The organism is Vibrio sp. 2033 (genome assembly GCF_033339735.1).
The window spans coordinates 1-41407 of sequence record NZ_JAWOVC010000026.1; the positions used below are offsets into that span (position 1 = coordinate 1).

General features: G+C 46.3%; 34 protein-coding genes. 12 read left to right on the forward strand and 22 right to left on the reverse strand.

Features of this window, described 5'->3' with window-relative positions; all coding sequences use genetic code 11:
* Nucleotides 1–118: 118 nt before the first annotated feature.
* The 6 genes from accC to R7P74_RS21920 all read right to left on the reverse strand — a co-directional run bounded on the left by accC (nucleotide 119) and on the right by R7P74_RS21920 (nucleotide 7432).
* Nucleotides 119–1462 (reverse strand): acetyl-CoA carboxylase biotin carboxylase subunit, encoded by a 1344-nt coding sequence (gene accC, locus R7P74_RS21895; RefSeq protein ID WP_005382509.1) that lies wholly within the window; start codon nucleotides 1460–1462, stop codon nucleotides 119–121.
* Nucleotides 1463–1476: 14 nt separating this feature from the next.
* Nucleotides 1477–1938 carry an acetyl-CoA carboxylase biotin carboxyl carrier protein gene (gene accB, locus R7P74_RS21900; protein WP_005386355.1) on the reverse strand — a complete coding sequence of 154 codons (462 nt, stop codon included), beginning with the start codon at nucleotides 1936–1938 and terminating at the stop codon, nucleotides 1477–1479.
* A 61-nt stretch (nucleotides 1939–1999) separates the two neighbouring features.
* Nucleotides 2000–2449, reverse strand: coding sequence for a type II 3-dehydroquinate dehydratase (gene aroQ / locus R7P74_RS21905; RefSeq protein ID WP_005382360.1), 450 nt, complete (start codon nucleotides 2447–2449; stop codon nucleotides 2000–2002).
* Nucleotides 2450–2752: 303 nt separating this feature from the next.
* Entirely contained in the window at nucleotides 2753–4705 is a 1953-nt protein-coding gene (acs, locus tag R7P74_RS21910) for an acetate--CoA ligase (RefSeq protein ID WP_005386359.1), read from the reverse strand.
* Nucleotides 4706–4942: 237 nt separating this feature from the next.
* Nucleotides 4943–5572, reverse strand: coding sequence for a 3'-5' exonuclease (locus R7P74_RS21915; RefSeq protein ID WP_025768818.1), 630 nt, complete (start codon nucleotides 5570–5572; stop codon nucleotides 4943–4945).
* A 33-nt stretch (nucleotides 5573–5605) separates the two neighbouring features.
* The gene (locus R7P74_RS21920; RefSeq protein ID WP_225474168.1) at nucleotides 5606–7432 is read right to left on the reverse strand and encodes a DUF294 nucleotidyltransferase-like domain-containing protein; all 1827 of its coding nucleotides are present in this window, start codon (nucleotides 7430–7432) and stop codon (nucleotides 5606–5608) included.
* 233 nt (nucleotides 7433–7665) lie between these two features.
* Between R7P74_RS21920 and R7P74_RS21925 the strand changes: the two genes are divergently transcribed.
* Together R7P74_RS21925 and R7P74_RS21930 are read left to right on the forward strand one after the other, a co-directional pair.
* A complete protein-coding gene (locus R7P74_RS21925) occupies nucleotides 7666–8853 on the forward strand; it encodes a 3-phenylpropionate MFS transporter (protein ID WP_005382367.1) in 1188 nt (395 codons plus the stop codon).
* Nucleotides 8854–8988: 135 nt separating this feature from the next.
* Nucleotides 8989–12420 (forward strand): hybrid sensor histidine kinase/response regulator, encoded by a 3432-nt coding sequence (locus tag R7P74_RS21930; RefSeq protein ID WP_225474169.1) that lies wholly within the window; start codon nucleotides 8989–8991, stop codon nucleotides 12418–12420.
* Nucleotides 12421–12510: 90 nt separating this feature from the next.
* Here R7P74_RS21930 and R7P74_RS21935 read toward each other — a convergent pair whose 3' ends face one another.
* From R7P74_RS21935 to R7P74_RS21955, 5 genes are all read right to left on the reverse strand, one after another.
* Complete coding sequence (locus R7P74_RS21935) at nucleotides 12511–13896, reverse strand: class II fumarate hydratase (protein ID WP_017635560.1); 1386 nt, start codon at nucleotides 13894–13896, stop codon at nucleotides 12511–12513.
* A 17-nt stretch (nucleotides 13897–13913) separates the two neighbouring features.
* On the reverse strand, nucleotides 13914–14291 hold the full coding sequence (locus R7P74_RS21940) for a hypothetical protein (RefSeq protein ID WP_005382370.1): 378 nt from the start codon (nucleotides 14289–14291) through the stop codon (nucleotides 13914–13916).
* Nucleotides 14292–14490: 199 nt separating this feature from the next.
* Nucleotides 14491–14973 carry a hypothetical protein gene (locus R7P74_RS21945; RefSeq protein ID WP_005382371.1) on the reverse strand — a complete coding sequence of 161 codons (483 nt, stop codon included), beginning with the start codon at nucleotides 14971–14973 and terminating at the stop codon, nucleotides 14491–14493.
* 108 nt (nucleotides 14974–15081) lie between these two features.
* Complete coding sequence (locus tag R7P74_RS21950; RefSeq protein WP_005382372.1) at nucleotides 15082–16809, reverse strand: sodium:solute symporter family protein; 1728 nt, start codon at nucleotides 16807–16809, stop codon at nucleotides 15082–15084.
* A 12-nt stretch (nucleotides 16810–16821) separates the two neighbouring features.
* On the reverse strand, nucleotides 16822–17085 hold the full coding sequence (locus R7P74_RS21955) for a DUF4212 domain-containing protein (RefSeq protein WP_005382373.1): 264 nt from the start codon (nucleotides 17083–17085) through the stop codon (nucleotides 16822–16824).
* 520 nt (nucleotides 17086–17605) lie between these two features.
* Here R7P74_RS21955 and R7P74_RS21960 point away from each other — a divergent pair.
* Entirely contained in the window at nucleotides 17606–19357 is a 1752-nt protein-coding gene (locus R7P74_RS21960) for a potassium/proton antiporter (protein ID WP_225474170.1), read from the forward strand.
* Here the strand turns inward: R7P74_RS21960 and R7P74_RS21965 are convergent.
* The 4 genes from R7P74_RS21965 to aspA form a co-directional block, all read right to left on the reverse strand.
* Nucleotides 19354–19983, reverse strand: coding sequence for a response regulator (locus R7P74_RS21965; RefSeq protein ID WP_005382375.1), 630 nt, complete (start codon nucleotides 19981–19983; stop codon nucleotides 19354–19356). The two genes, R7P74_RS21960 and R7P74_RS21965, sit on opposite strands and share 4 nt — an antisense overlap.
* Before the next feature lie 194 nt (nucleotides 19984–20177).
* Nucleotides 20178–22010 (reverse strand): protein-disulfide reductase DsbD, encoded by a 1833-nt coding sequence (locus R7P74_RS21970; protein WP_225474171.1) that lies wholly within the window; start codon nucleotides 22008–22010, stop codon nucleotides 20178–20180.
* A gap of 161 nt (nucleotides 22011–22171) precedes the next feature.
* Entirely contained in the window at nucleotides 22172–23479 is a 1308-nt protein-coding gene (locus R7P74_RS21975; protein ID WP_005382378.1) for an anaerobic C4-dicarboxylate transporter, read from the reverse strand.
* 176 nt (nucleotides 23480–23655) lie between these two features.
* Nucleotides 23656–25107, reverse strand: a complete 1452-nt coding sequence (gene aspA / locus R7P74_RS21980) for an aspartate ammonia-lyase (RefSeq protein ID WP_005382379.1) — start codon at nucleotides 25105–25107, stop codon at nucleotides 23656–23658.
* Between the two features lie 431 nt (nucleotides 25108–25538).
* Between aspA and R7P74_RS21985 the strand changes: the two genes are divergently transcribed.
* Entirely contained in the window at nucleotides 25539–26057 is a 519-nt protein-coding gene (locus R7P74_RS21985; RefSeq protein WP_130545484.1) for an FxsA family protein, read from the forward strand.
* 70 nt (nucleotides 26058–26127) lie between these two features.
* On the opposite strand, the gene trmL is transcribed toward R7P74_RS21985, so the two are convergent.
* From trmL to R7P74_RS22005, 4 genes are all read right to left on the reverse strand, one after another.
* On the reverse strand, nucleotides 26128–26607 hold the full coding sequence (trmL, locus tag R7P74_RS21990) for a tRNA (uridine(34)/cytosine(34)/5-carboxymethylaminomethyluridine(34)-2'-O)-methyltransferase TrmL (RefSeq protein WP_025768811.1): 480 nt from the start codon (nucleotides 26605–26607) through the stop codon (nucleotides 26128–26130).
* A gap of 136 nt (nucleotides 26608–26743) precedes the next feature.
* The gene (locus R7P74_RS21995) at nucleotides 26744–27352 is read right to left on the reverse strand and encodes a superoxide dismutase (protein WP_005382382.1); all 609 of its coding nucleotides are present in this window, start codon (nucleotides 27350–27352) and stop codon (nucleotides 26744–26746) included.
* A gap of 174 nt (nucleotides 27353–27526) precedes the next feature.
* Nucleotides 27527–28921: an envelope stress sensor histidine kinase CpxA gene (cpxA, locus tag R7P74_RS22000; protein ID WP_005382383.1), complete on the reverse strand. Its 1395-nt coding sequence runs from the start codon at nucleotides 28919–28921 to the stop codon at nucleotides 27527–27529.
* Nucleotides 28921–29610, reverse strand: coding sequence for a response regulator (locus R7P74_RS22005; protein WP_213973483.1), 690 nt, complete (start codon nucleotides 29608–29610; stop codon nucleotides 28921–28923). Before R7P74_RS22005 ends, cpxA begins: the two co-directional genes overlap by 1 nt.
* Before the next feature lie 190 nt (nucleotides 29611–29800).
* On the opposite strand from R7P74_RS22005, the gene R7P74_RS22010 reads away from it, so the two are divergent.
* The 3 genes from R7P74_RS22010 to pfkA all read left to right on the forward strand — a co-directional run bounded on the left by R7P74_RS22010 (nucleotide 29801) and on the right by pfkA (nucleotide 32579).
* A complete protein-coding gene (locus R7P74_RS22010) occupies nucleotides 29801–30313 on the forward strand; it encodes a CpxP family protein (protein ID WP_005386388.1) in 513 nt (170 codons plus the stop codon).
* 111 nt (nucleotides 30314–30424) lie between these two features.
* Nucleotides 30425–31333: a CDF family cation-efflux transporter FieF gene (fieF, locus tag R7P74_RS22015; RefSeq protein WP_213973490.1), complete on the forward strand. Its 909-nt coding sequence runs from the start codon at nucleotides 30425–30427 to the stop codon at nucleotides 31331–31333.
* 283 nt (nucleotides 31334–31616) lie between these two features.
* The gene (gene pfkA / locus R7P74_RS22020) at nucleotides 31617–32579 is read left to right on the forward strand and encodes a 6-phosphofructokinase (protein WP_005381521.1); all 963 of its coding nucleotides are present in this window, start codon (nucleotides 31617–31619) and stop codon (nucleotides 32577–32579) included.
* Between the two features lie 91 nt (nucleotides 32580–32670).
* On the opposite strand, the gene R7P74_RS22025 is transcribed toward pfkA, so the two are convergent.
* Nucleotides 32671–34053, reverse strand: coding sequence for an MATE family efflux transporter (locus R7P74_RS22025; RefSeq protein ID WP_017635565.1), 1383 nt, complete (start codon nucleotides 34051–34053; stop codon nucleotides 32671–32673).
* Nucleotides 34054–34293: 240 nt separating this feature from the next.
* On the opposite strand from R7P74_RS22025, the gene R7P74_RS22030 reads away from it, so the two are divergent.
* From R7P74_RS22030 to R7P74_RS22040, 3 genes are all read left to right on the forward strand, one after another.
* Nucleotides 34294–34584 carry a co-chaperone GroES gene (locus R7P74_RS22030; RefSeq protein ID WP_005381516.1) on the forward strand — a complete coding sequence of 97 codons (291 nt, stop codon included), beginning with the start codon at nucleotides 34294–34296 and terminating at the stop codon, nucleotides 34582–34584.
* Nucleotides 34585–34661: 77 nt separating this feature from the next.
* Nucleotides 34662–36308: a chaperonin GroEL gene (gene groL, locus R7P74_RS22035; protein ID WP_005381509.1), complete on the forward strand. Its 1647-nt coding sequence runs from the start codon at nucleotides 34662–34664 to the stop codon at nucleotides 36306–36308.
* Nucleotides 36309–36621: 313 nt separating this feature from the next.
* Complete coding sequence (locus tag R7P74_RS22040) at nucleotides 36622–37185, forward strand: VC2662 family protein (RefSeq protein WP_005381507.1); 564 nt, start codon at nucleotides 36622–36624, stop codon at nucleotides 37183–37185.
* A 100-nt stretch (nucleotides 37186–37285) separates the two neighbouring features.
* Here the strand turns inward: R7P74_RS22040 and R7P74_RS22045 are convergent, their stop codons facing one another.
* Together R7P74_RS22045 and epmB are read right to left on the reverse strand one after the other, a co-directional pair.
* The gene (locus R7P74_RS22045) at nucleotides 37286–37783 is read right to left on the reverse strand and encodes an MgtC/SapB family protein (RefSeq protein ID WP_005381504.1); all 498 of its coding nucleotides are present in this window, start codon (nucleotides 37781–37783) and stop codon (nucleotides 37286–37288) included.
* A gap of 95 nt (nucleotides 37784–37878) precedes the next feature.
* On the reverse strand, nucleotides 37879–38901 hold the full coding sequence (gene epmB / locus R7P74_RS22050; protein WP_005381502.1) for an EF-P beta-lysylation protein EpmB: 1023 nt from the start codon (nucleotides 38899–38901) through the stop codon (nucleotides 37879–37881).
* Between the two features lie 32 nt (nucleotides 38902–38933).
* Between epmB and efp the strand changes: the two genes are divergently transcribed.
* Nucleotides 38934–39500: an elongation factor P gene (gene efp / locus R7P74_RS22055; RefSeq protein ID WP_005381500.1), complete on the forward strand. Its 567-nt coding sequence runs from the start codon at nucleotides 38934–38936 to the stop codon at nucleotides 39498–39500.
* A 266-nt stretch (nucleotides 39501–39766) separates the two neighbouring features.
* Entirely contained in the window at nucleotides 39767–41170 is a 1404-nt protein-coding gene (locus R7P74_RS22060; protein WP_318123186.1) for an SPFH domain-containing protein, read from the forward strand.
* Nucleotides 41171–41407 lie beyond the last annotated feature (237 nt).

Consider the following 41407-nt stretch of genomic DNA (forward strand, 5'->3'; position numbering starts at 1 on the left):
TGAGTAGTTTTACAGGCAAAGCCGAAACGGATGATAACCACCTACTGAAGTAGGTGGTTTAGGGCTGAAAACAAAAATGCCCACGGGAGTGGGCATTTTTTAAGACGTTTGCTTAGGCTTATTGTAAGCCAAGCTTCTTCTCTAGGTAGTGGATGTTTGCACCACCGTGTTGGAAGTTTTCGTCATTCATAATGGAGAACTGCAGTGGCACGTTAGTTTTGATGCCTTCGATGATCATCTCACCCAGTGCGTTTTTCATACGTGCAATCGCTACATCACGGTTCTCACCGTAAGTGATCAGTTTACCAATCATTGAATCGTAATGAGGTGGAACTGTGTAGCCTGTGTAGATATGAGATTCCCAACGTACACCCATACCGCCAGGAGCGTGGAAACGCTCGATCTTACCCGGAGATGGTAGGAAGCGCTCAGGGTCTTCTGCGTTGATACGACACTCAATCGCATGGCCACGGATCTTAATATCATCTTGAGTGAATGACAGAGGCTGACCCGCTGCAACACGAAGCTGTTCTTTGATTAGGTCGATGCCAGTAACCATCTCTGTTACTGGGTGCTCTACCTGAATACGAGTGTTCATTTCGATGAAGTAGAACTCACCGTTCTCGTATAGGAATTCAAACGTACCTGCGCCGCGGTAACCGATCTCGATACATGCACGAGTACAGCGTTCACCGATGTACTTACGCATTTCTTCGGTGATACCAGGTGCTGGAGCTTCTTCCACTACTTTTTGGTGACGACGTTGCATTGAACAGTCACGCTCACCAAGGTGGATTGCGCCGCCTTGACCGTCAGCAATAACCTGAACTTCAACGTGACGAGGGTTTTCTAGGAATTTCTCCATGTAAACCATGTCATTGTTGAACGCCGCTTTTGCTTCAGCACGTGTCATTGCAATGGCTTGGATAAGGTCTTTCTCTGCGCGAACAACACGCATACCACGACCGCCGCCGCCGCCAGATGCTTTGATGATTACTGGGTAACCAATGCGCTTAGCAAATGCTTTGTTTTTCTCTTCGTCATTGTCTAGAGGGCCGTCAGAACCCGGTACACAAGGAACGCCTGCTTTCTTCATTGCATTGATAGCAGATACTTTATCGCCCATTAGGCGGATAGTGTCTGCCTTTGGACCAACGAAGATGAAACCACTGCGCTCAACTTGCTCTGCGAAGTCTGCGTTCTCAGACAGGAAGCCGTAACCTGGGTGGATAGCCACAGCACCAGTCACTTCTGCTGCAGAAATGATGCGTGGAATGTTTAGGTAGCTGTCGATACCACGAGCAGGGCCGATACATACGGTTTCGTCTGCGAGTAGTACGTGCTTAAGATCGCGGTCCGCTGTTGAGTGAACAGCGACGGTCTTAATACCTAATTCTTTACAAGCGCGAAGAATACGAAGTGCAATTTCACCTCGGTTCGCGATGACTACTTTGTCTAGCATAAGGCAAGCCCCGCTTATTCGATTACAACAAGAGGTTGGTCGAATTCAACTGGTTGGCCGTCTTCAGCTAGGATTGCTGTAACAACGCCAGATTTGTCCGCTTCGATTTGGTTCATCATTTTCATTGCTTCAACAATACATAGAGTATCGCCAGCATTTACTTTCTGACCCACTTCTACGAATGCTTTAGAGTCTGGGCTTGGAGAGCGGTAGAAAGTACCAACCATTGGAGAAAGAACTTGGTGACCTGCAGGTGTTGCTGCTGGAGCTTCTGCTGCTGGCGCTTCCGCTACTGGTGCCGCTGCTACTGGAGCAGGTGCCGCCGCTGGAGCTGCTGCGTAGTGAATTGGTGCTTGAGGGGCTGCAGTGCCATGACGGCTGATGCGCACTGACTCTTCACCTTCAGAGATCTCTAGCTCAGCAATGCCAGACTCTTCAACTAACTCAATTAGCTTCTTGATTTTACGAATATCCATCTTTTCTTTCTCTTTTATCTTGTGATTAAGACAACCCTCGTAGGGTTGCAGAGTGTTAGGGTTACTTTGCCTGTAGCTTATTGATCGCTGCAGACAGAGCAAATTCATAACCTTGTGCGCCTAAACCGCAAATCACACCCTCTGCTTTATCTGACAGATAAGAGTGATGACGGAATGGTTCACGTGCGTGCACATTTGATAAGTGCACCTCAATAAATGGGATGGCGACGCCAAGTAATGCATCTCGCAGCGCCACACTAGTATGAGTGAAAGCCGCTGGATTGATGATGATGAAGTCAATCTTGCCATAGGCAGCGTGAATGGCTTCAATCAGTTCGTACTCACGATTTGATTGTAGGTGTTCCAGTTCTACCCCAGCGTTATGGGCTTGCTCTGTAAGAGTATCCACAACTTGAGCTAAGGTACTGTGACCATAGTGTGTCGGTTCGCGCAGACCCAATAGATTAAGATTTGGTCCGTTTAGAACAAGAATCCGTGACTTTGCAGACATTGTGTTGCTATCTTCCCTTATCGTGAGTGGAACGTTTATATTCCCAAATATACGATAGTTCAGCACGATTTTTTTGTTAAAACCGAGCAAATTTTAAAAAATCGACCAAGATTATAGCTAATTCATAGCAATTAGCAGCAATTTACTGGTCTAATCTCCTAATAGCCACTCTCGTTTCTGTAACCAAGTTAACAAAAACAACATAATTGCCATATTTTTTGTGTGGCCAATTTGTGCACTAAAGCAAAAAACCGCCATGAGTGATGGCGGTTTTTAAAGTGCTTTTAAAACAGTTGGTTGAATTTATGCCAATTCTGCTTTCTCTGCGATAAGTTTATCTACAACGCTCGGATCGGCAAGCGTTGATGTGTCTCCGAGGTTGCTGGTATCACCCGTTGCAATTTTACGCAGGATTCGACGCATGATCTTACCAGAACGAGTCTTCGGTAAGGAATCCGTCCAGTGCAGTACATCTGGTGTTGCAATTGGACCAATCTCTTTACGCACCCAATCTTTTACTTCTTTGTGTAGCTCTGCTGACGGGAATTCACCATCGTTCAAGGTAATGTAAGCGTAGATAGCTTGGCCTTTGATATCATGCGGAATGCCCACAATAGCGGCCTCAGCAATTTTATGATGTGCGACAAGAGCCGATTCTATTTCAGCGGTACCCATGCGGTGACCCGACACGTTTAGTACGTCATCAACACGGCCCGTGATCCAGTAGTAACCGTCTTCGTCACGACGAGCTCCATCACTAGTAAAGTACATTCCCTTGAAGGTTGAGAAGTAGGTCTGTTCAAAGCGCTCGTGGTCGCCATAAACAGTGCGCATCTGACCTGGCCATGAATCAAGGATCACCAAGTTACCTTCTGCTGCGGTTTCTTCAATGATGTTGCCCATGTTATCAACCAGTGCAGGTTGGACTCCGAAGAATGGTCGAGTTGCTGAGCCTGGTTTTAAATCTGTTGCACCTGGTAGTGGTGCAATTAAGATACCGCCGGTCTCTGTTTGCCACCAAGTATCAACGATAGGCGAGCTCTCGTTACCAATCGTTTTGTAGTACCACTCCCACGCTTCAGGGTTGATAGGCTCACCTACTGAACCCATCACACGTAAGCTTGAACGAGATGTCCCTGCTACCGCTTCGTTACCTTTTGCCATTAGTGCACGAATAGCGGTTGGCGCAGTGTAGAGAATGTTCACTTGGTGCTTATCAACCACTTCACTCATCCGAGCCGTGCTTGGGTAGTTTGGAACACCTTCAAACAGAATGGTTTTGGCCCCGTTCGCTAGTGGACCATAAATTAGGTAAGTATGGCCTGTAATCCAGCCCACATCCGCGGTACACCAGAAGGTTTCACCTGGTTGATAATCGAAGACATATTTAAAGGTCATTGCCGCGTAGACGAGGTAACCGCCTGTAGTATGTAGTACGCCTTTAGGTTTACCTGTCGAGCCAGATGTGTAGAGGATGAACAGCGGGTCTTCGGCTTTCATCTCTTCTGGTGGGCAAACGTCAGAAACGTTGGCTGTTGCTTCGTGCCACCAAACATCACGGTGTTCATGCCATTCAACATCACCACCTGTACGTTTAAGCACGACGACTTTATTGATGGTTTTTACGTCTGGGTTGGTTAGTGCTTCATCCACGTTCTTTTTCAGTGGAACAGCGCGTCCGCCACGTACGCCTTCGTCTGCGGTGATCACGACTTTAGCGTCAGAGTCGATGATACGGCCGGATAGTGCTTCTGGTGAGAAACCGCCAAATACTACGGTGTGAACCGCACCAATACGGGTACAAGCGAGCATAGCCACAGCGGCTTCTGGCACCATTGGCATGTATAGACACACCACGTCTCCCTTGCGTACGCCTTGCTCTTTCAATGCGTTGGAGAATTTACACACTTCTTTGTGCAGTTCGTTGAAAGTGAGTGTTTTGTCGTCGGCTGGATCATCGCCTTCCCAAATGATGGCGACGTCGTCCCCGTGTTCTGCAAGATGACGGTCAATACAGTTAGCCGAGACGTTCAGTGTGCCATCTTCAAACCAGCGAATATCAACATGGCCAGTGTCGAAAGAAGTGCTTTTTACTTTGGTGAAAGGTTTGATCCAATCAACGATTTTGCCGTGTTCGTTCCAGAAGCCCTCTGGATCGGTTACCGACTGCTGATACATGGCTAAGTAAGTATCATTATCCGCGTGTGTATGAGTTTTAATATTTTCTTTTACCGGATAAACGTGGGCTTCGCTCATGGCTTCTCTCCTTGTGCCTTATTTCTCGGCCTTACACCAATCTAGATAAGATTTTGAATATATTTTTGTAGGGCTGTTTTTTGGTTCTAAATAACTTGGTCGTGGTAATGACGACGTTGTGCTTATAACTGTCAGTCACCGCGCGTATTTCCACAATTAGACTTTAGGATGAGAGTGATGGAAGCGCCGGGAAATCGCTGAAACAAAAGTATTTCTGGGAGCTAGGTCAACTGATTTTTATGTATACGGCGCGGTTAGGTTGGGTAAATCGCCTTTCGTTAAGCGGACAAAGACCAAAGCGGCAGAAATCGCGTCTTGCAAGGCGTCGTGTTTGTCTTGGATAGGAAGTTCGAGGTGTTTACAAATGGCATCCAGACTTAAGTCGAAGTAGGCATTCGGCAAATGTCGTTCCAACTTATCGTGATAAATCTGACTGACCTCGATGAGTGGGTTAGGAAGTGGGAAGCCAAGTTGCCGCAGACAAGCAAGGTCTAAGATCTTTTTATCGTAACGAATGTGATAGCCCACAAGTGGTCGGTTGCCGATAAAGTCGAGCAGCTCGAGCAGCGCCTCTTTTTCACTGATGCCATCGACTAAGTCTTGGTGGCGAATTCGATGGATCTTGACCGAGCCAGAGTCGAGCGATTGTGGCGCGCGTAAGCGGACTTCAAATGGTTGACTGGTGATGATGCGGTTGTCGATGATCTTGGTGGCTGCAATAGTCACCAGCTCGGCACGATTTGGGTCAAGGCTGGTGGTTTCGCAGTCAAGAGAGACGTATTCTGTTTTATCTGGCGTGCAAAACAGCGACTGATAAGGCGAGCCTTTCAATTTGTAGTACCAGTATTTGCGTTGTAACCAGTTCATTGCTTACGCCTCTGTGATTTATGAAAATCAGGGTTAATCACGAATTTGATAATGGAAGCCTAAAAATTGCTTAAATTTCTTCACCACATGTAAGCTGTGGCGAAGCAAATCACGCTCAGTTCTATCCAGTTGTTTAATATCAATGTTATTCAACGCTTCTTGCTTTTTGAGTTGCTGATTAAGGCGAAGTTTAAAGAACAATTTCAGTGCTTCGTTGAGATTATCTGCTGTTTCGGGTTCTAAGATGCGCTTATTTCTCAGAGCTTCAATGCGTTCAAACGTGTTCTTCTCTTCAATGGCATATTCCAAAGACAAGGTGCGAATGCCGTGTACAATTGGGAAAATACCGCCGCGTTTAATATCCAATCCGTCTTTAGCACTTTTTACGTTGCCAAATAGAGTTAGGGGCACCGAAAACTGCAAGGCAGGGCGAGTAAAGTCAGACAGTATCAACATGCGATCTTTCATTGTGTCACGAAGATGCGCCGCAATTGGAGCCAGCAGATCGCAATTCCCAGCAACAGCATGGGCGTCACTGAAAATGGCTAAGTCCATGATTTGTTCTGGTTCGGCTTTAGCTATCCAGTGGTTTAGGGTGCTTATCCATTCTTGCTGTGTTTTGACCCACTTTGGGTTGTTAACCATCACTTTGCCAGGGCAAAGTGGATAACCGAGCTGTTGTAGGGTGTGTGTGAAGGATTGCATCACTTGTTCGCAATGAGGCCATTCCAGACCATCTTGAATAATCAGGGCATTGTCTTGATCGGTTTTGAGAATTTGCTCTCCTCGGCCTTCAGAGCCGAGTACGATCAAGCAACAATGGTCGTGCAAGGCTGGTGGTATCACTAACTCGAACGCTTTCTCGATAATTTGCTCGTTTACGGCTGAGATAAGCTCCATGATGAAGCGAGTGCGGATGCCGTTTTTCAATAAGCTCTCGACCAATTGACGTTGGCGGTTTGAGGCCAAAGCGAGCTCTTCCACGCTGCTTGCTCGAGCAATACTGAGCGTTAACACGTGAGAGTGGGTTGAAAACGCGCTGAGAATTTGGGTCATATCCAGCATGCCGACGGCTCGGTTGCCTTCACATACCATGAGGCGTTTCATTCTATTTCTGGTCATTGTGATCATGGCGTTGAATAGAAAGTCACCATCATCAACGTGATAAACAGGAAAGCTCGCGATCTCACCCACTGGTGTGTCGAGCGCGCAACCATCTATCATCACAGAATGCAGCATATTAGTACGAGTTACTATTGCGTACGGGTGGGCTGATGGCCATTTTTCCAATCGTGGATCATCGCCATGGAGTTGAACCAATGCAGCGTCAATCCCATTTTCTTTTAAGGAACGTGTTACCTCGTTAATTGGTGTATTTGGTTCGAGGATCATCGGTGGGTGATAAATGCTGCGGTCAACTTTAGTGAGAATAAACTCCGCTAAGTTTTGCTGTTGATGGGCCGCTTCGATGAGCTCTTGCCGTTTCGATAAATTGTTATCGAAATAGGCTGCAAACTGGCCATTTTCGTTGTAAAGGGCAAGGAAAATTTCTTTCGGCAGTAGGTAAGAGAGCGTGTCCTCAAGCGCGATGTAGTGATGACGTACCTTGTCTTCAAGTAACGAGCGTACATCGAACATATCGTCGTTGGCATAATGTGCGAACACTTCCTGTTGATCGTTGGAGCGCTCTTCTACCGCGCCTTTGATCAGAATATGTAAGTGGGGGTTCTTCTGTCCGCAGGATAAAATAACATCTCGAGCTCGATAGTAGGCGACGTCCAGAGACGATCGCAGTCGCGTTTGTTGTGCTTCAGTTAAGCGATCGAACGGTGGAGATTGCATGTTAAATTTGTCAGGCATGAGAACACCCAATAATGATGGAAGGAACACTCTCTAAGTCTGACAAATTTCTTACCGGAAGCCAGACGACTTTGGTCTAAATTACGATGTTTTCGCTTGAAGATGCCAAATGTCGCAAAGTTAGTATTCCATCGAGGAAACGATAAGTTTCTTATTCTTCCCTTTTTATAATACGCATGGCGATCCATAATTCCCGGCTCGAACGTTGGTGTTCCCGTTTTAGGATATTAGTAATGTTGAAACCTTCTCCGTATGGCTGGATTTCCCAGTACTTTCTCGGATTCTTCTTTGCGTATGGCGTGTATCTGCCATTTTGGTCACTTTGGTTTAAGGATCAGGGCGTATCTTCGACAGATATCGGTTTGCTGGTCGGGTTAGGCCTTGCGACACGTTGTGTTGCCAATATCGTGATCACCCCACGAGTACACAAAGTCGAACATCTTATGCCTGCTTTACGTTGGTTGAGTTTCGCTGCCCTCCTTTTTGTTGGATTTCACTTTTTTACGGGTGGTAGCTTTTGGTTAATGGCACTAGCGACAGTGTTGTTCAATCTTTGTTGTGGACCGATTATTCCGTTGTCGGACGCGATGGCAAATTACTACGCTCGCCTGAAAATGCTCGATTATGGCCGCACGCGGCTATGGGGTTCGATCGCCTTTATCGCAGGCTCGACGGCAGTGGGCTACCTGGTGGCTGAATTTGGCTCCGATATGATCTTGTACACTGCGATGTTCGGCGTGTTTATCTCGTTGCTGTTTGCTATGCGACCGACTAACCCAATGCCTGTAACGCACGGTGGGCAAAGCGCAGAACGTCCAAAGCTGACCGCTCTTTTGACCGACAAGCCGATACTAAAATTCTTAGTGTTGGTGTCACTAATTCAGGGCAGTCATGCGGCTTACTACGGCTTTAGTGCGATTCACTGGAAGGCTGCTGGTCACTCGGAAGATGTCATTGGCTACTTATGGAGCTTGGGGGTGGCCGCAGAAGTGGCAGTGTTTGCACTGAGTAAGCGTTTATTCGTAGGTTGGTCAATACGCGCGCTGTTTATTGCTGCTGCCGTTGGTGTAATGATGCGTTGGGGTATTACGGCGTCGACAACATCAATTATTGCTTTGGTGATTGTTCAACTATTGCATGGTGTGACTTTCGCTACCGCACACATTGCCGCGATCCAATATATCCAAAACTCCGAAGAAAATAAGATCGTAGCGTTGCAAGCGTTGTATAACGCGATTCCGTTGGGCGCATTTATCGCGTTAATGACCGTATTGAGTGGCTGGGGTTATGAGCACTGGGGACCGCTTGTGTTCTGGGGCATGGCCGCGATGGGGTTATTGGCTCTGTTCATCAAGCTTGATTCGCAAGACCCACATCAGGTGGTTGATGTATCAGACAAGCCACTTGAAACACAGAATTAGACTTATGTAACAAAGGTTAAAAACTAAGCTTTGTCTCCTTTATCAAAGCAGTGTTAAATGAAACCTCTCCCTCATGGAGAGGTTTTTTTATTCTCTTGCTTTAAAAGTAGCAAGAAAGGCAAGAAAGGATATCGGATGCAAGGATGGCTGGTGGTTCCCGTTTCTTTAGCGTATTTGGGAGCTTTATTTATCATCGCGTGGTACGGCGACATTCAGAAAAGGTGGCTAGCGCGCTGGCGGCCTTGGATTTATAGCCTTTCCATTGCGGTGTACTGTACATCATGGACCTTCTACGGCACGGTCGGGCAGGCCAGCAGTAATCCTTGGTCTTTCTTGCCCATCTATATTGCTCCCATTTTAGTGTTTACCATCGGATGGCGCGTTTTAGCTCGGCTTATTTTGATTGCTAAACGGGAACACATCACGTCGATTGCTGACTTTATCGGAGCACGCTACGGTAAATCCCAAGGTTTGGCCGTGGTTGTTACGCTCATAGCGGTTGCGGGAATTTTGCCGTACATCGCTTTACAGCTGCGTGGTATCACTATGGGGCTTGAAATTATTGCACCAGAGCTGGCTACTGATTTTGGTTATCAAAACGATAGCGTGTCGTGGTTTGTTGTGGTCGCATTGGCGATTTTTACGATGCTATTCGGTACCCGCCACATTGATAACACGGAACACCATCGTGGGATGATGATGGCAATTGCCTTCGAATCCATTATCAAACTGCTGGCTTTTTTAGTGGTCGGTGTCTTCATTGTTTGGTTGGCGATGAACACCGAGAGTTTGAGCTTACTTGATGTTGCCGCGCAGACGTATCAGTCACCAAATATCCCGACTATATTGATTCATACTGTACTGACCATGCTGGCGATCGTTTGCCTTCCGCGACAATTCCATACGATGGTGGTGGAAAATGAACGTGCTCAAGATTTGCACGTGGCTCGTTGGTTGTTCCCCATTTATCTGATCTTAATGGGGATTTTTGTTTTACCTATTGCGTGGGTAGGGCAAGGCCTCTTGAGTGGCGCTTCGCCTGATACTTATGTCATCAGTGTGCCGATGTCGGTCGGGGCGAGTGAAATCGCCTTGCTTGCGTTTCTAGGCGGTACTTCAGCGGCAAGCGGCATGGTTATCGTATCGACGATTGCCTTAGCGATCATGGTCTCGAATGACTTGGTTATGCCATTGCTATTGCGTCGCATGCGACTGACGCAGCGTAACCACCACCATTTTTCTGAATTATTACTGCGGATCCGCCGTGGTTTGATTTTAGTTTTGTTGATTGGCGCGTGGTGTTTCTATCAAGCGTTGGACACCATTCATTCACTTTCTGCTATCGGCTTTCTCTCGTTCGCGGCTATCACGCAATTCGCTCCTGCGCTGGTTGGCGGTATGTATTGGCGTCAAGGGAATAAGAAAGGTGTGTATGTTGGCCTCGCGGTGGGTTTTGCTACCTGGTTGATTACGTTAATGAGCCAAACAGACATGCTTGCCGGAGACGCCAGTAATAACTTCCTGATCTGGTTGATTACACCACCAGAGGTATTGGCTAGTTTTGATATCGCGATTTCAGATTGGGGGATGATCCTCAGCGTGGTCGCTAATGCAGTGTGTTTTGTTGTGGTTTCTATGGCTACCCGACCAAGCCTAAGTGAGCGCTTACAATCGGCATCATTCGTTGGTACACCGTTGCCTGAAAGCGAAAATATGAGTCTGTACCAGAGCCGCGTTACGGTTGCAGAACTGGAAATGCTAGCGTCCAGATTTGTAGGACGAACGCGAGTTAAAGCGGCGTTTCAAGCCTACTGGAGCCAGCAACGAGAAGAGTTAATGCCGAATCAACAAGCGCCATCTTCTCTGATTCGGCATACGGAGCGTGTGCTAGCAGGGGTATTTGGAGCATCTTCTGCTAAGTTAGTACTTACTTCCGCTCTGCAAGGAAGAAACATGCAGCTTGAAGAGGTGGCGACTATCGTCGATGAAGCCTCTGAACTGTACGATTTTAGTCGGGGTTTACTCCAAGGCGCGATTGAGCATATTGGACAAGGTATTGCGGTCGTCGATAAGCAACTACGCTTGGTAGCGTGGAACCAACGCTATTTAGAACTCTTTGAATTTCCGCCAGGCCTGATTCAAGTAGGTCGACCGATTGCGGATGTGATTCGGCACAATGCAGAGCAGGGGTTGTGTGGCCCTGGTGACCCTGATGACCACGTTCGTCGCCGTGTTTATCACCTTGAGCAAGGAACTCGGCACACCTCTTCTCGGGTTCGTCCCGATGGTCGCGTGATAGAGGTGCAAGGTAACCCAATGCCAGGTGGTGGCTTTGTGATGAGCTTTACCGACATCACCGTATTCCGTGATGCAGAGCAAGCACTGAAAGACGCCAACGAGACATTGGAAGAAAGGGTACGTCTACGGACTCGAGAATTAGAACAACTTAACAAGCAGCTGGTGGAAGCGACGCAGCGCTCGGATTTGGAATCGAAGTCCAAATCACGGTTCTTGGCGGCAGTAAGCCATGACTTGATGCAACCGCTCAACGCGGCGCGTCTATTTGCATCTTCACTATCGGAAGTCGCCAAAGACAGCGAAGCCAAAAAGCTGTCAGCACACATTGAAAGTGCTTTAGAGGCTGCCGAAGACTTAATTGGAGATTTGCTGGATATCTCGCGTTTGGAATCGGGCAAGTTGGAAGTCAACGTGCATGGCTTTGCGTTAAATGATGTGTTATCGAATTTGAATGCTGAGTTTAGTGCGTTAGCCAAACAGCAAGGTATAGAGTTCACCATGATTCCGTCCTCACTCATGGTTAAGTCGGATCCCAAACTGCTGCGCCGTGTGGTGCAAAACTTCCTGACCAATGCGTTTCGTTATAACCCGAATGGCAAAGTCGCACTCGGTGTTCGCCGCGTGAAAGGGCGAGTGCGTATTGATGTATGGGATAATGGAGTGGGGATTGAAGAAGAGAAGCAGCAAGAGATTTTTGAAGAGTTTAATCGCGGAACTCAAGTTCGTTCCGACCAAGGCCTCGGACTTGGTTTGGCGATTTCGAAAGGAATTGCTCAGGTACTTGGGCATGAAATTTCGATGCGCTCTTGGGTTGGAAAAGGCAGTGTTTTTTCCATCACCCTAGATAAAGCTGATCATGTTCAGCCTCATCCAGTTCACGTGGCAATGAGTAAGCAATCTGAACTTGGTCATCTGAGAATCCTATGTGTCGATAATGAGCCTGACATTCTAGTCGGCATGGAAAACTTACTTTCCCGATGGGGCTGCGATACACGAGTTGCGATTGATTTAGTTGAAAGTCTACAAGCGCTTGAGGATGGTTGGGTTCCGGATGTAATTTTCTCCGATTACCGACTTGATGATGGTCGTACTGGTTTAGAAGTGCTACAGCAATGCCGCCTGAGATTAGGCCACAGCTTTGAAGGCGTCATCATCAGTGCAGATCGTACCGAAGATATGCTTGATGGCATCAAAGCAAATGGGTTCAGCTTTATTGCTAAGCCAGTTAAGCCGCTTAAGCTGCGTTCGGTGCTCAATCGAGTCGCTTAGGATTGGAGTGTTTGAAAAATCGCTATAAAAGAGACCTCCGAATGGAGGTCTCGATATTTGTAATCTTAGTTTATAGGCTGAGTTTGCCGTTTATTCTGCTACGCCGCCTTGGGTCAGTTTGGCTGGATTAAGCAATCGCTCTAGTGTGGCTCTATCCAAATCAGTTTCTTCTTCCGCGACATCAATAATCGCGCGCCCCTGTTTGTAGGCTTTTTTCGCGACTTCTGCCGCTTTTAGGTAACCAATGACCGGGTTGAGAGCCGTGACCAAAATTGGGTTTTTGGCGAGTGCTACATCCAAGTTATCTTGGCGAACTTCAAACGTCGCAATGGCTTTGTCAGCTAAAGCGGTTGCGCTGTTAGAGAGTAACTCGATGCTCTCCAATACGTTATGAGCAATAACTGGCAGCATGACGTTAAGCTGGAAGTTGCCCGCTTGGCCTGCGACGGTAATGGTGGTGTCATTACCAATGACTTGCGCTGATGCCATCGCTGCGGCTTCTGGGATCACAGGATTTACTTTGCCAGGCATGATGGAAGAACCCGGTTGCAAGCCTTGTAATTCAATCTCACCTAAACCAGCCAATGGGCCTGAATTCATCCAACGAAGATCGTTTGCGATCTTCATGATCGCAACTGCTGCTGTTTTGAGCTGTCCCGACAGAGCGACGATCGCATCTTGACTGCTTAAATTGAAAAAGAAATTATCACTGGCCGTGAACTGAATACGAGTTGACTGGGTTAGGTTGCTAGCGAATAAGTCTGCAAAGCGTGGATCGGCATTGATCCCCGTTCCAACCGCCGTACCACCTTGGGCTAAGGCTTTTACAGCAGGAAGTGCTTGTTCAATCGCTTGTTTTGCGTGCTCGATTTGGAACTGCCAACCGCCAAGTTCTTGAGCAAAGGTAATTGGCATCGCGTCCATTAAGTGGGTGCGACCGGTTTTTACAACATCTTTCAATGCTTGCTGTTTAGACTCTAGTGTTTGGCTGAGGTGTGACAGTGCCGGGAAGAGCTGTTTTTCAATGGCTAATGCTGCGCTAACTTGAATGGCCGTCGGTACCACATCGTTGCTGCTTTGCCCCATGTTGACGTGATCATTAGGGCTGACAGTGCCGCCTAGATGCTGGGAGGCCAGTGTTGCAATCACTTCATTCGCATTCATATTTGAGCTAGTGCCTGATCCCGTTTGGAACACGTCAATTGGGAATTGCTCAATATGATTGCCTTCGATAATTGCTTGAGCTGCGTCAGCAATCGCGTTGGCAATATCTCCTTCAAGCAGCCCTAGCTGTGCGTTGGTGAGTGCCGCAGTCTGCTTGATGTGTGCTAACGCTTTGATAAAACCAGATGGCATTTTATGTTGACTGAATGAGAAGTTATCGACGGCGCGTTGAGTCTGGGCTTGGTAGAGAGCATCTGCAGGGACCGTTACTTCGCCCATACTGTCAGTTTCTATGCGGAATTCGGTGCTCATGGTAGGGATCCTTTTGGTTAATCGAGTGAGATTTGAATCAGGCGTAATTGTTGTTGTAGTGCGAGAAATTTCACGTCGCCTTGTTCAAACTGGTAGTAATAGCGTTTGAGGCAGAATAATGGCGTATGGATAGAATCGAGACAGACACGACGGAAGATACGACTGCGAGTTGAGTCTTGAATTGCGTCTAGTAAATGGAAATAAACCTGACGTAAAAACAGCTCACACAACAATAGATTTTCTTCATCGGCATCGTGTTCATAACAGGAAGACAACACCATTCCCCAATGAATATAGTCATGAATCACGTCTGGCTCAAAGCCATGTGGTGCGGCGAGAAGGAATCTATCTTGGGCTTTAAAAAATGCGTTAAAGATGTCCCGTTTGTTGTCCATAACCACCTCTCATTGAATGTAATGATAATTATTATCAATTAACTTGTGGGTTGGCAACCCTTTTTAGAGTAAGAGGTTGTTGAAGAAAGACTTACGGAAACAAAAGCCGACGCAAAGGCGTCGGCTGAGTAGGAATTCATTTATGCTGAGTGAAACTAAGTCACTGTCGTTTGAAGACCGGTGAATTAGCTTGTCAGCGTTATTCAGTAAATAAGGTTTCGTACTTCACAAATGCGGTTTGCGTTTCACCATAATACAGTGTGCCGCCTGATTGAATGACGACTCTTAACCAGCTTTCTGCAGATGCAGGCTTTGGTAAGGTGATGTACCAGCTTTGGCCTGCTTGATCGGCGGGCTTCATATCAATCGGTTGAGCGTTTTTCTCTTTGTCACTCACAATAGAAACTTTAACCCCTTCGAGTGGGTAAGCGGCGTTGAGTGACAATTCTAAGTTATTTTTAGTGAGTTTTTCCGAGCGAAATTTCACTTTAAAATCGCCATTTTCCATATCACACAGACCGCTGGTGTAACGACAATTAGACTTACTCGCGAGTTTGTAAGTTTCCCCTTCTTGCGCCGCGTGGGGCTTCTCGCTGAGGGCCATATCGGTACCGAAGTAAGCGATCAAAGAGAGAACTGGCGCAATCAGTAGAGCGAGAATAAAGTGCTTGTTTTTGAACATCTTGGCTTCCTTGCAACGACATACTGCGAATATGGTAACTGAAAAGTGAGAATAAAAAAGCCCCGGACGGCTGGTTCCAAACGGGGCTTTTGTGGTTTTGATTAGTTTTTAGTGATCCACTGCACTACCAGCACCTACTGGCACGCGAACGTGTTCGACTAGGTCTTTTACTTCTTGTGGCGTTTCTGCTGTTACTTTGGATACAGCGAATGCGACGATGAAGTTAAATAGTGCGCCAATAGCACCAAACGCGTTTGGCTCAATACCCAGGAACCAGTTTGTTCCCCAGCTTTCTAGATATTTCCAATCAGCAACGAAAAGGATGCCTTTGTGTTGGAATACGTAGAACAGCGTAATACTGATACCCGCAATCATACCGGCGATTGCGCCTTCTTTGTTGATGCTCTTGCTGAAGATGCCCATCATCAATGCAGGGAAGATGGATGAAGCGGCAAGACCAAAGGCGAGTGCTACCGTACCTGCGGCAAATCCAGGCGGATTTAAACCGAGATAGCCTGCGGCTGCTATCGCTACTGCCATTGATATTCGACTAGCAAGTAGCTCTTTTTTCTCGGATATGTTCGGATTGATAACCCCTTTGATTAAGTCATGGGAAATAGCTGAAGAAATGGCGAGTAGTAAACCTGCTGCGGTAGATAGTGCAGCTGCAAGACCACCTGCTGCCACAAGTGCAATCACCCAGTTTGGTAGTTTAGCGATCTCTGGGTTAGCCAATACCATGATGTCGTTATCAACGCGCAGTTCGTTGGTGGACGCATCTGAAGTGTATTGGATATTGCCATCGCCATTTTTATCGTCAAAACCGAGTAGTCCAGTTGTTTCCCAGTTTTTGAACCACGCAGGACGCTCGTCATACGCTAGGTGCTGACCCGGAGCTGGATTTACCGTATTCATTAGGTTGAGGCGAGCCATCGCTGATACCGCTGGTGCAGTAGTGTAAAGGATGGCGATGAAGATCAGAGCCCAACCTGCTGATGTACGTGCGTCGCGAACCTTCGGCACGGTAAAGAAACGGATAATTACGTGTGGTAGACCGGCAGTACCAATCATCAGTGACATGGTGTAGACAAACATATTAAGTGTGTCGCCACGTACTTGGGTCGTGTATTCACTGAATCCGAGTTCGGTCACCACTTGGTCAAGCCGATCGAGTAGATAGACATCGGTACCAGCCATGGTACTCCCTAGACCAATTTGTGGGATTGGGTTACCAGTGAGTTGCAGAGAGATAAAGATTGCAGGGATAGTGTAAGCAAGAATGAGTACGCAATATTGAGCAATCTGCGTGTAAGTGATGCCTTTCATGCCGCCAAGAACCGCGTACATGAAAACGATACACATACCAATTAATAGGCCAGTGGAGTAGTCCACTTCTAAGAAGCGACCAAACGCAACACCTACGCCTTTCATCTGACCGATAACATAAGTCACTGATGCGATGATAAGACAAACAACCGCTACGATACGTGCGGTATTGGAGTAAAAGCGTTCACCAACAAACTCTGGCACCGTAAACTTCCCAAATTTGCGTAGGTAAGGTGCTAGCAACAGCGCAAGCAGAACGTAACCACCAGTCCAACCCATGAGAAATACTGAGCCGCCATAGCCCATGAAGGCAATTAAGCCTGCCATTGAGATAAACGACGCTGCGGACATCCAATCGGCTGCGGTTGCCATACCATTTGCAATCGGGTTTACACCGCCACCAGCAACATAAAACTCTTTGGTTGAGCCGGCGCGAGCCCAAATAGCAATCCCGATGTACAGGATGAACGTGGCGCCAACGACCAGGTAGGTAATAGTTTTCAAATCCATCTGAGTGACTCCTTATTCGTCCACGCCGAATTCACGGTCAATTTGGCGCATCTTCCATGCGTAATAGAAAATAATTCCTAGGAAGGCATAGATGGAGCCTTGTTGAGCAAACCAGAAACCGAGTTTGTAGCCGCCTAGTTGAAATTGATTTAGTACGTCGACAAATAAAATGCCGCAGCCGAAAGACACGACGAACCAGATGACCATTAGGCCGATCATGAGCTTCACGTTTTTGTCCCAATAGGCTTTGGCTCTTTCTTCGCTTTCAAATGCCATTGCCGTCTCCTTACGATTGGTATTGTTGTTAATGAAATGTTTCAATATGTACATTAGCAAGGTGTTGGCAATAACTCTTTTCAACTTTAGTCGGGGTGTTAAAAATGAGGAACCTCCATACAATGGGCTTTGGCAGCGAATAAAGGGGTAAAATGTTATGTTAATAAACTGTTAAGTTAGCCAAAGGTCTAAAGGTTGATTGGATAAACAAGCATGATTAAGACTGGCCATTAATCTTTTCTTCATTGAACTTGGAGATGCTGTGTAAGTATTGGTGGTGATCTTGTGGCTCTTAAAGAGAGAAGGCGTAGATAAGAAAGCTCACAAGTAATTTATTTACATAAAGTTTTCGCATCAAATCACCGTTTTAACGCACAATAAAGTAATATAACTGAGTCATTCTCGTACAACCTCGCATTTTGAGACGGTGTAAAGGGGAGGCAGATTAGGGCATTACCTCATTAACGAAGTAGCCTTGCTCATCACAATTATTATCGTTTTTCATTAAGGGAGGGTGAGAATGGACGCAGACACCATTAACAGTTTTTTTCTAATAGGTGCGTTGTTAATCGCACTTAGCGTTCTTTTAAGCCCAGTGTCTTCTAAGTTGGGAATCCCAATTCTTTTGGTATTTTTAGCCGTTGGAATGCTAGCGGGGGAAGACGGCTTAGGCGGCATTTTATTCGATAACTTTTCGATCGCTTATTTGGTTAGTAACCTCGCATTAGCCATCATTTTGCTTGATGGTGGGATGAGAACGCGGGTCGCCAGCTTTAGGGTTGCGTTATGGCCCTCGGTCTCTTTGGCGACATTTGGCGTTGCGATCACCACCATTTTGACCGGGCTGATGGCAACGTGGTTATTCGACTTAGATTTATTGCAAGGCATATTGGTTGGTGCGATTGTTGGCTCCACCGATGCTGCCGCGGTCTTCTCTCTACTCAAAGGTCGTAGCCTGAACGAACGTGTTGGTTCAACGCTGGAAATTGAATCCGGCACCAATGACCCTATGGCGGTGTTTCTGACCGTAACTCTGATTGCTATTTTAGCGAACCCTGGCGCAGATTTAAGTGCGGGCTTTTTGGCGTTCAGTTTTCTTAAGCAGTTTGGTATCGGCGCGTTACTTGGCTTCGCTGGTGGCTGGATCTTATGGAAAGTTATCAATCGCAATCAATTACCAGATGGGCTGTATTCTATTTTAACGGTCAGTGGTGGCTTGCTTATTTTCGCTTTATCTAACACTTTGGGTGGCAGTGGTATTTTGTCGATTTACCTTGTTGGTCTTTTATTAGGTAACCGTCCAACACGCAGCCGCCACTCTATTCTTCATGTTTTAGATGGTATGACGTGGCTAGCTCAAATTGGTATGTTCTTGGTGCTTGGCTTGTTGGTTACACCATCTAATTTACTCTCTATTGCGTTGCCAGGTCTTGCGCTTGCCTTCGGGATGATTTTGTTTGCCCGACCAATCTCAGTTTGGATTGGTTTACTGCCATTCAAGAGTTTCACGCCACGTGAAAAGTGGTTTGTCTCTTGGGTAGGATTGCGTGGCGCTGTACCTATCATCCTCGCGGTATTTCCAATGATGGCAGGGTTGCCAGATGCTCAACTGTACTTCAATTTGGCATTCTTTGTAGTAATGGTGTCTTTGATAGTGCAAGGGGGGACGTTGACCAAAGCGATGTCTCTTGCAAAGGTCGAGCTACCTTCTAAGCCTGAGCCAATTTCGCGTACGGGGGTGGAGATTTACCCGACCAGTGAGTGGGAGCTGTTTATCTATAGACTTAAAGCAGATAAATGGTGCATTGGTGAGCCATTACGTAGTCTTTCGATGCCGGAAGGAACGCGTATCGCCGCTGTATTTCGCAGTAAAGAGCTATTGCACCCATCCGGCAGTACGCGCCTTGAGGAAGATGATACCTTGTGTGTATTAGCACAAGAAAAGGATTTAGATGCACTGAGCTTACTGTTTAGTGAAGCCCCAGAGAAAGCGTCGCTAGCGCGATTCTTCGGTGACTTCTTCCTCGATATTGAAGTGAAGCTTGCCGATATTGCCGTGATGTATGGTTTGAATCTGGGGGATGAACCGCTGGATAAAAGTTTGAGAAACCTTGTCGAAGAGCAATTAGGTAGCACGCCAGTATTGGGAGACCATTTCGAGTGGCAAGGTTTGCATTGGATCGTCGCTGATGTTGTTGATCAGCAGGTCATTAAAGTCGGTATCCGATTGCCAAACGAAAAAAGTAAGTCTGACGATAAGACGTCAATCTAGTCGCTCATTTCCGTCAGCATAATCACGGCTTGCGTGCGGTTCTTTACACCGAGCTTACGGAAAATCGCTGTCATGTGCGCTTTTATGGTGGCTTCTGAAACATTCAATTCGTAAGCGATTTGCTTGTTCAGCAAGCCATCGGACAACATTCCCAACACTTTATATTGCTGTGGTGTTAGCGCAGCAATCTTTTCCGCTAAGTCATTACATGCCGCGTTATTGGTGATCAACCCTTCAGGGAAATATGGGTCGCCATTCAGCACTTGATTGAGTGCGTTCACTAATTCGCGCATGTCGCTGGACTTGGGAATAAAACCAAATGCACCATGGCTTTTCACCTGCGTCACGATCGCCGGCTCTTCACTCGCTGAAACGACGACGATAGGTAAATCTGGATGCTCTGCTCGCAAATGAATCAAGCCAGACATACCATTTGCTCCTGGCATTTTGAGATCCAATAGCACTAAATCTGGCTCTTCCTCTCGCTCCAACAAAGCCAGAAGTGCGTCGAGTGAGTCCGCTTCCAGCAAATTTGCACCACTAATAGCCATGTGGATAGATTGAAACAAGGCATTCCGGAAGAGTGGGTGATCATCTGCAATAATGATGGTGTAGGTCGAATCCATGACGTTAAACACTTTTGACTATTTCGTTAAATTTATTATTGTCCAGCTTTGAGAGAGTGGACAATATTTATTCGCTAAAAGTCTGAACCAAATCGACTTTTATTAGGAAAATTGCATATAAACGCAATGTTCTTATTCAAATCTGAGCAATAAAAAACGCCAGTGGACATCACTGGCGTTTGAATATCTGGTTATCAGAACTGCTTGATATGCTCTAAGAAAGGCTCGGCTTGCATAAAGCCCGTCAAACGAGCGTTTGAAACGTGTTCACCACTGGCATCCCAAAACTCAATTGTTGGTAAACCAAGCACACTCATGTGCTTCAGTAGTTCGATGTCTTGCACTTGGTTTTTGGTCACGTCCGCTTGCAGAAGAACGAAGTCTTGCAGTTTGGCTTCGACGCTTGGGTCATGGAAGGTGTACTTTTCAAACTCTTTACATGCTACACACCAATCGGCGTAGAAATCGAGCATGACGGGTTTACCTGCCGCTTTCGCAAGTGCCAGTTGTTCTTCAAGCTCCGCCACGTTAGCAATGCGAGTAAAGCTAACAGTGGCTTGCTGAGTTTGTGTTGTGCTGTGTCCAAACCAGTAATTTAAGATAGGTTGTGCTGAGGCTAGCAAACCTAAGACGGCGATTATGCCCACGGCACTTTGTTTCCAGCCACCAAACTCTAGACTGTTTTTGATGTGGTATAGCCAACCAAAAGCAGCAATACCCAGTGCTGACCACAGAATCGTTGACCACATTTCTGGCATGATGCGTTCTAGTAAGAAGATAGGTGCGGCAAGCAGAATAAAGCCGAAGAGTGTTTTCACTCGGTCCATCCAACCACCTGCTTTTGGTAGCAGTTTGTTGCCGAAGACCGCAACAAGAATCAGCGGAATACCCATGCCCATCGCCAGCGCGTATAACGCGATACCACCGGTAAGCAAATCGCCGCTTTGTGCAACGTAAAGCAGCGCACCAGATAGAGGTGCCGTGGTACATGGTGAGCACACCAAGCCAGATATTGCCCCCATTGCAAACACGCCAGCACTGCTACCACCTTGCTGCTTGTTGCTGAGGTTGTTTAACCACGTTTGAACGCTGCTTGGTAGCTGTAATGAGTACAGACCAAACATAGACAAAGCGAGTGTGATGAACAGTACGCTCAAGCCAATCAGCACATAAGGGTGCTGCATTGCCGCTTGGAACTGCATACCTGCAGATGCCACCACAAGGCCGAGTAGGGTGTAAGTCAGCGCCATGCCTTGCACGTAGACGAATGACAAGCCTAGCGCGCGGCGTTGGCTTAGCTTGCCACTGCCAAGCACTATGCTGGTCAGAATTGGGTACATCGGCAGCACACAAGGTGTAAACGCCAAGCCCACACCAAGCGCCAAGAACAGAAGTGATGTCCACCAGTTATCATCAAGGTTGGCAGCAAGGCTATCTTGCTGTGTTACTGGCGCTGATGATATGTCACCAGACGTAGATGATTGCACCGCTGGTGGCGTTGCTGTTGGTGCCTGTTCTGCTTTTGATGCAGTTGTCGCCGTTGTTGAATCTGAGTTCGACGAAGTAAACGCGCTGATAGGAATCACGCGAGTTTCTGGCGGGTAACAGAAGCCTGCTTTCGCACAACCTTGGTATTGCACGACTACGCGAGCACCGTCTTGCCAATCATGCATTGGTACATTAACGAAGAGAGGTTGAGTATAGATATGCACGTCACCAAAGAATTCATCTTTATGCGGTGTGCCGTCTTCCATTTGCAGTTCGCCTAGCGATACTTTCTCACCAGCTACAGACAAGCGCTCTTGATATAGGTAGTACCCGTCACGTACCTGCCAATCGAGCATCAATTTGTCATCTTGCTGGTAGAAGTTAAATGGAAACGCCTGATCAACCGGAACAAAGCTGTCGCTGCTGCTACCAAAACTGTTGTTCTGGCTATTGTTAAACTGGTCTTTGCCAAATAAAGCTAAAGACGGAGTGGAAAAGGTAATGAGCCCTAAGAGTAAAACGGAAAGTAATGCGCGCATAAAAGAGTCAATTCATCTTAGATAATTGCCGTTAGTGTAACTCAATCAGACCCGGAGGCGAGTCAATAAGTTTCATGAAAATGAAGATTTATTGAGCATAAATCAAGACAACAGGCAATAAAAAAGGGAGCCGAAGCTCCCCGAGTAAGACTCTGTTTCTACTAGATCAGTAGACCACCGAATGCGAAGCCAAGTGCTACCGCAGAAGCGATGGTTACCACACCAGGTACAAAGAATGGGTGGTTGAATACGTACTTACCGATACGAGTTGAACCCGTGTCGTCCATCTCAACCGCTGCTAGAAGCGTTGGGTAAGTTGGCAGCACGAATAGCGCACTTACTGCTGCGAAAGATGCAACTGCGGTAAGTGGTGCGACACCGATTGCTAGTGCTGCTGGCATCAGCGCAACAGTGGTTGCACCTTGTGAGTAAAGCAGCATTGAAGCGAAGAATAGAACGAGTGCTAGCATCCATGGGTAGTCTGCTAGTAGCGCACCCGCAACTTCTTTGATGCCGTCAACGTGCGCGTTAACGAACGTAGAACCTAGCCATGCCACACCAAGAACACACACACACGCTGTCATACCAGAGCGGAATGTTGCTGCGGCTGGGATTTTGCCAGCATCGATTTTACAGCTCATTACGATAGCTGCCGCAGCTGCTAGCATTACCGTCATGATAGCTTCGTTACGGCCTAGAGCAGGGTTCTCGATAAGACCCACAGAGCCAGAAATTGCTGCTGCGTAACACACGACAAATGCGATTGCGCCTAGGAAGATGAAGGTTGCTTTCTTCGCTGTTGGTAGGATTTCGCGTTTTGCTTCTGTATTTAGCTTGATTAAGCCTTTTTCTAGACGCTCTTGGTATTCAGCATCGTCTTTTAGCTCACAGCCCATGAAGTTCGCCACGAACGCACCGATCATGCACGCGATGAACGTCGTTGGGATACAGATTGCTAGTAGTGTTAGGTAGTCAACGCCAAATGGGTGCAGCATTGCCGCGAACGCTACAACAGCCGCTGAGATTGGTGATGCGGTGATAGCGATTTGCGATGCTACGACCGCGATAGACAGTGGACGAGAAGGGCGCACGCCTTGGCCTTTCGCTACTTCTGCAATCACTGGCAAAGTAGAGAATGCCGTGTGGCCAGTACCCGCCATTAATGTCATTAGGTAAGTTACGATAGGCGCATAAAAGGTGATGCGCTCAGGATGCTTGCGCAAAAAGTTTTCAGCAACTTGCACCATCCAGTCTAAACCACCAGCTACTTGCATTGCTGCGATAGCGGTGATTACAGACATGATGATCAAAATTACGTCAACGGGAATGTAAGCTTGGCTTGTTGGTACGCCCAAGATCAAAGACAACGCAATGACCCCAGCACCACCGGCAAAACCAATGCCGATACCACCGATTCTTGCCCCCAAATAGATGAAGAGCAGAACCACGAAGAGTTCGACCATGACCATATTGATACCTCTTTAGTTTTTTATTTGATTCTGATTTTTTGAACACTCAGGAACAGGAGTAAATGCTCAGAGAATGAGAACCTAGTGGCTTAGCGGCAATAAAAGCATATAAAAAATGTGGTTAACCGTATGAGAGCCTAAAAAAGGGGCCTGAGTGGCCCCCTTCGGATTCGTTATTACTCGTAACGTTTTGCTTTGTAAGTAGGATGCATGAAGTTTTCTACTGACAAGATTTCATCAAGCTCCTCTGCTGTAAGCAGACCGCGCTCTAGCACGACTTCACGAACGCTCTTACCAGTTTCTGCACAAATCTTACCTACGATGTCACCTTCGTGGTGGCCGATGTATGGGTTTAGGTAAGTGACGATACCGATAGAGTTGTAAACGTAGTTTTCGCAAACTTCTTTGTTCACAGTGATGCCGTCGATACATTTATCGCGTAGGTTCACACACGCGTTGTGTAGTAGAGAGATAGACTCAAACACACTTTGTGCGATCACAGGTTCCATTACGTTTAGCTGTAGCTGACCGCCTTCTGCTGCGAAAGAAACCGTGTTGTCGTTACCGAGAACTTTGAAGCAAACTTGGTTTACTACTTCTGGGATAACTGGGTTTACTTTAGCTGGCATGATTGAAGAGCCTGCTTGCATTTCAGGTAGGTTCAATTCATTTAGACCCGCACGAGGACCAGAAGAAAGTAGACGAAGGTCGTTACAGATCTTCGATAGTTTCACTGCTAGGCGTTTTAGCGCGCCGTGAGTCATTACGTATGCACCACAGTCAGACGTTGCTTCGATAAGGTCTTCTGCTGCAACAACGTCAAGGCCTGTTACTTCCGCTAGGTGTTTTACTGCAAGCGCTTGGTAGCCAGTTGGTGTATTTAGACCAGTACCGATTGCGGTTGCGCCTAGGTTGATTTCTAGGAGGAGTTTAGATGTGTAATCTAGAGCACGAATCTCTTCGTTTAGTGTTACCGCCCACGCATGGAACTCTTGACCTACTGTCATTGGTACTGCGTCTTGAAGCTGAGTACGGCCCATTTTCAGTACATCTTTAAACTCAACGGCTTTAAGTTCGAATGCGCCTTTTAGGTACTCAATTGCTTCCATTAGCTTGTGTACGCTGTTGTATACCGCAATACGGAAACCTGTTGGGTACGCACAGTTGGTTGATTGGCTCTTGTTTACATGGTCATTTGGGTTAACAAATTCGTATTGGCCTTTCTCTTTACCCATCAACTCAAGCGCAACGTTTGCGATCACTTCGTTCGTGTTCATGTTAACTGAAGTGCCTGCACCGCCTTGGAATACGTCTGATGGGAACTGATCCATACACTTGCCAGTTTCTAGGATCAAATCACACGCTTCGATGATGTAGTTTGCAACGTCTTTTGGAATAGCGCCAAGTTCTTTGTTTGCTAACGCTGCTGCTTTTTTGGTCATTACCATGCCGCGTACAAATTCTGGTACGTCAGAGATGGTCATATTAGAGATGTTGAAGTTCTCGATCGCACGTAGCGTATGAATACCGTAGTACGCATCTGCAGGGACATGACGTTGACCTAATAGATCTTCTTCAATACGAGTGGCTGGGTTTGCTGTTTTTGGAGCATCAGATAGGGTAGCCATAGCAGGATCCTTAGATGATAATTCTGATAATAAAGTTATTTATTAGCCATTTCTGCAATCTAGAATCCATTCATCAGAATTTTTGGCTGGAAAATCCGTCCTGACTTATGTGGCACATGATACTGCACCTAGCGCATAAAAATAGTAACTAGATCACCTTTTTCGTTTTTAATGAGTCAATAATTTGCAAAGTATGAACGGGTTATTAATAACCCTTTATGGGTACTCGATTTTCCTCGACAAACATGAGTTTTTAGAGTTCGAAATTAGCACTTTAAAAGCACGAAAAAATCGGTACGCAATTGAATGAAACGCGCTCCCGCTACTTTGTCTAAAAGAGAAGGAGACCAGTATGAACACGCTTTTTTACAACGATTCGTTTGAGCTTAGTCTGCTTTTACCATTACACTGAATTAAACAAAGGAGGGCGTGTGTTTCCTATCTTATTATTAGCGTTTATTTTTGTTCCGATCATTGAAATCGGCTTATTTATTCAGGTGGGCGGCTTTTTAGGTTTATGGCCGACCATTGCACTAGTCTTAATCACGGCATTTGTTGGTGCATCGTTGGTTCGTAGCCAAGGTATACAAACACTGATGTCAGTACAGGGGCGTCTTGAACAAGGTGAAATTCCAGCCCAGCAAATTTTTGAAGGCGTAATGCTCGCGGTGGCTGGCGTGCTACTGTTAACCCCGGGCTTTATGACCGATGCCCTTGGTATGTTGGTGTTGCTTCCTGCGCCACGCGCCGCGATAGCTAAATACTTGATGAGCAAAATGGTGGTGAAAACCATGCATGGCGGTGGCTTCCAAGGTGGTTTCTCTAACCAGGGGCCATATGAGCAAGACCCGTTCCGTCGTGACCCATTTGATTCCCAGTCAGATAATGGCAATACCTTCGAAGGGGAATACGAGCGTAAAGACGATGATGATCGCAACAAGCTCAACTGATTGAGTTAGACAGTAAAGAAAACAAAAGGGCGCACCAAGCGCCCTTTTCTGTATTTGGAATTCGTGCTGCTTACAATGCGCCTTCAAAGCCCATTTGACGCCATGCTTCAAAAGCAATGATCGCAACGGCATTCGAAAGGTTTAGGCTGCGCGCATCTGGCATCATTGGAATGCGAATACGCTGCTCCATTGGCAAGCTATCGATGATTTCAGCAGGCAAACCACGAGTTTCTGGACCAAACATCAAAACATCACCTGTTTGGTATTGTGCATCAACGTGGTGACCTGTGGTTTTGGTGGTGCAGGCAAACAATCGGTAGTTACCTTGCTTCTCTTTCTCTAAATATTCTAAGAACGCTTGATAGTTTTTATGACGCGTTACGCGAGCTAAATCATGGTAATCCAAACCAGCGCGGCGGACTTTTTTCTCTTCAAGATCGAAACCTAGAGGTTCAATTAAGTGAAGGTTTGCACCGCAGTTGGCGCATAGTCGAATGATGTTGCCGGTGTTCGGCGCGATTTCTGGTTCGTATAAAGCGATATCAAACATGGTATTGAAATAGAGTTGGTCAAAGAGAGGGGCAGTATATACCCAAGTCACCGAAATATGCGAGATTCAGCAAGATTGACCTGGGTATGAAAGCAGGCATTAGCGCGGATGTTAATACCGTAAGTAGCGATGCTCTTTATAAGAGAGCGTGAGCATAGTTTTCTTCAACTGCTCGCCAGTTGACGACGTTCCACCACGCATCAATATATTCTGGGCGACGGTTTTGGTAGCTGATGTAATACGCGTGCTCCCACACGTCTAATGCGAGGATTGGTTCACCGCGCACATCCACTACGTCCATCAGAGGGTTGTCTTGATTACTGGTGGACGTAATGTGAATCTCACCATCTTTTACGATCAGCCATGCAAAGCCAGACCCAAAGGTATTGATGGCTGCTTGGGCAAACGCCTCTTTAAATTGCGCAAAGCTACCAAATTTATCGTTAATTGCTTGAGCAAGCGCGCCTTGAGGCTCTCCGCCACCGTTTGGTGACATGCAATTCCAATAAATGATGTGGTTGTAATAGCCGCCACCATTATTACGTACTGCTGGACTGAGCTTAGAGATATTGTCAAAGATCTCGTCTAATGACTGAGTTTCGAGCTCGCTCCCTTCAACGGCATTTACAAACTTATCAAAGTACGTCTTGTGGTGTTTGCTGTAATGCACTTCCATGGTTTTCGCGTCGATGTACGGCTCTAGTGAATCGTACGGGTAAGGCAGAGCGGGAAATGTATGTGACATAGTAAATCCTCCTTAATTGGAAAATTTACTTTAATGCTAACGATAATTATTATCAACTTTGATCTTTGTAAGGGTATTCTAAGAAGCCTCGCCAATTTCTAAAGTGAGGGTGGGGCTGTGAATCACTCACTCTAGAAATATGGTGCGAATTATTGTTAGTTCATCAAATTGAGACTAACAATTGATCGGTAAGGTGATACTCATACGCAATCCGCCTAAAGGACTTCGGCTGGCTGCGATCGTGCCACTGTGCTGGCGAATGGCACTTTCGGTAATGGTTAGGCCGAGACCTGTGCCGCCAGAGTGGCGATCGCGTGCCGTGGAAACGCGATAGAACGGGCGAAAAATCGCGGCCAGTTCCTCTTCTGGTACACCTTCTCCATTATCGTCAACCGTGATACGAAGCGTATCGTCATCGGCTTTGATGTCGATTTGTACCTCATCTTTTCCGTAGTAAATGGCGTTACGAACGATATTTTCCACCGCACTCATCAGCAGTTTAGGGTTACCGGAAATATTGCGCTTAGGTAATTCTGAATAGTGTAGCTGTTTGCCCATTTGCTCTGCTTCAAACTGCGCATCTTTAATGATTTCTTCCCATAAACTTTCTAGTGGCTGTGTTTCGCGAGTCATATGACTGTTCGCCTGCATGCGAGAAAGCTCTAATAGTTCGCTGATCATCTGTTCCAAGCGCTGCGCTTCGGTATCGATACGAGTCAGTTCTGGGCTTTCGCCTTGTTTACGCGTCGCTAATGCGCTTGCCATGCGCAGACGAGTTAAAGGTGAGCGCAGCTCGTGAGAGATATCGGATAGCAAACGTTGTTGTCCTGAAATCATTTGATTAACCGCTTCGACCATCTGGTTGAAGCTGCTACCTGCTTGACGAAACTCCGCCGTGCCTTTTTCTAAATTTGGGTCTGTGACAAATTCACCTTTCGCCACACGTTGAGCAGCGGCTTCAAGACGACGTGCAGGCTGACTCAAAGCCCAAGCAAGCCATAACAGCAATGGTGTACTAACTAGCATGACCGCAAGCAAGAGCTGGAATGGGTGATCAAACAGACGCAGGAGTAGAGGTGGTGGCTCATTCCATTTGAAGCCCACGTACATCAAGATATCGGAACCTGCCAAAGTGATAGGAATTGGGCCCGCAATCATGTATCGACCATACAGCTTCTGCTTTGGATTATTGTAATCTTCGATACTGGTGACAAAGTTTTGCATTGCACGCAATTGAAAATTGCTGCGTTTTTCTGTCGTAAGAACATTACCGCTGTAGTCAGAAAAAAACACCCTCGGGCGAGGGTCGTGCTTGCCGTGGCGGTTGCCCTCGATACGAAAAAGTATGCGGCCTAAATCAGTTTGCTGGCTGTATTTTTGTTGGATTGAGTCACGCGTTTCTACCATACGTTTGTAGTGTTCTTCTGGAATATCGCGAGCTTTGCGTGGGTCCAAATGTGGCAGTGATAGCACGGCTATCAATACTAATAACATGGTGAACCAAAAAATGGCAAAGATGCGTCCATACAGGCTATTGATGTTTGGCAGTTTGATGCGTGATAGGCGCATTAATCCTCCTCAAGCAGCATGTAGCCACGACCACGCAGGGTTTTGATTCGCGGCTTGCCATTGCTTTGATCTGGTAATTTTTTACGTAAGTTCGAGACATGCATATCGATAGCGCGATCAAAAGCAGCGAGTCGTTTACCAAGCACATCTAAGCTCAGTGTCTCTTTGGTCAGCACTTGTCCTGGGTTTTGTACGAAGTGGGTGAGTAGCGCAAACTCGGTTGCCGTGAGATCGAGTAGCTGTTGCTCACAATACGCTTCTTGCTTACCGGGATAGAGGCGGATTTCTTGATACTCAATGCAATCGCTGTTTTTGGTATTTTTTTGTGTGCTGCTAGTGCGGCGTAAAATCGCGCGGATTCGCGCTAACAGCTCTCGGTCACTAAAAGGTTTTGGTAAATAATCATCCGCGCCCAGTTCCAAGCCGATCACGCGATCAATTTCTTCCCCTTTAGCGGTCAGCATCAAGACGGGAGTTTCCCAATTTTCACGTAAGCGTTTCAGCGTTTCCATGCCATTGAGTTTTGGCATCATGACATCCAACAAAATCAAATCAATCTTATCATTGATCGCGGCTAAGCCGGCTTCACCGTCATTTGCGTCGCTGACGTCAAACCCTTCGAAACTGAGTACTTCTTTTAATAAGCTAGTTAGCTCGATATCGTCATCGATTAAAAGAATGTTTGCCATGGGGGCACCTATAGTAAGTTACCGATAGCCTAATATTACATTGGAATGATGCGCAACGAAGAGGAGAAAAATCACTCTTTACGATTCTTTACGCTCCCTATACGTCGCTTTACCTAGCGGGTCGTATTCTATACTCAAGCGCTGTGGGAACAGCTCAGAAGAACCACTCACCTGTGTAAGGAATCGTATTATGAAGTCTGCAAAAAAACTTGTGTTAGCTGCTGTTGTTCTACCTCTTACTCTTGGCGCCGCAAGCGCATTCGCTTACGGTGGTAAAAACCATCATAAAGGCCCTCGTGACGAATGCGGCATGGGTATGGACCGAGGTGTCATGCGTCAACTAGACCTGACTGATGCACAAAAAGATCAGCTAAAAGAAATGCGTGAAGCAAACAAAGCAGAAATGAAAGCAAAATTCGCTGATGGCAAAGAAGCACGTATGGCTGAGCGTCAAGCGCATCACGCAAAAGTACAATCGCTTTTGCTGGCGGATAACTTTGATGAAGCTCAAGCTAGCGAATTAGCAAAAGAGATGGTTGAGCGCCAAACGGAACGTCGCGTGCAAATGCTAGAAAGAAAGCACCAAATGCTTAGCGTATTAACACCTGAGCAGAAAGCGAAATTTGTTGAGCTACAAAATGAACGTATGCAAGAGTGTGGCGACAGAATGCACAAGCGTATGGAAAAGTCGCGCAATAATTAAGTCATGAATTGATGTTATATAAAGAGGCAGCCATTGGTTGCCTCTTTTTGATCTGGTTATTTCATGGTCATTCAATATACTCAACGTATGGTTTTAGTTAACTCTTTGATTATGAAACAGCAATACGCACGTTTAGTTACGACCGCCGCTTGGACTGCAACCATTGTGGCGACGCTTCTTCTGATAGTAAAAGTCATCACGTGGTGGGTAACCGGCTCAGTGAGCTTATTGGCGTCATTGATTGACTCCATGTTAGATATCGCGGCTTCGGTTGTGAATCTTGTGGTGGTTCGTTACGCCTTACAACCGGCAGACCGCGAACATACGTTTGGACATGGTAAAGCTGAGTCCTTAGCGGCCCTAGCCCAAGCAATGTTTATTTCGGGCTCGGCAGTATTTTTGATTCTTAACGGGATTGACCGATTTTTCCGCCCACATGCTTTACACGCACCGGAGTTTGGTGTGTATGTATCGCTGTTTGCGATTGTGGTCACACTTGGCTTGGTGATGTTCCAAAAACATGTGGTTCGCGTGACGGGGAGCCAAGCAATAGCGGCGGATTCTCTGCATTATCAGACTGATTTGTATATGAATGCTGCGATCATGGTTGCTCTGGGGCTCAGTTATTTTGGAGTGACTCAAGCGGATGCTGTGTTTGCGATTGGTATTGGTGTCTTCATTCTTTATAGCGCTTTCAAAATGGTCAGCGAAGCGATTCAAACCTTACTTGATAGAAAGTTGCCCGATGAAGAGCTTGAGCAAATTAACCAAGCTTGTTTGAGCGTAAAAGGGGTATTGGGCGTGCATCAGTTACGCACGCGAATGTCAGGACCGACGCGCTTTATACAGTTGCATTTAGAGCTAGACGATAACTTACGATTAATTGAGGCGCATTACATTGCTGATAAAGTGGAAGATAATTTATTGGCTCTGTTTCCTGATGCGGATGTATTGATCCATCAAGATCCATTGTCTGTCGTTTTCGGACCAGAGAAAGAGCAGAAAGCACAAGATTGGTAGGCTTGAAAAATCCATCAGTGCCCGACGACAAACAGGTACTTATTGACTATCTTTCCATCAATACTTATTAAGATTCGTGATCCTGATATGAATCAACAAAGTTTCATAGAGAAACTGTAATACTCTTACATAAGTAGAAAAGTTACATAAAAAAGTGCGTTTTCATTGGTAATCCTGTAGAGGAAATGTAACATAACGCACAGTTCTGGATTATGCAGGTTGCTTGGTAACAAGGGGCCTAAAAGAAAATTAAATAATTGATTGCCAAAGATCGAGGGTGAGCATGATTAAGAAGATCGGTGTTTTAACAAGTGGCGGTGACGCACCTGGTATGAACGCTGCGATACGCGGCGTAGTACGTACAGCACTATCCGAAGGATTGGAAGTATTCGGTGTGTACGACGGCTACCTAGGCCTATACGAAGGCCGCATCGAGAAGCTAGATCGTTCTAGCGTTTCAGATGTGATCAACAAAGGTGGTACGTTCCTAGGTTCTGCACGTTTCCCTGAATTTAAACAAGTGGAAGTTCGTGAAAAAGCGATTGAGAACCTGAAAAAACATGGTATCGATGCACTAGTGGTAATCGGTGGTGATGGTTCGTACATGGGTGCGAAGAAACTGACTGAAATGGGTTACCCATGTATCGGTCTTCCGGGCACAATCGACAACGATATCGCAGGTACGGATTACACTGTGGGCTACCTAAGTGCACTAAACACCGTTATCGATGCAATCGACCGTTTACGTGATACTTCTTCATCTCACCAACGCATTTCAATTGTAGAAATCATGGGCCGTCACTGTGGTGATTTGACTCTGATGTCTGCAATTGCGGGCGGTTGTGAATACATCATCACTCCGGAAACTGGTCTAGACAAAGACAAGCTGATCAGCAACATCCAAGATGGTATCGCTAAAGGTAAGAAACACGCGATCATCGCGCTTACTGAGCTAATGATGGATGCTAATGAACTAGCACGTGACATCGAAGCCGCGACAGGTCGTGAAACTCGTGCAACAGTACTTGGTCACATCCAACGTGGTGGTCGTCCAACTGCATTTGACCGCGTACTAGCATCTCGTATGGGTAACTACGCTGTTCACCTATTGATCGAAGGTCATGGTGGTCGTTGTGTAGGTATCGTGAAAGAGCAACTTGTTCACCACGATATCATCGACGCAATCGAAAACATGAAGCGTCCAGTACGCAACGATCTATACAAAGTTGCTGAAGAGTTATTCTAAGCAAGCTTGAAATAGATAAACAAAACCGCGGCTTTCCGCGGTTTTTTTGTATTTGAGAATCAACAAAAAAGAAACTAGCGATAGACGAGTGCTAAGACACGCTGCTCTGCTCTATGAGCGTTAATTTGCGCTCGCGCAGCGCAAACAAGTAGCCCAGTAGCCCACCCAACGTATTCCCAACCGCGATACCGATAAACAAGCCTTCAATGCTGTAGATTTGGCTCCCGACCCACGCCGATGGCAAGGTAAAAATGAACAGCCGCATAAAGCTCCACTGGAATGCACGCAATGGCTTGTGCATCGCATTCAAACCACTGACTAACATCATTACGATGCCTTGGAAGCCATAACTAAATGGCACCACCAGTAAATAATGCCAAAGCAGGTTTTTCACCGCATCTTCCTGAGAAAACAGCGCAGCCAGAGGAATGCTCAGCGGTACCATCATCAAGAAGATAAACCCTTGGAATACCACTGCAAAACGCATGCTAATAAATAAACCGGAAAAGGCTCGTTGCGGTTGTTTGGCTCCTAAATTTTGTGCCATAAACGGTGTGAGGGCAGAGGTCAGCGACATCAATACTAAAATCAATATGGACTCAATACGCTGCGCTGCGCCGTAAGCAGCAACCGCCGCTGTACCGTGGTTGGATAACAGCATCATCAGAATGGCACCGGACAACGGATTCATCGCGTTTGATAGCGCTGCAGGGGTACCAATTTTTAGTGTCTGTTGCCAGTCTTGTTTCAGCAAAGCCCATTGGGGTTGAGCAAGCAATTTTTCCCGTTTAATTAGCACATAGAATGAGCCACACAAAGCACCTAACCAGCTAAAGGCACTTGCTATGGCTGCGCCTTGAATGCCAAGTTCCGGAAAAGGGCCATAACCGAAAATCAACAATGGATCGAGCATGCCATTAATCAAACCAGCCAACATCATGACTTTTGCTGGTGTCTTTGTGTCGCCAGTAGCTCGGATAGCACTGTTGCCCGCCATTGGGATCACTAGCAGAGGAATGGTGAGATACCAGACCTGCATATACTGCTCAATAAGAGGGATGAGATCATCAGACGCACCAAGAAAACGAAACAATGGCGCAATGGTGGTAAAGCCAATAGAAGACGCGATAGCCACAAGTAACACGGCTAATAACAAACCGTGGGTGGTGAACCGTGCAGCTTGTGGTGCATGACCTTGCCCAAGCAAGCGACCAATATTGGTCGATAGTCCCATCCCAATCCCCATCGTAATGCAGTTAACCGCAAAGGTGACAGGGAAGGTATAGCTGATAGCTGCTAGCGCTTGAGTGCCAAGCAACGAGATAAAAAACGTGTCCACCAAGTTAAACATCAAAATTGCGATCATGCCCATGGTCATGGGTACGGTCATTTTCCGCAGCGTTTCAGGAATGGGTGCGGTCAACAAACCATGCTTATCGGTCGCTTGGGGTTCCAGCTTGTTATTTTCCTGCATGTGTGACAACTATCTGGTGAGCAAAATGCAAGGATACAAGAAAGCGAGATGCCGAGCGAGTGAGCATTTCTAACGCAAACCGTTGCCTAGTTGTTCGTTATTTTAACTAAGTCACAAAAATTTTGTGCCACCCCCTTGGGATCGCTGCTTCGACCCCTTATATAGGGATCACGTGTCTGGGGCTACAGTCCCTAAGGACAATTATCAAATAAACATGGAAATTTTCAGGAGAGACGACCGATGAACATTCGTCCATTACATGACCGAGTTATCGTTGAACGTAAAGAAGTTGAATCTAAGTCTGCTGGTGGCATCGTTCTGACTGGTTCTGCTGCAGAAAAATCGACTCGCGGTGTTGTTCTAGCTGTGGGTAAAGGCCGCATCCTAGAAAACGGCACCGTACTGCCACTAGACGTTAAAGTCGGTGATACCGTTATCTTCGCTGAAGGTTACGGTACAAAAACTGAAAAAATCGACGGTAAAGAAGTGCTTGTCATGTCTGAAAACGACATCATGGCGATCGTTGAATAATAGCAATCATTGAGTAATTTTTTGCTCAGATTCAATTACGAAATTACACACAAAGAATTTTAGAAAGGAAATCAAAGATGGCTGCTAAAGACGTTAAATTTGGTAATGACGCACGAGTTAAAATGCTGGAAGGTGTAAACGTTCTGGCTGACGCAGTAAAAGTAACACTGGGTCCTAAAGGACGTAATGTCGTTCTAGACAAATCTTTTGGTGCACCGACTATCACTAAAGATGGTGTATCAGTAGCGCGTGAAATCGAGCTGGAAGATAAATTCCAGAACATGGGCGCACAAATGGTTAAAGAAGTTGCGTCTAAAGCAAACGACGCAGCGGGTGACGGTACAACAACAGCAACGGTACTAGCACAATCTATCGTTAACGAAGGTCTAAAAGCAGTCGCAGCGGGCATGAACCCAATGGATCTTAAGCGTGGTATCGACAAAGCTGTTGCTGCGGCAGTTGAGCAACTAAAAGAGCTTTCTGTTGAATGTAACGACACAAAAGCGATCGCGCAGGTTGGTACTATCTCTGCAAACTCAGACGCAAGCGTAGGTAATATCATTGCAGAAGCAATGGAGCGTGTGGGTCGTGATGGCGTTATCACGGTTGAAGAAGGTCAGGCGCTACAAGACGAGTTAGACGTAGTAGAAGGTATGCAGTTCGACCGCGGTTACCTGTCTCCTTACTTCATCAACAACCAAGAATCAGGCAGTGTTGATCTAGAAAACCCATTCATTCTTCTTGTTGATAAGAAGATCTCAAACATTCGTGAGCTTCTTCCAACGCTAGAAGCTGTCGCGAAAGCATCTCGTCCACTGCTTATCATTGCAGAAGATGTAGAAGGCGAAGCGCTAGCAACATTGGTTGTGAACAACATGCGTGGCATCGTAAAAGTTGCAGCTGTGAAAGCACCTGGTTTCGGTGACCGCCGTAAAGCAATGCTACAAGACATCGCTATCCTAACTGGCGGTACTGTGATTTCTGAAGAGATCGGTCTAGAGCTAGAAAAAGTTGCACTAGAAGATCTAGGTCAAGCGAAGCGTGTTTCTATCACGAAAGAAAACACGACTATCATCGATGGTATCGGTGAAGAAGAGATGATCTCTGGCCGTGTTGCTCAGATTCGTCAACAAATCGAAGACGCAACTTCAGACTACGACAAAGAGAAACTACAAGAGCGCGTAGCTAAACTGGCTGGCGGTGTTGCAGTAATCAAAGTCGGTGCAGCGACTGAAGTTGAAATGAAAGAGAAGAAAGACCGTGTAGAAGATGCGCTAGCCGCAACTCGCGCAGCGGTTGAAGAAGGTGTTGTTGCTGGTGGTGGTGTTGCACTTATCCGCGCGGCATCTAAGATTGCTCACCTAACGGGTGACAACGAAGAACAAAACGTTGGTATCCGCGTTGCACTACGTGCAATGGAAGCGCCAATCCGTCAAATCACGAAGAACGCAGGTGAGGAAGACTCAGTGGTTGCGAACAACGTGAAAGCGGGTGAAGGTAGCTACGGCTACAACGCGGCAACAGGCGAATACGGCGACATGCTAGAAATGGGTATCCTGGACCCAACTAAAGTTACTCGTTCTGCACTACAATTCGCAGCATCGGTTGCAGGTCTGATGATCACTACTGAAGCGATGGTTACTGACCTACCGCAAAAAGACGCGCCAGCGATGCCTGACATGGGCGGCATGGGTGGCATGGGCGGTATGGGCGGCATGATGTAAGCCAGCTTATCTCATCGCTCTAGGGAAACCTTATAGCGGAAAGATAACCGACCAAACCTTTAAAAGTCGAGGCAGATGCCTCGACTTTTTTATGCGTATCACCTGAGAAACATGACGTTCTGGTGTGGCTTATCATGAAATTTTTGAGCGTAAAAAGCGCCATTTCAGAAGCAAAAAATCGAAGAGAAATATTTTTTCTTTTGAGTCAGATGGTTAAATCTGACCTATTGCTAACACTTTTTGAACGGGGACAGAGCAAAATCTGAACATTACACTATGTTGTAAATTGTTGCTTCCCATCATGGAGATGAAAATGAAAAAGCTTATGACGTCATTGGCGGTTGCAGCCGCTATCGCATCACCTGTTGCTTTTGCCGACAGTACACCTGTGATGTTCTCTACTATCGATAACACAAACGCACCTTCTAATTCTTCAGTTGGTGGCGTTCGTTTAGCTGTGCTGCATGGGCAGGTAAATGAGGTTAAAGGTGTCGACTTTTCACTGCTTGGTATGTCAGAAACGGATCGTACGACAGGTGTGAACTTCGGTCTGTTTTTTGGCGCAGCAAAAGTAAATCAAGAAATGAAAGGCGCGTCTTTAGGCTTAGTTAACTGGAACCAAGGTCAGACGACGGGTGTTAACTTGGGTGCTGTTAACATTACGAACAACGTAAAAGGCTTGAACTGGAGCGCGGTGAACTATTCTGAAGGCTACACCATGGCGGATGTGGGCTTAGCGAGTATCTCTAAGAAGTCTAATTTCCAGTTTGGTTTCTTCAACATGACCGATCAAATCGATGGCGTGCAAATTGGTCTTTTGAACTGTGCGGATAACGGTTTCTTCAAGTGTTTCCCACTCATCAACTTTGCTAAGTAATCCCTGAGAAAGTCAGAATCTTTATATACAGAAAGCCCTCGATGTTCGTCGAGGGCTTTTTAATTACAGATGGGATGAAGCGAGTTTCTCGGATCGTTAACTATTTAATTAATCGTGATGAAGTTTTGCGTTGTTGAATTCTTTGATGAACACCGCGGCGTAATGCTTTGATGTGGTTTTCTGCTTTATCCACACCTAACAACACGGTTAATGTCAGGAGAGTAATAACCACCGACTGCGTTAAATAACCTAAACCTATCATCAAACCTAAACCTGCTAGCACCCATATTACAGCCGCGGATGTTACGCCATGGATTTTTCCATCAAGTGTCATCATAACGCCAGCGCCTAAGAAGCCGACGCCAGTAATAATCTGACCAAGCACTCGTGCTTGATCAAGTGTATTTGGCGATAACGACACGGCCATCGACATAAACAGGTAGGTGCCTGAAATAATTAGTATTGCTGTGCGAATGCCAACCGGTTTACCACGAGTTTGGCGCTCTATACCGATCATGAGCCCATTAATGGCGCAGCATAGTAGGGCAGGCCAACTGAATGGGCCAAGATCGAAAATTTGTTCGAATGCTGTATGCATCTTGACCTCCAAAAGTGCGGAGTATGCATAGACTTACCGTGCAAAGCGAACAAAAATAATCAATCTAGACGACAAATTTAATTGAGCGTTGGAGCTTATTCTAAATGCAAATCCAACGGCGTTTTACTTGGCCTGCCACCAATTTCTCGTGTGAGTTTTGGCACCAGATAACCCGATACACGCGTGATGAGTCCGCGCATAATAGCTTTCGCTTCTTCGTCCGAAATAAAGTAGTGCGCTGCGCCTTGCACCTTATCAAGAACGTGGAGGTAATAAGGCAAGATACCCGCGTCAAATAAGGCCTCACTTAATGCCACTTGAGCTTCTACCGAATCATTCACGCCTTTCAGCAGAACGCCTTGGTTTAGAAGCGTAACGCCCGCTCTTTTGAGCTTGAACATCTGTTCAGCAAATTCGTCATTGATTTCGTTGGCATGGTTGATGTGAGTGACGAGGATGATTTGTAACCTTGATGCTTGCAGAAGTTGGCATAGTTCATCAGTGACTCGAGCTGGAATCACCACAGGTAAACGGCTATGAATACGCAGACGTTTGATGTGAGGAATGTGAGCAATGTGCTCTAAAAGCCAATGAATCTCATCGTCTTTTGCCATTAATGGATCACCACCTGAGAAGATGACTTCGTTCAACTCTGGTTGTTGTGCCATGTACTCTAAGCACTTGGTCCAGGCTTGTTTCCCGCTTTTGTTCTCTTGATAAGGGAAGTGACGACGAAAACAGTAACGGCAATTTACCGCGCAGCCACCTTTGACAATCATCAGGGCGCGGTTGCGATACTTGTGTAGCAGGCCAGGGACTTCATTGTCTTGCTCTTCCAATGGATCATTGGAGTAACCCGGATGCACCTCAAATTCGTCGCTCAGTGGTAAAACCTGACGTAGAAGAGGGTCTTTAGGGTTGCCTTTCTCCATCCTATCGACAAAACTTTGCGGTACACGCTGTGCAAACAGCTTGCGCGCGGCAAACCCGTCTTGCCACGGTGAAGGATCAATTTCCAGTATTTCGAGCAATTTTGCAGGATCAGAGATCCCATTCGCCAACTGTTTGAGCCAGTTTTGCTCAACAGATTCGACTTTTCGGGTTATTATGTGCGGCATTGAATTTAGCTCTAAGAATGTAAGAGGAAAAAATGGCTACAGTTAGCACCAATGAATTTAAAGGCGGTCTTAAGTTAATGCTTGATAACGAGCCTTGTGTAATTCTGGAAAACGAATACGTTAAACCAGGTAAAGGCCAAGCGTTCAACCGTGTTAAAATTCGTAAACTTCTTTCTGGTAAAGTGCTAGAGAAAACATTCAAGTCTGGTGACACTTGTGAAGTGGCAGACGTAATGGATATCGACCTAGATTATCTATATTCAGACGGCGAATTCTACCACTTTATGAACAGTGAAACGTTTGAACAGATCGCAGCAGATGCAAAAGCGGTAGGTGAAAACGCTAAGTGGTTGGTAGAAAACAACACTTGTATGATCACTCTTTGGAACGGTAACCCAATTACTGTTACTCCACCAAACTTCGTTGAGCTAGAAGTTGTAGACACAGACCCAGGCCTGAAAGGTGATACTCAAGGTACTGGCGGTAAACCAGCGACTCTATCAACTGGCGCTGTTGTTCGTGTTCCTCTGTTCATCTCAATTGGTGAAGTGATTCGCGTAGATACTCGTACTGCTGAATACGTAGGTCGTGTGAAGTAAGCACTTTATATGATTGTTAGAAAGGTCGCTTCGGCGGCCTTTTTTATTGCCTGTGACTCTTCTCTTTTAATCCCTCTGCGTAAAACATCGATATCCTCCGCAAATTTTTGATGATTTTGTATTATTCGTAAAAATCTTATTTATTCCATGAATCTGTCGATTATTCCTTAATGTAACATTTTGATACATTAGTACTTGTCGCTGAGTTGCATAGCAATCTGATTTTTATCGATTTAACTCAGTAACAATCCAAAAAGGAGAACAAAATGGAAAGCAGAGGTTTAGGAAGGGGTTTAAAGGTGGAAGAAAGACGTCAGTTACTACATAAAGGATTAAAAGCAGCCGTATTTGGCGTACCGCTGTTGGCAATAGGCTTAACGATTAATAGCTCGGTGCTGATGACCGATGCGGGTTACAGCTACGTGCATCAGAATAATATTACTGGTAAGTTGGATGTGTTTACTGAACCTGGCATTCATTTTCGCATGCCATTTCTGTCCAAAATCACCAAGTATGACCAAGTGATCACCGTGTCATTCGGTAACAGCAAGGGCGAAGATTTTTATCAACGCCTTGATGCGATTCAGGTTCGATTTGCCGACACCTATATTGGTCAAATCCCCGTAACATTCCGCTTTAAGCTCAGTAATGACCCTGAAGCGGTGAAGAAGATGCACAAAGAGTTCCGCAACAACAGTAACTTGATCGATGCGCTGCTTGTAAAGAACGCACGTAACGTAACGGTGATTACCGCAACCCAATACACGGGTGAAGAGTTTTTCCAAGGTGGCTTGAACCAGTTCAAATCGAAACTTGGCGATCAGTTACGAGAGGGGATTTATCTAACAGAGCGACGTCAGGTTGAAGTGGAAGAGTTGGATCTTGCGCCTGTTGGGGTGAATCAAGCCAATCCGAACCAATTACAGCGCACCAATCAACTGGTTTGGAAAACCGTACCTGTCGTAGACAAAACCGGGCAACCGATTCGTCAAGACAATCCGTTACAACAATACGGTATTCAAGTGACGCAGGTGACCATTGGTGACCCGCAGCCAGAAAAGCAATTAGATCAGCTATTGGCAGATAAAAAACGTTTAGTGGCGGATCGTATTCGTGCGATTCAGGAACAAGAAACGTCGAAAGCACAGGCAGAGACCGAGCAGTTACGCAAAGAGATTCAACGAACACGTGAGGTGCAAGACGCCCAGCGTGGTAAAGAACTCGCAATTATTGCTCAGCAAAAAGAAGTGGAAGTTGCACGTCAGATTGCAGAGCGTGAAATCGTTGAAGTGGAAAAAACCAAACGACTTGCTGAAGTCGAGAAGGAGAAAGAGCTAGCTATCGCAGAGGCTAACTTAGCGATTCAAAAAGCGAACGCACTTTCTGCTGAGTTTGAAGCGAAAGCGATATTAGCGAAAGGTCGCGCAGAATCTGAAGTCCTAAAAGGTAAGTATGCGGCGTTAGGAGCAAACCGTGAAGTTTACTTGGCAGAATTGAATCGAGACGTAGCGAACTCGCTGTACAACAATTTGCAAAACTTCCAAGTTCAGATGCCACAAAATTACATTGGTGGAAGTGACGAAACGGGCTTGAAAACAAACCTAGATGTGATTACTGGCTTTGGTGCTCTGGGTCTTATGGACCAGACAAAGAAGGTCGCACAGCAATAAGATCATGGGTGGTCAAAAGCTTAAAAAGCAAAAAGATCATGGGTAACCCAAAGCAATAAAAAAGCTGGCATTTAGCCAGCTTTTTCTTTTTTGGTCATGTGCCGTCCTAAATAAGGTTGACACTTTCCACCCCCAAAATTGGAGAGTGTTATGAAATCAGCAACTAAAAGAACTCAGCGCGATTACTCCCTCGCTTTTAAACTCACTGTAGTTGATGAGGTTGAAAAAGGAAGCCTC

Coding starts and splice junctions, on each gene's coding strand:
- R7P74_RS21950 (WP_005382372.1), bottom strand. CDS start 16,809: ATGGATTTGAAAACTATTACCTACCTGGTCGTTGGCGCCACGTTCATC.
- fieF (WP_213973490.1), top strand. CDS start 30,425: ATGAAACAGCAATACGCACGTTTAGTTACGACCGCCGCTTGGACTGCA.
- accB (WP_005386355.1), bottom strand. CDS start 1,938: ATGGATATTCGTAAAATCAAGAAGCTAATTGAGTTAGTTGAAGAGTCT.
- R7P74_RS21955 (WP_005382373.1), bottom strand. CDS start 17,085: ATGGCATTTGAAAGCGAAGAAAGAGCCAAAGCCTATTGGGACAAAAAC.
- R7P74_RS21965 (WP_005382375.1), bottom strand. CDS start 19,983: ATGGATTCGACCTACACCATCATTATTGCAGATGATCACCCACTCTTC.
- R7P74_RS21940 (WP_005382370.1), bottom strand. CDS start 14,291: ATGGACAACAAACGGGACATCTTTAACGCATTTTTTAAAGCCCAAGAT.
- trmL (WP_025768811.1), bottom strand. CDS start 26,607: ATGTTTGATATCGCTTTATACGAACCAGAAATCGCGCCGAACACCGGC.
- R7P74_RS21995 (WP_005382382.1), bottom strand. CDS start 27,352: ATGTCACATACATTTCCCGCTCTGCCTTACCCGTACGATTCACTAGAG.
- groL (WP_005381509.1), top strand. CDS start 34,662: ATGGCTGCTAAAGACGTTAAATTTGGTAATGACGCACGAGTTAAAATG.
- R7P74_RS21970 (WP_225474171.1), bottom strand. CDS start 22,010: ATGCGCGCATTACTTTCCGTTTTACTCTTAGGGCTCATTACCTTTTCC.
- aspA (WP_005382379.1), bottom strand. CDS start 25,107: ATGGCTACCCTATCTGATGCTCCAAAAACAGCAAACCCAGCCACTCGT.
- accC (WP_005382509.1), bottom strand. CDS start 1,462: ATGCTAGACAAAGTAGTCATCGCGAACCGAGGTGAAATTGCACTTCGT.
- R7P74_RS22060 (WP_318123186.1), top strand. CDS start 39,767: ATGGAAAGCAGAGGTTTAGGAAGGGGTTTAAAGGTGGAAGAAAGACGT.
- R7P74_RS21930 (WP_225474169.1), top strand. CDS start 8,989: ATGCAAGGATGGCTGGTGGTTCCCGTTTCTTTAGCGTATTTGGGAGCT.
- acs (WP_005386359.1), bottom strand. CDS start 4,705: ATGAGCGAAGCCCACGTTTATCCGGTAAAAGAAAATATTAAAACTCAT.
- aroQ (WP_005382360.1), bottom strand. CDS start 2,449: ATGTCTGCAAAGTCACGGATTCTTGTTCTAAACGGACCAAATCTTAAT.
- cpxA (WP_005382383.1), bottom strand. CDS start 28,921: ATGCGCCTATCACGCATCAAACTGCCAAACATCAATAGCCTGTATGGA.
- R7P74_RS21925 (WP_005382367.1), top strand. CDS start 7,666: ATGTTGAAACCTTCTCCGTATGGCTGGATTTCCCAGTACTTTCTCGGA.
- R7P74_RS21945 (WP_005382371.1), bottom strand. CDS start 14,973: ATGTTCAAAAACAAGCACTTTATTCTCGCTCTACTGATTGCGCCAGTT.
- R7P74_RS22045 (WP_005381504.1), bottom strand. CDS start 37,783: ATGCATACAGCATTCGAACAAATTTTCGATCTTGGCCCATTCAGTTGG.
- R7P74_RS22030 (WP_005381516.1), top strand. CDS start 34,294: ATGAACATTCGTCCATTACATGACCGAGTTATCGTTGAACGTAAAGAA.
- R7P74_RS21920 (WP_225474168.1), bottom strand. CDS start 7,432: ATGCCTGACAAATTTAACATGCAATCTCCACCGTTCGATCGCTTAACT.
- efp (WP_005381500.1), top strand. CDS start 38,934: ATGGCTACAGTTAGCACCAATGAATTTAAAGGCGGTCTTAAGTTAATG.
- R7P74_RS22040 (WP_005381507.1), top strand. CDS start 36,622: ATGAAAAAGCTTATGACGTCATTGGCGGTTGCAGCCGCTATCGCATCA.
- R7P74_RS22005 (WP_213973483.1), bottom strand. CDS start 29,610: ATGGCAAACATTCTTTTAATCGATGACGATATCGAGCTAACTAGCTTA.
- R7P74_RS21960 (WP_225474170.1), top strand. CDS start 17,606: ATGGACGCAGACACCATTAACAGTTTTTTTCTAATAGGTGCGTTGTTA.
- R7P74_RS21975 (WP_005382378.1), bottom strand. CDS start 23,479: ATGGTCATGGTCGAACTCTTCGTGGTTCTGCTCTTCATCTATTTGGGG.
- pfkA (WP_005381521.1), top strand. CDS start 31,617: ATGATTAAGAAGATCGGTGTTTTAACAAGTGGCGGTGACGCACCTGGT.
- R7P74_RS21915 (WP_025768818.1), bottom strand. CDS start 5,572: ATGAACTGGTTACAACGCAAATACTGGTACTACAAATTGAAAGGCTCG.
- R7P74_RS22025 (WP_017635565.1), bottom strand. CDS start 34,053: ATGCAGGAAAATAACAAGCTGGAACCCCAAGCGACCGATAAGCATGGT.
- R7P74_RS22010 (WP_005386388.1), top strand. CDS start 29,801: ATGAAGTCTGCAAAAAAACTTGTGTTAGCTGCTGTTGTTCTACCTCTT.
- epmB (WP_005381502.1), bottom strand. CDS start 38,901: ATGCCGCACATAATAACCCGAAAAGTCGAATCTGTTGAGCAAAACTGG.
- R7P74_RS21935 (WP_017635560.1), bottom strand. CDS start 13,896: ATGAGCACCGAATTCCGCATAGAAACTGACAGTATGGGCGAAGTAACG.